Source organism: Micromonospora sp. H61 (genome assembly GCF_018070325.1).
In the GTDB taxonomy this organism is placed as follows: Bacteria; Actinomycetota; Actinomycetes; order Mycobacteriales; family Micromonosporaceae; genus Micromonospora; species Micromonospora salmantinae.
Genome location: NZ_JAGPXY010000015.1, coordinates 1 through 55,277, shown reverse-complemented (window position 1 = coordinate 55,277; position 55,277 = coordinate 1). Strand labels below are relative to the sequence as shown.

Genomic DNA, 55,277 nt, shown 5'->3' with positions numbered 1-55,277 from the left:
GGAACTGACCCGTCTGGCGGTCACCGCGCTGGTGCTCGCGGTCGGCCTCGGTGCCGCTCTCGCCGCGACCCCACCGCCCGTCCCCACGCAACTGCGGCCCAGTGCCGTGAGCAGCCGGGTGGCAAGTGTCCGCCCCGACGCCGGCCCGGCCATCGAGTGGGCCGGAAAGCCCGCTGTCGCCCCGCCGGCTGGCACGCGCGAAACCGCCACGGCTGATACCGCCACGGCGAACAGTCCGGTCGCGGCGGGCCCGGTGCACGTCCCGGCCATCGATCCCGGCCGTGGCTCTCCTGCACGACGCGGCCCACCCGCCCGCTGAGCCCGGCCCGGCGATCCCCGGGGCCCGATCCCGGCTGATCCTCCCGCACGGCACCTGAGTTTGCCGTCGACGGGATCATCCGGCCACCGGGCCGACCGGTGCTGCCGCGCCTTCCTGCCGCCCGTCGATACCCGCCTTCGACCGCGAGGTGCTGATCATGCAAACCATCCTCTCCGCCGTCCTGCCAGACCTTTCCCGGGCCGCCGTCATCTGGCTGAGCCTGCTCGGGGTGGTAGCCGTCGCTGTCTCCGCTCTCCTGCTGCGGCCCGGCCGGCTCCGCTTCGACCCGGGCTCCCGGATCCGCCGCGCCGCCATGCCGAGCCAACTTGAGCAGGCGCAGGAGGAGCGGGAGCAGAGCCGCTACGCGCAGGAGGTAGCGGTGGCCGCGGAGCGGGCGACCACCACAGTGCGGCGCCGCCGGGCGGAGTGGGTGGCCGCGCAGGAGGCGGTCGAGGCGGCCTGGCTGGCGTACGAGGCGGCCGAGGCTGGCGTACGGCGGCTCGACGCGGCAGCCGCGATGCCGCTGCCGCACACCGCACGCACCCCCGCCGAGTACGCGGACCGCGAGCGCTACCTGCACCGGGCGGCGCTGGATGCGTACTGGCGTCGGGAGCTGTCGGTGGAGCAGCTCAGCGACGTCTTCGCGCACCGCGACGGCTGGGACCCGCGACTGCACCCGGTCGAGCAGGAGCTGGTGCTCCAGCGGGCGATCCGGGACAACCTGGCGGCCCGGCACGCCGCAGCCCGCGAGCGGGAGCAGACCGCGTGGCGGGCGGCGGAGTTGGCGGTGGCCGCGGCTCGCAGTCTGCGCGAGGAGGCGCACGCCGCGACCGGAAGACGGGTCGCCGAGTCCGCGTCGGTGCTGCCGCTGAGCGAGGTTGCCCGACCGGTGGGCGCGCAGCCCCGGGAGAACGTCGAGCAGACCCGGGAGAACAAGGTGACCGCGCGCGGGCGGGCGACGGTGCCCGCGTTCTGAGCCGCGCGGGCCCGGGTGGGTTAGCGTGACGGCATGTCCCGACAGGCGTGGGTCCTCGTGGTGATCGCCAGCATCCTGGCGCTCGCCACACTGGTCGGTGCCGTGGTGCTGGCGGTGCGGGTGGTGCGTACCCGGCGGCTGCTGACCGGGCTGGGCGCGGGCGGCAAGGTCGCCTTCTACGGGGCGCTGATCTACACGATCTTCCCGGTCGACGTGCTGCCGGACCCGATCTACCTGGATGACATGGGGGTCCTGGCCGCCGCGCTGCTCTACCTGACCCGGCTGGTGCACCAACGTCGGGCGGCGGGTCGCCAGCTGCCCGGTCAGCCGGACGCCCCGCCGGATCGGGGCCAGGTGCGCCGCCGCGTGCCATGATCGGGGTCGGTTCGGCGGACAGGGGACGGGCATGACGGGCGATCATCGGTTTGACCTGCACGATGAGCGGGTTGTCGCCTTCTGCGCCGAACGGCACCTGGCGACGCTGACCACCCTTCGGGCGGACGGCACCCCGCACGTCGTACCGGTCGGGGTGACTCTGGACCCGGCGGCCGGCCTGGCCCGCGTCATCACCTCCGGCGCCTCCCGAAAGGCCCGTCAGGTGGCGGCGGCCGGCGCGGCGGGCGCGGCGGTGGCCGTCTGCCACGTGGATGGCCGCCGCTGGTTGACCATCGAGGGTCGCGCGGTGCTGCGGTCAGATCCGGCCGCCGTGGCGGAGGCGGAGCGGCGGTACGCCGAGCGGTATCGGACACCCCGCCCGAATCCGGAGCGGGTGGTCATCGAGATCACCGTGACCAGGCTGTTGGGCAGCCTCTGAGCTGACAGTGTGTCCCCGATGACCGGTTCGGGTCGGGCAGGGATGCCGCGCGACGCCGGTGCGCGCAGCCGGCGGAATTCTCCGTGGAGCAGAGCGGTTACGCCCTCGGTACGCCCAGGGCCGAGACCACCGATGGTCGGCCCCCGTGTTGCGCCGAGCGCCATTCCCGGTGCTGCCGCCCTCCGCTGGCCGGAGGCGCCAACCCCCCGAACGGAGACTCGACCATGAACCCGATCGTCCAGAAGAGCGGTCTGTCCGTCGTCGGCCTGCTGGTCGCCGGCGGTTGCGCCCTCGGCCCGGCGGTGGCCGCGCAGGCCGCCCCGGCTCAGGCCGCCCCGGCCTCGTCGAGCCAGACCGACCGGCACGCCGAGCGGATCCTCGGCGTCGACTACCAGGCCCAGCCGAACTTCTACTACTGCGGCCCGGCGGCGACCCGGATCGCGTTGTCCGCCCAGGGCAAGGCACTCTCCCAGGACGAGGTGGCCCGGCTGCTCGGCACCACCGAGGCGGGTACCCCCTCGGCACTGGACACCACCCGGGTGCTGAACGAGTTGACCGGTGGCAAGTACCGGACCACCGAGATCCGTGATTCGGTGGCCCGTCCCGACCAGGTCGAGCAGCTGCGCCGTGACGTGCTGGCCGCTGTGGACGCCGGTCGCCCGGTGGTGGCCAACATCAAGGGCACGACAGTGGACACCGACGGCAACCCGCACTCGTACGAGGGTGGCCACTACCTGACCCTCGTCGGCTACCGCGACGGTGGTGACATGATCCGGGTCGCCGACCCGGCCGACCCGGCGTTGGGTGAGTACTGGATGAGCCTGCCGAAGGTCGCCAACTGGATCGCCGAGCGCGGCTACTCCTCCTGAGCATGACGGTTCACCGGGCCGGCCTCTCCCGTGCGGGGAGGCCGGCCCGTCCGTCGTCACGGGCCCGGGCGGCGAGGTGCGCGCGTCGACGGGCTCGGGCGGCCCGCGTCGGTCGGGCCCGGTGCAGTTGTCGGCGGAGCGGCGGGTGGATCTCCGCCTCGCCGGCTCCGGCCGCCCGGCGCACGATGCGGTTGGCGTCCTCGGGTTCGGAACCGGCGGCCCGGAGCAGGTCGCTGGCCGCGGTACGCAGTCCGGTGACGAGGGATTCGCCGAACGGCTTGACGCCGGTCGCGGAGGCCCGCCCGGCCAACTCTGCGCACTCCTCGATCAACTGGCGGGTGCGTCGGGGGTCGTCACCGACCCTGCACTCCACCCGCATCTCCGCCACCGCCTGACCCAACCGGGCCATCGCATCCGGCAGCTCCGGCGGAATCGGCTCGTCGTACTGCAACGCGGTGGTCGACCAGCGGGCCATGGCGCGGGTGTCCAGCAGCAGCCGCTCCAGGTGACCCGCGCTGCGGGCGTAACGGTGGTACTGCTGCCGACGGTGCCAGCGCACCGGGGCGATCGTCACCACCTCCTCGGCGCCGCTGAGCGCATCGTGCAACCGGCCCAGGTCGTCGTCGGTGCCGCGGAGCCGCTCCAGGACGCCCAGGGTCCCGGCGCCGTCACGCTCGCGCAGCGCCCGCGCCAGCTCGGCGAGCTGCTCACAGAGGATCGTGAAGATCGGTGCCGCGGCGCGGTCCAGCACCCGCATCGGGTTGATCGGCAACAGGAGCGCGACCACCACCAGGCCGACCGCCCCACCGACGAGCGCGTCGAAGATCCGGGGCACCTCCAGGCCATGCTCCATTGGGGCCAGCGTGGCGATCAGCACGGCGGTACCGCCGGCCTGACCGACAAGCGGACCGCCCTTCCCCGCCACCAGCAACGCGGCGGCGATGGCCAGCGCGACCACCACGCCCGTCTGCCACGGGCCCGAGCCGAGCAGGAATCGCAGCGTGTCCCCGATGACGATGCCCAGGGCCACGCCGCCCAACAGCTCGAAGGTCCGGCGGGCCCGCTGCCCGATGGCGGTGGCGATCGTACCGACGGCGGCGGCGGGAGCGAAGACGTGCGATCCGGGGCCGAGCAGGTTCTTGGCGAGCAGGGCGGCGATGGCCGCGGCCAGCCCGGCCTGGATGGAGATCACCAGGGTGACCTCCCACTGCCGGGCCCGGACCCGGCCGGCCTGCCCACCACGGTGCCGCACCCGCCGGACCGTCCGCTCGGCGGTCTCGTCGAACCGCGACTGATCGCGGTCGGCGGTTGGGCGGTCGTCGGCCATGGAGGCGGTTACCCCGGCGGCGGCAGGGCAATCGCGGCGGCCGGGCACCACCGCCACCGCGAGCACCATCGACACCGTCGGACGCATCGTCAACCGTAGGTTGGCGCAGCCCCGTGGGGGTACCAGAGCCACACACCTCCCACCGATCCGCAACCGGTAAGGGGCCGTGACATGACCAATCCATCGACCACCGACGACCACGATGCCGTCGACGTCCTGGTCTCCGATCATCGTGAGATCGAGGCGGTGCTCGTCGAGTTGGGGACCCGACAGGGCACCCCCGAGCACCGCCGGCGCCTCGCCGACGTGGTGATCGCCGAACTCGTCCGCCACTCGGCGGCCGAGGAGGCGTACGTGTATCCGGTCGCCCGGAAGGTGCTGCCCGACGGCAACGAGATCGCCGACCGGGAGATCGCGGAGCACGCTGACGCCGAGCGGACCATGAAGGAGTTGGAGTCCGTCGACCCGTCCGACCCCCGCTTCGACGAGCTGCTCGCCCAACTGACCAGCACCGTCCGACTCCACGTGGCGGACGAGGAGAAGGAGCTCTTTCCCCGGCTGCGCGCCGCGACGGCCCGCGAGGAGCTGGTCGAGATCGCTGCCCGGGTGACGGCGATCAAGGAGATCGGGCCGACCCGGCCACATCCCGGGAGCCCGGAGCGCCCGCCGGCGAACAAGCTGCTCGCCCCCGGCCTCGGTCTGGTCGACCGGTTGCGCGACGCGTTGAGCGGCCGGCTCACGTCGATGGACGAGCTACGCGACAAGCAACAGCGCTGACCCCCGCGTCACCCGGACCCGGCACTCCCGGGTCGCCGACGGCTCGGCGGCCCGGGAGGAGCGCGGCGGGTCAGCGGACCTGGTCGCCCTCACCGGTGCGCGCCTGGGCCTGGTCCACGCCCTTGTCGATCTGATCGCCGTACTTGCCGCCGGTGCGCTTGTCGGCCATGTCGCCGGCCTTCTCCGCACCCTGGTCGACCTGCTTGTCATGCTTGTCCGTGAAGTCCTTGGCCTTGTCCATGAAGTCACCCACGGCGTTCCTCCTCAGTCCGGTCCGTCCCCTTCGCGTTCCCTCGGCCGGACCACGCAAACGCCGCCGCTCCGGACGTGATTCGCGAACACCCACCCACGTCACTCCGGCCGACATACGATCCGCGCGGGCGACGGCCAGCGATTCGGGTGTCGGGGCACGACTGACCGGGTACCGACCTCGTCGACATCGAGGAGGACCGACATGCCCGCAGAGGAACCCGGACCGACAGGCGGCCCCGGGCCGCGCCAGACCTGGGCGGCGCTGCCGTGGCTGGTCCGGACCGCTGTGTTGTGGAGCGCCTGCCTGGTGGTGATCGCCGCGGGGCTCTACCTGCTCGGCCGGATCGCCGTGCTGTTGGCGCCGCTGGCCATCGCGCTGGCCGCCACCATCTTCCTCACCGCGCTGCTCGATCCGGTCCTGCTGCTGCTGCGCCGGTTGCGCCTGCCGGCGGCGCTGGCAGCGCTCTGCACGGTACTGCTGCTGCTCGGCATCCTGGTCGGCGTCGGCGCCCTGGTGTGGAACCTGACCGCCAGCCAGTTCGATCAGCTCAGCCAGGAGTTGACGCAGGGGGTCGAACGCAGCCGGGACTTCGTGACGTCCACCCTGCCGGTCAGCGAGGCACAGCTGGACCGGCTGGTCGACCAGGCCCGGGAGGGGCTCAGTGGCACCTCACCGGACCCGGTGGCCGGCGCCCGGACCGCCACCGAGGTCTTCGGCTCCGCGCTGCTGGCTCTGGTGCTGCTCTTCTTCCTGCTCAAGGACGGCCGGTCCATGTGGCACTGGGTGCTGTCCCGGGTGTCCGGCCCGAACCAACCCGTGCTGGCCGAGGCCGGCCGGGCCGGTTGGCAGACGTTGGGTGCGTACAGCCGGGGCACCATGCTCATCGCCGCGATCGACGCGCTGGGCATCGGGCTTGCTCTCGTGGTGCTGCGGGTGCCACTCGCCCTGCCGCTGGCGTTGATCACGTTCCTCGGCGGGTTCGTGCCGATCATCGGGGCGACGGTGGCCGGTGCGGTGGCGGTGCTGGTGGCGCTGGCCGCGAACGGTCCCACCACCGCGCTGCTCACCCTCGCGGCGGTGATCGCCGTGCAGCAGATCGAGGGCAACCTGTTGGAGCCGCTGGTCATGAAGCGGCAGGTCCGACTGCATCCGGCGGTGATCCTGGTGGCGGTCACCGCGGGCACGTTGATCGCGGGCATCGCTGGCGCCTTCGTCAGCGTCCCGATCACCGCGGTCCTCTGGCGCGTCATCGACACCGTCCAACAACGCCGCTCGACCTCGGCTCTCCTGCCCTCGGACTGATCACCGACCGAGGTGCGTGGTGAACCAGGTGCCAGCCTGATCGGCGACCTGCTCAAGGGTGCCGGGCTCCTCGAAGAGATGGGTGGCGCCGGGGATCACCCGCAGCTCGCCGACCTCCCCCAACTCGGCCAGCGCCCGCTCGTTGAGCGTGATCACCTCTTCGTCGAGCCCGCCGACCAGGAGCAACGTCGGGGTACGCACCTGGGCCAGCGCGTTCCCGGCCAGGTCCGGCCGACCACCCCGGCTGACCACGGCGGCCACCCGATCGGCGCGGGACGACGCCGCGACCAGAGCAGCGGCAGCACCCGTGCTGGCCCCGAAAAGACCGATCGGCACATCGCCGGCGGGACGCTCGACGGCCAGCCAGTCGACGATCCCGGCCAGTCGGCTGGCCAGCAGCCCGATGTCGAAGCGCAGTTCGGCTGTTCGCGCGTCCACCTCGTCCTCGGCCGGGGTGAGCAGGTCCGCCAGGACCGTGCCGAGCCCACGGCCGTTCAGCGTCCGGGCCACCGCCACGTTGCGCGGGCTGTGCCGGGAACTGCCGCTGCCGTGCGCGAACAGCACCACGCCGACCGGCTGGGCGGGCAGCGTCAGGTCGGCGGAGAGTTGAGCGTCCCCGATCGGAATGGTCACGCTGCGCTGCTCGTCCATGCCCCCACCTCCGCGTACTCGCCGGTGGTCCGGGTACCCCGCCCGCCGCCGGGCACGCCCGCCGCGACGACGTCACCCCGGGCCGTGGGCCCGCCGCCGGGCCGCGTTTGCCCGCTGGGGCGTCGGGTACGCGACGAGCGACCGCAGACCGTGTCGGCGCAGCCGCGCCCCGACGGATCGCGAGGATCGCCATGGCCAAGCAGCAGATTTCCCGGCAGCAGCAGCTGACCGAGCGAACCCAGCGTGAACAGGACGCCGAGCGTAACCAGGACGTCGGGGACCAGGATTTCGGAGACCAGGCCGCTTCGGCCCGGCTGCCCGACGACCCGAAGGCGGCGGCGCCCCGGGACGCCATCGGGCGTCCGTCGACCGGCGAGCCGGTCTGAACAACCTTGGCCGGCGAGCCGGTCTGAGCAACAGCGCGGGCGGGCGGGGCGGGAGTCTTCCCGCCCCGCCCCGCCCGTCACTGTTCGCGTTCGGGCAACCGCAGCAGCGGAGACCGGCCCGGTGGCTGCTCGGGCGGCGGGCCGGACGGTTCGGCCGGCGGCACCGGCACCGTCACCGGCTCGTCGCAGGTCACCCGCAGCATCTGGTCGTGGTGGCGCAACTCCACCGCGTCGTCCGGACCGCCGTGGCGCAGCGAGTACGTCGTCTGGTGCGGCCGGACATCCACCCGCAGCGCCAACCCCCGCCACTGGAGTGAGAACTCCAACCGGCTGAGTCGGCTGGAGAGCCGGGGGGCGAAGGACAGCTGGCCGTCGTGGTCCCGTAGACCGCCGAACCCGCCGACCAGTGCGAGCCACGCGCCGGCCAACGACGCCATGTGTACGCCGTCGCGGGTGTTCTCGTTGAGGTCGTGCAAGTCCATCAGCGCGGCCTCACGCAGGTAGGTGTGCGCGAGTTCGGGGTGGCCCACCTCGGCGGCGAGCACGGACTGGGTGCACGCCGACAATGACGAGTCACGGACGGTGCGGCGCTCGTAGTAGAGGAAGTTGCGTACCTTCTCCTCTGGGGTGAAGGCGTCCCCCCGCCAGTGCATGGCGAGGACGAGGTCGGCCTGTTTCACCACCTGCTTGCGGTACAGCTCGAAGTACGGGTAGTGCAGCAGCAACGGGTACTTTTCCGCCGGTGTGTGCGTGAAGTCCCATTCCTGGAGCCGGGTGAAGTCCTCCACCTGCTGGTGGACCTCGAGCTCCTCGTCGTACGGGATGTGCATGGAGGCGGCGGCGTCCCGCCAGCTCGCGGCCTCCTCGTCGGTGACGCCGAGGTGGAACGCCTCGTCCCGGTAGCGCATGACCACGTCGGCGGCGGCGAGCAGGTTCCGCTGCGCCATCAGGTTGGTGTAGACGTTGTCGTTCTTCACTGCGGTGTACTCGTCCGGGCCGGTGACACCATCGATGTGGAACTGCCCGTGCCGGTCGTGGTGGCCGATCGAGCGCCACAGCCGGGCGGTCTCCACCAGCAGCTCCAGCCCGATCTCCCGTTCCAACTGGGTGTCCCCGGTGACCATCACGTAGCGGCGCACGGCGTCGGCGATGTCGGCGGCGATGTGGAAGGCTGCCGTCCCGGCCGGCCAGTAACCGGATGATTCCGGGCCTTCGATGGTCCGCCAGGGGAAGGCGGCGCCCCGGAGGCTGAGCGTCTCGGCGCGTTCCCGCGCCGAGTCCAGCGTGCTGTGTCGCCACTGCAACGCGCTGCGCACCGCGCTCGGCTGGGTGTACGTGAGCACCGGCAGGACGAACATCTCGGTGTCCCAGAAGGCGTGACCGTCGTAACCGGGGCCGGTCAGCCCTTTCGCCGAGATCGGCCGCTGCTCGGCCCGCGCGCCGGCCTGCAACACGTGGAAGAGCCCGAACCGGACCGCCTGCTGCACCTCCGGGTCGCCCTCGACCAGCACGTCGGAGGCGTCCCAGAAGGCGTCGAGGTAGTTGCGCTGCTCCCGGTGCAGCCCGTCCCATCCGTCGAGCCGGGCACCGGCCAGTGCCGCGCCGACCTGGTCGCGCAGCGCCGGCAGGGACCGGCGACTCGACCAGCTGTACGTCAGGTACTTGATCACCCGCAGCTTCTCGCCGGGCTGGAGTACGCAGGCGATGGTGGTACGTACCCAGTCCTGGTATCCCTCGGACTCGATCGTGGTGTGGTCCGGGCCGTGCACCTCGTGCTCCATGGCTGCGGCGACCCGCAGACCGGAGACCTTGGTGCGGTGGATCAACTGGCCGCCGTCGGGGGTGGTCAGCTCCTCCTCGGCCTGGAGCGGCGACTCCAGCACCGCCGCGACCCGGGGGTCCTTGCTCTGCGCGGGCAGTGACTCGTTCGCCACCAACTCGGACTGCACGATCAGCCGCAGCGGGCCGTCGACGGCCTCCACCTCGTAGCTGATGGCGGCCACGGACCGCTGGGTGAACGAGACGAGACGGGTGCTGCGGACCTTTACCTCCCGACCGGCGGGCGAGCGCCAGTGCAGCTCCCGGTGCAGCGTGCCGGCCCGCAGGTCGAGGATCCGCTCGTGGGCGATCAGCTCGCCGTAACGCACGTCGAGCGGTTCGTCGTCGACCAGCAGCCGGATCAGTTTGCCGTTGGTGACGTTGACGATGGTCTGCCCGGACTCGGGGAAGCCGTAGCCCGCCTCCGCGTACGGCAACGGACGCAGTTCGTAGAACGAGTTGAGGTAGGTGCCGGGCAGGCCGTGCGGTTCGCCCTCGTCGAGGTTGCCCCGCAGGCCGACGTGCCCGTTGGAGAGCGCGAAGACCGACTCCGACTGGGCCAGCACGTCCATGTCCAGCCGGGTCTCCCGGACGTGCCACGGCTCTACCGGATAGGCGCGCTCCCGAATCATCCGGAGCCTCGTTCGGCAGCGAGCGGGTCGGTCGCGGTGCGGTGCGGCACCGGCGGGTCCGCGCGGTCGAGAAGGTCGGCGAGGTCCGTCACCACGATGTCGGCGCCGTGGGCGAGCAACTCGTCGGCCTGCCCGACGCGGTCGACGCCGACCACGTAGCCGAAGCCGCCGGCGCGGCCGGCCGCCACCCCGGAGAGCGCGTCCTCGAAGACGGCAGCCTGTGTCGGGTCGACGCCGAGCACTCTGGCCCCGGCGAGGAACGTGTCGGGGTGTGGTTTGCCGCGCAGCCCCTGCGCACGGGCGACCAGCCCGTCCACCCGAGCCTCCAGCAGCGGCTCGAACCCGGCGACGGCGATCACCTCACCCCCGTTCGCGCTGGCGGTGACCACGGCTCGGCGGAGCCCGGCGGCGGTCGCCGCCTTCAGATACCGCACCGAGCCCGGGTAGACCTCGACGCCGGCGGTACGCAGACGGTGCAGCAGCAGGACGTTCTTGCGGTTGCCCAGGCCGTTGACGGTCTCCGCCTCCGGCGGGTCGTCCGGGCTGCCCTCGGGAAGCACGATGCCGCGGGAGGCGAGGAACGACCGGACACCGTCGGCCCGGGGGCGGCCGTCGACATAGCGGTTGTAGTCCGGGCCCGGGTCGAACGGTTGGAACGGTTCGCCGGAGGCCGTGGCGCGCTGGCGGAGAAATTCATCGAACGTCTGCGTCCAGGCGGCGTTGTGTACGCGGGCGGTCTGCGTCAGCACACCGTCCAGATCGAAGAGACAGGCGGTCACGTGAGCAGGTAGGCCCAGCACGGTACGAATCTATCCACCCTGCTGGGCCGGCAAACCCGTTTCGGCCGCCCTGGGGCGTTTCAGTTCGGTCGCAGCGTCCAGATCACCGTCATCTCCGAGGTCGGCTTGCCGTCCTCGGTGGCGATCTGGACCGCGACGGGGAATTCCGGGCGTCGACCGGCGGCCAGTTCCTCGGCCACCTCGGCGGCCGGCCGGCCGAGTCGCGCGGTGGCCAGCACCGGACCCATGGCGAGTTTCCGGTAGGCGATCTCAGCCCGGACGGCCAACGGCACAGCCCGGTCGAGCAGCTGCCCGAAGGCGGCCAGCACGACTGCGCCGGAGGCCGTCTCGCCGAGGGTGAACATGGCGCCGGCGTGCGGGCCCCCGATGTGGTTGTGGGTGGCCGGCGAGTCGGGCAGCCGGACGACTGCCCGTACGCCGCCCTCCGCCTCGGGTGCCACCTCGACGAACTCGATACCGAGCGTACGAGCGAACGGCACCGCTTCCAGCATGCCGGCCGCCACCTGGCGGGAGTCGATAGTCATGGCCTGACGTTACTAACCGGTAACCAGGCCGGCAACCAGCGAATTCGCCGTCAGGGCACGGTCAGAGGTTGCCGATGATGCGCAGGATCTCCGCATAGAAGTTGCCGTCGATGCTGCGGAAGAACGAGAAATCCTGCCCCGGGTCGCCAAAGAACGGCCGCAACGTCCAAGCCAGCTGGGTGCCGACAAAACCGAAGAGCAGGATCCAGATGTAGAGCAGGGTCATGCTGGCCGGCCGCTGCGTCGGCTCCCCGCGTCGGGCCGTACGGCCGTCCCACGGGCGTTGCGCCACGTAGCCGGGCGGCAACGAGGCACCGGCCGGCTGCCCGGCCCACTGCGCCGGAACCTGGGCCGGGGCCGTCGCGGTGGCCACGGCACCGTTCGCGGTCGACTCGGCCACGGCGGCCCCGGCCGGCACGGCGACCGGCTCGGCGCTCTGGCCGGCGACCGGCGCGGCAACCGGCGTCGGCCCGGCAGGCACCGCGGCCGGCACGGCCTGGACCGGCGCCGGTGCGCCGGCCCGCTCGTCGACAGTGGCGTTGGCAGCCTCGGGCGCGAGCAGGCCATGGTCGTTGAGCACCTGCATCCCGCTGGTCAGGAAGCGCAACCCGACCAGCGCCGACAGGGTCAGGATCGACACGTTGAGCAGCTTGAAGAACCCGTAGTCGTTGGCGGTGATCAGGAAGAAGAGGCTGATCGGCGCGAACGCCACCGCGAGCATCGAGGTGACAGTGATCGCCACCATCACCAGCGCCAACGACTGCCGCACCGAGAGTCGAGCGCCGAACACCAGGTTGAACAGGTAGAGCGTGGGCAGGCAGATGACCAGGGTGACCAGGAACAGCAGCGGCAGCTTCAGCGCCGAGGTCAGCGCCATCAGCGGGCTGTGGAAGAAGCCCAGCACCGCCCCGTAGCAGGCCAACGCGATGGCGGAGCTGGTCAACATCCGCCCGGTGAGGGCGTTGAGGTCACGCTCGGCCACGATCTGCTGCCAGATGCTCTCGCGATCCCGCAGGATGCGCTCGATGACGAGCGGGCTGGGACGGTCACCCGACACGGGTGCACCCCTCTCGGTGGTCTTTCACAGTGGACTGGTGGGCAGACGGTAGGGCAGCGGGTGGCGGGACCGCCACCCCGTCCGGGCACGTCGTCAGCGCCAACCCACGTCGATCCGGTCGCCGCGCTCGTCGAAGAAGTGCAGCGCGTCCATCCGTACCGAGACGGCGAGCGGGTGACCGGCGCTGACCGCCGGGTACGGCGCCAGCCGCACCGCCAGCTCCGCCGGGCGGCGGTGGTGCCGGCCCGGATCGGGAAGCACGCTGGTCTGGACGCCACTGGGCGGTGCCTCCTGCGCCTCCACCGGCTTGCCGGTGAGCCGCTGCATCACCGAGCCGAAGCGGCGCAGGCCGCGCTGGCCGACCGGTGGCGGTTCGAGCGGGGCACCCATCTCGTCGACAACGATCGCTGTCGCGCCGATGTCGAGGAACGCCAACGACTCGTGCCCGTGGTGCTCCAGGTAACGGATCCGCCCACGCAGCACGTCGCCGGGGCTGTCCGGTGCGACCGGGGTGAGCGCCTCGGCCCGCATGCCGACCACGATCCGCTCACCGTGGTAGTGCGCCACCGCCCGACTGCGGATGTCGTTCCAGGGCAGGTAGAGCGACTGGTCACCGAGGTTGAGCGTGACGTACCGGTCGAGATGGACGTAGACCGACGCCTCCAGCAGGTTCATCCGTGGGCTGCCCAGGAACGCCGCCACGTAGAGCGTCGCCGGCCGGCCGTACACCTGGGTCGGTGTGCCCACGTCCTGGAGCACGCCGCGGCGCATGATGGCCACCCGGTCGGCCATGGTGAGCGCCTCGGCCTGGTCGTGCGTGACGTAGACGGTGGTGACGCCCAGCTCGCGGGTCAGGCCGGAGATCTCCGCGCGCAACTCGGCCCGCAGGCCGCTGTCCAGGTTGGACAGCGGCTCGTCCATCAGGAACAGGCCCGGCCGGCGGACGATCGCGCGCCCCATCGCCACCCGCTGCCGCTGCCCGCCGGAGAGCTGACCCGGCTTGCGGGCCAGCACGTCGCCGATGCCCAGCGCGCTCGCCACGTCGCTGACCCGCTCGCCCCGCGGCTCGGGCTCGACCCCGGCCAGCCGCAGCGGAAACGCGATGTTGTCGCCAACGGTCATGTGCGGGTAGAGGGCGAAGTCCTGGAAGACCATGGCGATCCTGCGGTCCCGTGGGGGCAGGTCGTTGGCCACCTCCCCGTCGAGCATGACCGCGCCGGTGGTCGGCTCCTCCAACCCGGCGATCATCCGCAGCACCGTCGACTTGCCGCACCCGGACGGCCCAAGCAGCACCATGAACTCGCCGTCGTTCACGTCCAAATTGATGCTGTCGACGGCCAGCGTGCCATCCCGGAAAACCTTGGTCACATCCTTGAGCGTGACGGTGCTCACCGTCTTCCCCCCCAGCGCGCGTCGGCCGAACCCCACAAGACTGTGACCAGGATCATGGGTTTGTAACATCGGGTAAACGTCTCATGTTCGATCGATGACGCTGCTATTACACGACAGAAGCCGCGATCAGCACCGCGTGGACCGCGCGCCCGGCTCCCCGAGGAACACCCGCCGCACCACCCGCTCCGCCGCGCGCCCGTCGTCCAACGTGCAGAACCGGGCCCGGAAATGCTCGCGGGCCTTGGTCGCCGCGTCCGAGCGCACCCCGCCGGTACGGAACAGGTCGAGCAGATCGCCGAAAGTGGAGGCTACCGCGCCCGGCGGTTCGGCGGTGACGTCGAAGTAGACCCCCCGAGCCAGCCGGTACGCCTCCCAGTCCGGGGTGTAGAGCACCATCGGCCGGTCCAACACGGCATAGTCGAACATGGCCGACGAGTAGTCGGTGACCAGCACGTCCGCCACCAGGTAGAGATCCTCCACCCGTTGATGGCCGCTGACGTCACGAACCCGCTCCCAGTCCCTCGGCTGGCCGGGGCGTCGATCACGGTCGTGGAAGTAGTGGCTGCGCATCAGCAACCGGCCCGAGTCACCCAACGCCTGGACGAACCGGTCCGGGTCGAACGGCGGACGGTAGCCGGGCAGGTGCTCGCGGTGCGTCGGGGCGTACAGGACGACAGGCTCGTCGGGGTCGAGGCCGAACTCCGCGCGGAGTCGGCGCACCTCGTCCGGGCTGGCGGTGACCAGGCGGTCGTTGCGCGGGTACCCCACCTCCAGCGTGGTGTACGTCGCCGGGTACGCCCGGTCCCACATCTGGGTGGAGAAGCTGTTGGCGCTGACGCTGTAGTCCCAGCGGTCCACCCGGCGCAACAGCCCGGCGAAGTCCATCCGGCCCGCGCCGATCGGGTAGCGCTGCTGATCCAGCCCCATCACCTTGACCGGCGTGCCGTGGTGGGTCTGCACGTGCACCTGTTCCGGTCGCTTGCGGACGAAGTCCGGAAAGTTGACGTTGTTGACCAGCCATCGGGCGCGGGCGAGCACCCGGTAGTACGCCGGCGTGCCGGCCACCACGTACTCCACTCCGGCCGGCACGGTCTCCACCCGGTCCCGGCGCACCACCCACACCCCGCGCACCCCCGGCGCCACCCGGCGGGCGACCTCGTAGATGGCCGCCGGGTTGCAGGAGTAACCCCGGTACCAGTACGCCGCGTACACCGCGAGAGTCGGGTCGACCGGCCGCCGCAACTCGGCCCGGTAGTACTCGCGCAGCAGACCGTCCCTGGTCAGCCGGGCACCGCGCCGGGCGACCGGGCCGACAGTGCGCCGTGCCGTGCGGGCCCGCCGGCGGGCGGCGTCACGGGCCCGGCTGGCGGCCCGCAACGCGCTGAAGGTGCGCCACCGGCCGGAGGCGACCAGCTTGTGCTTGATCCCCTCGACCCCGTCCGGTACCGGGTAGCCGCCGGCCGGCAGCCAGCGCTCGTAGTCCGCGGTGATCTGCGCGAAGAACGCCTCCCGCAACTCCGGCGCGATCCGCTGACCGTTGCCGAGCACTGTCAGGTAGTGCCAGATCATCCGTTCGAAGACCGCCGGTCGCAGGGCCTCCGTCGCCGACCCCCACGAATCCATCAGGTGGAAGACCCGGTGCCACTGCGGGAAGACCTCGAAGTGCCGGTCACCCCGGGTCCGGGTGATCGCGCCGGCGCGGCGCTGGCGGTAGTTGACGCAGACCCGGTCCAGTACGCCGATCCGGTGCGCGGCCATCAGCACCGGGTAGCTGAACGAGACGTCCTCGTACCAGCCGGGCGCGAAGCGCAGCCCCAGATCGGCGAGGAACTCCCGACGGACCAGCCGGTTCCACGCGGTGTGCAGCAGGTGCATCGCCTGCGGCCGGTCCCGCAGGCGGAAGGTGCCCGAGCCGGGCGACTCCGGAAACACCTCCGCCATGGCGCTGCGGGTGGCGGTGTCGTTCCAGTGGGTGCGGACGTGGTCGACCAGTAGGACGTCCGGGCGGGTGACCCGCAACCGTTCGGCGACCTCGGTCAGGCACTCCGGAGCCAGCCAGTCGTCGCCGTCGAGGAACCACACGTACTCGCCGACGGCCCGGTCCAGCCCGATGTTCCGGGCCGGACCGAGGCCGACGTTCTCCGACAGCCGGACCGAGTGGACCCGCTGGTCACGGGCCGCGTACTCGTCGATGATGTCGCCGCTGGCGTCCGGCGAGCAGTCGTCGACCGCGATCACCTCGATGTCGGTCTCCGGCTGACCGAGGATGGAGTCCAGGCACTCCCGCAGGTATCCCTGCACCCGGAAGGCCGGCACCACGAAGCTGATCAGAGTCATCCGGCCGCCCTCCGTCAGCGCGGCGCGGCACCTCCAGCGCCCGCCGGCGCCACCGACGCCCGCGCGCTACGGGCCGGTCGCACGAACCAGGCCAGGACGACGCTCACCACGAAAACCACGAGAAGGTACGAACCGAGTGTAGCCAGTCCGATACCCGCAATACCGGCGATCGCCGCGAGGGCCAGCAGCACCGAGCGCCCCTCCCAGCCCAGCGTCGCCGCGTGCAGGGGCGGTGCCGCCTGCCGCTTCTCCAGCCGAGCGGTCAGGTCGTAGTGGTGCACGGTGAGCACGAAGACGTACCCGAAGATCAGCCAGCCGGGCGCCGCACCGACCACCCCGACCGCGATGGCGAACAGGTACTCGGCGGCCCGCAACGCCGCGGGCACCAGCCAGTCCAACGGACCATTGTGCGCCGCCCCGGCACCCAGGCCGCCGACCAGCAGCACCAGCAGCGCCACCGGCACCGCCCAGCGCAGCCCCTCGGGCGCGTCGCTCAGCAGCGCCCCGACCAGCAGCACCGCCGGGCCGAGCGCGGCGATCACCGCCAGGGTCAGCGGCCCCATCGGGCGGACCACCGGCAACCAGCGGGCCAGCGGCCCGTCGTCGCGGTGCAGGGTGGCGTCGACCGTGTCCAGCACCGGCACCCACATCCAGCGGGCCCGCAGCGTCCGCAGCGCCCCGGTGTACGCGAACGCCAGCACCCCCCAGACCAGCACGGCGATCAGGCTGACCAGCGGGTTGAACAGCGCCACCGTCAGCGCGATCAGCGCCCACCGCTCACCGATCGGGAAGACCACTGTCCGCTTCAGCCAGTACGACACCGACCCGGTGTCCGCCTGCACCCTTGTCGACGCCGCGTTGAGCCGGTCACCGATCCCGCCGCTGGCGTTCGTCGCCGTACGCGGGCGACGGGCCGCCTCGTCGTGCAGCACCCCGTACCAGGTGTCGGTCATGTGCCGGACGGTCTGCAACGTCATCGCGGCGATCGCGAGCGCCCACCCGTTGCCCAGCCCGGCGTGGCTCACCCCGAAGCCCAGCCCGGCGTAGACCAGGTACTCCTTGGCCCGGTCCGCCATCGTGTCCAGCCAGCCGCCCCAGGCGCTGAAGTGCCGGGTGTAGCGGGCCAGTTGGCCGTCCACGCAGTCCAGCACGAAGCCCAGGTAGAGCAGCACCGCGCCACCGACCAGCGCGGGCCGCCCACCGACCCCGAACAGCACCGCCGCGCCCAACGCGAAGAGCACCGAGATGACCGTCACCCCGGTCGGGGTGAGCCGGAGCCGGGCCGAGAGCCGGACCACGTACGGCGACCAGGTGCTGACGAAGTAGGTGGAGAAGAAGTCGTCCTTCTCCTTCACCGACAGCCGCAGCTCGGCCCGGTCCTCGTCGACAGCTGTCACCGCCGCCTCGGCAGCGGTCAGCCCGGCCGGGTCCTCGACCCGGTGGGCGACGAGCAGGCGTACCCGCTGGGCGAAGATCAGGGTGCCGAGCGCCGCGAGGCCCGCGAAGAGCCGGTCCACGGCGGACCCGGGGCCACCGGCCGCGACCGACCCCCCGGACCCGGACCCGCCGGTCGCCGGCAGCGGCGCCACGTCGCCGGCCGGGCCGATCGGGGCGGCGACGGGGAGCATCCCGGACGCGGCGGCCCGGGCGGCGGCCGCGAGGGTCGGCAGGTCGTCCACGCCGACCCGCAGCGCGCCGCCGAACACGCCGGTGGCGGCCCCGTCGAGGGCGTCCAACGCGCCGGCGTCGACCACCTGGCCGCGTTCCTCGCGCACTGCGGTCCGACCGGGCACCGGCGGGTCACCGAGGACCAGCGCCACGGTGGGGCCCACCGGGCTGGTGGCCAGGTGCCGCAGTACGGCGGTGTGCGCGACCAGGTCCGTGCCGGTGACCAGCACCGGGGCGGTCGCGGTGCTGACCAGGTCGGACAGCTCGTCGAGGTTGGCGGCGAAGCGCACCTCGTCCGCCCCGGCCAGGCGCAACTGGGCGGCCAGCCGGTCGGCCAGCGGCTCACCGGTCGCGGTGTTCAGGCCCGCCGCGGGTGTCCCGGCGGCGAGCACGATCGCGAGCGTCACCGCGGGACCGCGGCGTGGTACGCGTCGAGCGCCTCGGCGATGGTGCCGTCGAGCGTCAACCGGCCCGCGTCGAGGTACAACCCCCGACGGCAGAACCGGGTCAGGTCCTTTTCGTTGTGTGACACCAGCACCAGCGTGCGCCCCTCCCCGAGCAGACGATCAATAGTCGCGTAACACTTCTTGCGGAACTCCGCGTCCCCGACCGCTGTCACCTCGTCCATCAGCAGGATCGGGTGCGGCAGGTGCGAGATGATCGCGAAGCCCAGCCGCACCTTCATCCCCGACGAGTAGTGCCGCACCGACGTGTCGATGGCCCGTTCCACCTGCTCACCGGCGAACTCGACGATCTCGTCGAAGTGCCGCTTCAGGTAGCCCGTCGACAGTCCGTGCAGCCCACCGACCAGGTGCAGGTTCTCCCGCCCGGTCAGGTCGTTGGAGAAACCGGCGGACAACTCCAGCAACGGCGCCACCGCGCCGTGCACCCGGATGCCGCCCTCGTCCGGAATGAGCACCCCGGCGATCAGCCGCAGCAGTGTGCTCTTGCCGGTGCCGTTGCGCCCGATCACCCCGACGGTCTCGCCCGGCTCGATGCTGAACGACACGTCCCGCAGCGGCCAGAACTGGCCGGGCAGCGCGCCACGGGCGCCCCGGTGGATGAACAACTCGCGCAGCCGCAGCTGGCGGCGACGGTTGCGGACGAACCGAATGCCCAGGCCGTCGGCCTCGATGATCGGCGCGGCCACCTCAGAGCTCCTTGAGCACGGCGGGCTCCAACCGGCGGAACGACCACCAACCGGCGGCCAGCACCAGCACGCTGCCGACGATCGTGGTGGCGAGCAGCCGGGCGTCCGGGAACTCGTCCGGATACCAGATCGCGTGGTGCAGCTGGAAGATCCCGACCAGCGGGTTCAGCTCGTACACCACCTTCAACCAGCCGGGCAGCCCGGACTCCCGGACCAGGCTGAGCGGATAGATGATCGGCGTGGCGTAGAAGAGCACCCGGATGATCAGCCGCATCAGCCGTTCCACGTCGCGCATCAGCACGTTCCACGCGGACAGCAGCAGGGCGAGCCCGGTCAACAGGACGGCCTGGACGGCCACCGCCAGCGGCAGGGAGAGCAGCGACCAACCGGGGTGAATCCGACCATGCACTGCGTAGATCACCGCGATGGCGATCAGGATCGGCAGGCCGGCCGCGTACTCGGCGAACCGGCCGGTGACCCGGCCGATCGGAAAGACCTGACGCGGCACGTTCATCGTGGTGATCAGCCGGGACTGACCGGTCAGCGCGTTCGTCGCCTCGCTCAGCGCCGAGCTGGTCCACATCCAGGCGAAGATGCCGGTGATCAGGAACAACGGGTACGACCCGGCCGCCTCACCGAGGTGCCGACCGGTGTCCCGGGAGTAGAGCACCCCGAAGACGAACCAGTAGATGGCGCCCATGCCGAGCGGCTCGATCAACGACCAGAAGTAGCCCAGCACCGACTGCTGGTACTTGACCGCGAGATCCCGCCTGACCAGGATGCGCAGCGAGTTGCGGTGCGACCACAACGCCGCGACGCCAGAGGTCACCGCAGCCTCCCGCCTCCTGAAACGGACGACAGGTTAGCAGTCGGTGAACGATTGCCCCGAATCGACCGGACTCAGCACTCGATCACGTTGACGGCCAAACCGCCACGCGCCGTCTCCTTGTACTTGACCTTCATGTCGGCGCCCGTCTCCCGCATGGTCTTGATGACCTTGTCCAGCGACACCTTGTGCACCCCGTCGCCGCGCAGCGCCAGCCGGGCGGCCGTGATCGCCTTGATGCTAGCCACCGCGTTCCGCTCGATGCAGGGGATCTGCACCAGGCCACCCACCGGGTCACAGGTCAACCCGAGGTTGTGCTCCATCCCGATCTCGGCGGCGTTCTCCACCTGCTCCGGGGTGCCACCGAGCGCCTCGGCCAACCCCGCCGCCGCCATCGAGCACGCCGAACCGACCTCACCCTGGCAGCCCACCTCGGCGCCCGAGATCGACGCGTTCTCCTTGAACAGCACACCGATCGCCCCCGCCGTCAGCAGGAACCGCACCACACCCTCGTCATCGGCGTCCGGCACGAACCGGGTGTAGTAGTGCAGCACCGCCGGAACGATCCCGGCCGCGCCGTTGGTCGGCGCGGTGACCACCCGGCCGCCTGCGGCGTTCTCCTCGTTGACCGCGAGCGCGAACAGCGTCACCCAGTCCATCACGTGCAGCGGGTCGGCCGACCCGGCCTCCGCCTCCAGGCCGCGCCGCAGCTCCGCCGCGCGCCGCCGAACCTTCAACCCCCCAGGGAGTACGCCGTCCCGCTCGCAGCCGCGCTGCACGCACTCCTGCATCACCCGCCAGATCTCCAGCAGACCCGCCCGGATGTCCGCCTCGCTGCGCCAGGAAAGCTCGTTGGCCAGCATCACCTCGCTGATCGACAGCCCGGTGCGGGTGGTGACGTCGAGCAGTTGCGCCCCGGTCAGGAAGGGGTACCGCACCACCGTGCTGTCCGGCTTGATCCGGTCCGCCCCCGCCGCCTCCTCGTCCACCACGAACCCGCCACCGACGGAGTAGTAGGTGCGGCTGCGCAGCACAGCACCGGCCCGGTCGTACGCCACGAAGGTCATCCCGTTCGGGTGGTACGGCAACGACCGGCGGCGGTGCAGCGTCAGGTCCCGATCCGGGTCAAAGTCGATTTCGTGCGCGTCGAGGATGTTGAGCCGCCGTTCGGCCCGGATCCGCTCGACCCGAGGCCCGACGGTGTCCGTGTCGACGGTCTCCGGCGACTCACCGGCCAACCCGAGCAGCACCGCCGGACCGCTGCCGTGACCGTGCCCGGTGGCACCCAGCGAGCCGAACAGCTCGGCCTGCACCCGCGCCGTGTCGCTGAGCAGCCCGTCGGCCTTCAGCCCACCAACGAACGTCCGCGCGGCCCGCATCGGCCCCACAGTGTGTGAGCTGGACGGCCCGATACCGACGCTGAAGAGGTCGAAAACACTGATCATGGCTGCTTCCTCGCCGTCGTCCCGGCGTACGGGACCCGGCCGGGTCGTGACCGCCGGTCTGGCGGCCCCGCTCGTGACCGTCCGGGGTATGGGGTGCCGGCCCTCCGGGGTGTGGAAGGCCGATCAGCCAGCCTACCCGCCCAGCTCACCGCCCACCCGGTCCGGGACGTGAACACCGGACCACCGTCTCCCGCCCGACGGCGGCGTGCGGTGGGCGGGGCGGGGAGGCGTCAGCGGGGGGCTGCCCGGGTAAAGCACCTACGGGTCCACGGGTTGCCGCTCATCCTCGGGACCGAGGGCGAGGTGGCCATCCCCTTCTACCGTGGATTGCAGACGCGGCGCACCGCCGCAGAGTGGGAGTACGACGATGAGTCGCAAACTGGTCCGGCCCCGCGAGGGGCGCATGCTCGCCGGTGTCTGCGCCGGCCTCGGGCGGCGGTTCGGCATGTCGGCCGGAATGGTCCGGCTGCTGTTCCTGCTGTCGCTGCTGCTGCCCGGCACGCAGGTGATCGTCTACCTGATCCTGTGGGTGCTGATGCCGAACGAGGACCGCTACCTGGCCTCCACCGGCCACTGATCCCGCCCCGCGCACCTGACGTAATCGCAGATCTTGGACAGTTTCCGTTAGCAACCAACGCGGGGCACCACACGGAAGCGCCCGCTCCGACGGAAGTCGGTGCGGGCGCTTCGGCGTACGGGACGCAGGTCAGGGGGCTATGTAGGTGACAGTGATCTGCTGGTAGCCGAGGGAGCGGAGCAGCCCCTCCAGCATCTTGCGGGTGTTCTCCTCGGCTCGGGCGGAGAGCCCGCTGTCCCGGGCGGCGGCGGTGATCCGGTCCTCGGCGAGCTGGTAGACCTGCTGCTGCCGGTTGGGGTCGTTGCCGACCAGGTCACCGAGTCGGTTGAGCAGACCACGCTGCTCGGCGAAGACGTAGCTCTTCTCCATGTCGAGGTTGGTCTCACCGAGCTGCGGCGCGGGCAGCTTGATCTCGACGGACTTGCCGTCGGCGGACTGGACGACGGCACCCTCACCGATCTTGGTGAAGTCGACGTACGCCTCGACGCTGCCGGCCCCGACGAACAGGGTGCGCTCGTTGAGCAGGAAGTCCGGAACGTTGCGCCGGTCGTTCTGCGTGTCGACCACCACCTGGAAGTTGCCTTCCGCGGCCACGTAGCGGCTGAGGTCCTGGATCGACTTCAGCAGCGGTGGCTGACTGCGGTCGGTCTGCTCCTTCGCGAACGGGTTGCGGAACTCCGGCAGGATCCCGGTCGCCTGAATGCCGAGCAGCACGACCACGGCCAGCGCGGCGGCGCCGAGCAGCAGGAGCAGACCGCGGGCCGCCCCACCGCCACCGCCACCGACGGGGCCATCGCCATCGCTCGGCGGGCCACCGGGGCCAACAGGCCCACCGGGACCGGCCGGCTCGCCGGGGCCACCCGGCGTATCAGCGATCCACTCGGGTGTCGCGGTCGACCGCGCCTTGAGATCGTCACCGGTCGGGTAACCGGGGAACTCCCTCGTGGGCTCGTTGCTGCCAGCGTCGCGGGCCATCACGCTCACCGTCCTCGTCAGACAAGTCGTCTGTCAATGACGGTACGGCCCCGATACGACAGTCGCGCGGCGAGCGCCAGGAAGTGACGAACGGGCAGGTCAGGCGAACGCGGAGAGGCCGGTGAGCCGCTGCCCGATGACCAGTTGGTGGATCTCGGAGGTGCCCTCGTAGGTCAGCACGCTCTCCAGGTTGTTGGCGTGCCGCATCACCGGGTACTCACCGGAGACGCCGTTGGCGCCGAGGATGGTGCGACACTGCCGGGCGATGGCCAGGGCCTCCCGCACGTTGTTCAGCTTGCCCACGCTGACCTGCTCGGGCCGCAGCCGCCGGGCGTCGGCGAGCCGGCCCAGGTGCAGCGCGAGCAGTTGCCCCTTCACCAACTCGACTGCCATGTCGGCGAGCTTCGCCTGGGTGAGTTGGAAGCCGGCCAGTGGGCGACCGAACTGGGTGCGGTTGGTCGCGTACGCCAGTGTGGTTTCCAGGCAGTCGCGGGCCGCGCCGACCGCGCCCCAGACGATGCCGTAGCGGGCCTCGGTGAGGCAGCTCAGCGGCGCCTTGAGCCCGACCGCCTCGGGCAGTTGGGCGTCGGCCGGCAGCCGGACGTCGTCGAGCACGATCTCGCCGGTCACAGACGCGCGCAGCGACATCTTGAGGCGGATCTCCCGGGCCGTGACGCCGGGAGTGTCAATGGGTACGGCGAAACCCCGTACGCCCTCGTCGGTGCGCGCCCAGATCACCGCGACGTCCGCGATCGGGGCGTTGGTGATCCACATCTTGCCGCCGGTGAGCACCCAGTCGTCGCCGTCGCGGCGGGCCCGGGTGGCCATCGAGGCGGGGTCGGAGCCGTGATCAGGCTCGGTGAGGCCGAAGCAGCCGATCGCCTCACCGGTGGCCATCGACGGCAGCCACCGTCGCTTCTGCTCCTCGCTGCCGTAGCGCCAGATGGCGTACATGGCAAGCGATCCCTGCACGGAGACCAGGGAGCGGAGGCCGGAGTCGCCGGCTTCCAACTCCTGGCAGGCCAGCCCGTAGGCGACCGCGGAGGCACCGGCGCAGCCGTAGCCGGTCAGGTGCATGCCGAGCAGGCCGAGCTTGCCGAACTCGCGGGCCAACTCCCGGGCGGGCACCTTGCCGTCCTCGTACCAGTCGGCGACGTGGGGTCGCACCCGGTCGTCGACGAGTTGACGGACGACGTCGCGGATCTGCCGCTCCTCCTCGCTGAGCGACGGGTCCAGGTCGAGCAGGTCCAGCGCAGCGGTCATGGACGCCACCCTAACGAAGGTTCAGCGCGGGAAAGAAGGGCTCGTCACTCGATGGGCTCGGAGAGCACCAGCACTCGCGCGTGGATCTGGTTGCGCTGCTGGAGGGCGGCGCGCAGCGCCCGGTGCAGCCCGTCCTCCAGGTAGAGCCCGCCGTTCCACTGCACGACGTGCGGAAAGAGGTCACCGTAGAAGGTGGAATCCTCGGCGAGGAGCTTGTCCAGCGCCAACTCGCGCTTGGTGGTGATCATCTGATCCAGGCGCAGTGGCCTCGGCGGGATCTCCGCCCACTGCTTGAGCGTCAGATTGTGCTCCGGATAGGGACGCCCGTCCCGGACCGCTCTGAAGATCACGACGGCACGCTCCCCTCCCCGTGGCCGGGCCGACCGACGGCGCCGAGCCGGGCCGCGGCGGGCACCGCGCGGCGCGGCACCGATGACCGTGCCAGCCTAGCCGCCCAGCGCACGCTACGTTCTGCTCCCTGATGTCAGTTTCGCTATCGCTCGTCCGATCCTCAACCGGACGAACGGGACGTCCGTGTCAGTTCCACCGGCCGCGCCGCACGACCTCGTCCATCGGGCGACGTCCACGGCGCAACGATGGTGACCGATGGTCGGCTGCACGGTAACCGATTGTGACGGCGCCGATGGGTTGATACTCCGCCGGCACGCCGAACGCGTCCCGGTAGGCGGCGAGCCGCTGCGGCGGAATGCCGAAGAAGCACGCCCCCAGCCCCTCGTCCACAGCGGTGAGCAACATCAGCAACGCCGCGAATCCGGCGTCCACGTGCCAGTACGGCACCGGCCACCGGTCCGTGGACTGATCCGTCCAGCCCTTGTCCGGCTCCGCGTACCGCCGCAGGTAGGCCGACTCGTTGGCGTGCGGCACCACGATCAGGGGTGCCCGGCGCATGCCCGCGAGCCAGCGCTCCCGCCCACCGCCATCGGGGGTGGTGGCGGCCCAGAACCGGTCCCGATCGGCCAGCTCCTCCAACACCAGGAAACCCCAGCCCTGGGCGAAGCCGGCCGACGGCGCGCGGACCGCATGGTCGAGCAACCGGTCCACCACGTCGGGCGGGACGGGGCGGTCCGGGTCGTAGTTGCGCACCATCCGCCGTCGGCGGACGACCTCGGCGAACTCCATCAGGCGCCGGGGCGGATGCCCCAGGCACCTCGCCAGGTAGTGCCGGGCTTGAGGGTGAGCAGGTCCTTGCCCGACCGGAACGCGTCCGGTGGGCAGGTCATCGGCTCGACCGCCACCGAGCGGCGGTACCGATCGCCGGTGAGGGCGTCCCCGGTGAACACCTGCCACCAGCCGAACTCGGCGTCCGCCCAGATGCTCACAGCGGCCGAACCGTCCGGCGCGGCGAGGCTCACCGACGAACCGCCGTCGGCGTCCCGGATCACCTCGCCGAAGCAGGAGTCCAGCACGGCCGCGCCGATCCGGCGAGGGCTGGTCCAGTCGTACTCGGTGCCGGCCACCGGGGTCACCCCCACCGGCAGCAGCCGACCGTCCACCAGCACCCGGCTCCGGGTGGGCAGCCGCAACACCAGGTCGTCCACAGCGACGCCCGGCAGTTGCAGGTACGGGTGCACGGAGAAGCCGAACGGGGCCAGCTCCCCACCGATGTTCGTCACCTCGTGCTCGGCGCGCAGCCCGTCCGCGTCGACGCTCCACCGGCTGCGCAGCCGCAGCGGCCACGGGTAGCCGGGCTGCGGCGGCAGGTCGTAGCCGACCGTCACGGCGTCCGCCGACTGCTCCAGCAACTGCCACGGCACCCAGTTGACCAGCCCGTGGATGGCCACGTGCCGCTCCGGCTCGGTCAGCGAAAGCTGGTGCGTCCGCCCGTCGAACGAGTAGCGACCATCGCGGATCCGGTTCGGCCAGGGTGCCAGCACCTGCCCGGTGCAACCGGGGCAGACCTCGTCGGTCTGGTACCCGTCGAGCAGGTCGACACCGTCGTGCCGGTACGTCCGGAGCCCACCGCCGACCTCCACGATGACGGCCTCGTGGCCGGCGGCGGAGATGGTCCACTGGGCGCCGGAGAACGGGCGCGGATCGGGGCTTTCCATGCCGGCGACACTAACCGGTCAGGTCCGGTTGTCGCTCGACGCCGTCGCCGCCCGGTAACGCAGCAGCGCCGGGAACGCGACAGCCAGCACCACCACGAGCACCGCGGAGGCGAGCCCACCGGCCACCCAGGCCACCCCGCCACCGAACCCGGCGGCCATGGTGCCGGCGCGCAGATCGCCCAGGCGTGGGCCACCCGCCACCACTACGGTGTTCACGCCCTGGAGTCGGCCGCGCATCCGGTCCGGTGCGTAGACCAGCAGCATCGACTGACGCAGTACCGCGCTGATCAGGTCGGCGGCGCCGGCCACGGCGAGCAGCACGACCATCAACCAGAGCTGGTGGGCCAACCCGGCCGCGGCGATCGCCAGGCCCCAGCCGACCACCGCGAGCACCAGGCCGAGCCCCTGGCGGCGGAGCCGGCCGATCCAGCCGGAGGTCAACCCACCGATCATCGAGCCGATCGCGATGGCGCTGTAGAGCAGACCGACCGAGCCACCGCCGCCGAACCGCTCGTGCGCGATCTCCGGAAAGAGGGCCCGTGGCATGGCGAGGATCATCGCGATCAGGTCCACCCCGAAGGACAGCAGCAGGACCGGGGTGGTGGCCAGGTAGCGGAACCCGTCGACGACGCTGGCCAGACCGGCACGCCGGGCCTGGCCGTCGGCGGTGGGCTCGGGCGGGAGCGAGGGCAGCCGCAGCGCGGCCCAGAGCATCGCTGTGAACAGCACCGCGTCCAGCCCGTAGGCGATCGGCAGGACCACAGTGGTGTCCGGCGAGGCGGAGAGGATCAGGCCGGCGGCGAGCGGGCCGGCGACCGAGGCGGCGGTGAAGGTCGTGTAGTTCAGCGTGGTGGCGGACGCCACCAGGTCGTCCGGCACCAGCCGGGGCAGCATGGCGCTGCGGGCCGGCGAGCTGATCGCGAAGGCCACCGACTGCAACGCCATCAACGCCAGCAGCAGCACCGGGCTGCCCACGTCGAGCACCGCCTGGAGCAGCAGCCCGAGAGTGGATGCCCAGAGCAACAATGAGCCGCCGAGCAGCACCGCACGCCGGTCACGGGCGTCGGCGACCGCGCCGCCCCAGAGCCCGAAGACCAGCAACGGTACGAAGGCGGCCACGCCCAGCAACCCCACCCAGAACGAGTCCCGGGTCAGGGCGTACATCTCCACCGGCACCGCGACGGCGGTGAACTGGAAGCCGAACATCGCCACCGTGTTGCCGAGCCAGAGCCGGCGGTACGCCGGAACCCGCAGCGGACGTACGTCGATCGCCCAGCGGCGCGCTGCGCGCGGCCGGGTCTCCCGCACACCCGTCACGGCGCCAACCGCTCGACGATCCAGTCACCCTGATCAAGGCGACGGAAGCGGAGCCGGTCGTGCAACCGGCCGGCCCGGCCCTGCCAGAACTCCACCGACTCGGGTTGGACCCGCAGCCCGCCCCAGTGCGACGGAGCCGGGATCTCGGCCTGGTCGGCGAACCGCTCGGCCACCTCCTGGTACCGCTGCTCCAGCGCCGCCCGACCCGACACCACCTGCGACTGTGGGCTGGCCCAGGCACCCAGTTGGGAGCCGCGCGGCCGGCTGGCGAAGTACGCCTCGCTGGTGGCGCGGTCGACCGGCGCGACCCGTCCGGCGACCACCACCTGACGCTGCATGGGAAACCACGGAAAGACCAGGCTGGCGTACGGGTTGGCGGTCGCCTCGACGCCCTTGCGCGACAGATGGTTGGTGAAGAAGACGAAGCCCTCCGGGTCGTACCCCTTCAGCAGCACCGTCCGCCCGCTCGGCCGGCCGGCCGAGTCGGCGGTGCCCACCACCATGGCGTTCGGTTCGGGCAGCCCGAAGGCCACCGCGTCGGCGAACCAGCTGTCGAACTGGGTGTGCCAGTCGACGGCCAGGTCAGCCTCGGTCAGGCCCAGGTCCGCGGCGTACTCGTTACGCATCGCGGCCGGGGCGGGTGTGTCACCCGTCACGTCCCCACTCCTTTTCGGGGGCCCCGCCAGCACCCTCCCGCGCTGACCAGCCCGCCCTGCCCAGTCTCACTGAGCCGCGCGGAGAATGCGCGTCCGGGGATGTCGCGTGCAGCACAGTCGCAGCGGGTCGCGTATCCCTTACTCAGCAGGCAGTATGTTCCGAACACATCCCTGAGGGTCGCCTAAGGCGCTCGGCCGATCGGGCCGGATGAGCGATCGGGCGCACCGACCAGATCCAGGAGAGCGACATGGCCGATTTCAAACCCGGGCTGGAGGGCGTCGTCGCCTTCGAGACCGAGATCGCCGAACCTGACCGTGAGGGCGGTGCGCTGCGCTATCGCGGAGTCGACATCGAGGATCTGATCGGCCAGGTGTCGTTCGGCAACGTGTGGGCACTGCTTGTCGACGGCCGGTTCGGGCCGGGCCTGCCGCCGGCGGAGCCGTTCCCGGTGCCGGTGCACTCCGGTGACATCCGCGTCGACGTGCAGTCCGCGGTCGCCATGCTGGCCCCGTACTGGGGTCTCAACCAACTGCTGGACATCTCCGACGAGCAGGCCCGTGAGGATCTCGCCCGGGTCTCGGTGACCGCGCTCTCCTTCGTCGCCCAGTCCGCCCGCGGCCTCGGCCTGCCGGCGGTGCCGCAGAAGGAGATCGACAAGGCGCAGACCATCGTCGAGCGGTTCATGAAGCGCTGGCGCGGCGAGCCCGACCCGCGGCACGTCAAGGCCGTCGACGCGTACTTCATCTCGGCCGCCGAGCACGGCCTGAACGCGTCCACCTTCACCGCTCGCATCGTCGCCTCCACCGGGGCGGACGCGGCTGCCTGCATCTCGTCGGGCATCGGGGCCCTCTCCGGCCCGCTGCACGGCGGCGCCCCGTCCCGGGTGCTCAGCATGCTGGAGGCGGTGGAGCGCAGCGGCGACGCGGAGGGCTACGTCAAGGGCGTCCTCGACCGCGGCGAGCGGTTGATGGGCTTCGGCCACCGCGTCTACCGTGCCGAGGACCCGCGCGCCCGAGTGCTCCGGCGTACGGCCAAGGAGCTGGGCGCGCCGCGCTTCGAGATCGCCGAGGCACTGGAGAAGGCCGCCCTCGCCGAGCTTCAGGCCCGCCGCCCGGACCGGGTACTGGCCACCAACGTCGAGTTCTGGTCGGCCGTGGTGCTGGACTTCGCCGAGGTGCCGGCGCACATGTTCACCTCGATGTTCACCTGCGCGCGGATGGGCGGCTGGAGCGCGCACATCCTGGAGCAGAAGCGCCTGCAGCGGCTGGTCCGCCCGTCCGCCCTCTACATGGGCCCGGAGACTCGCAAGCCGTCCGACGTCGAGGGCTGGGCCGCCATCCCGCACGGCGTCTGAGCTGGTAGGCAAGGGTCCCTCCTCGACGTCAGGCGTCGAGGAGGGGCCCTTCTCGTTGGTTACCGGGGCCGACTGTGGCGAAGGACTCAGACCGACCGCCGGGACCCCGCCCATCGCCGTTCGGTCCGGGTGCGAGGATGAGGGCCGGCAGTGTCGCCGGGCCCGCCCTCGCCCTTGCGGAAGGATCTTCAAGACCGTGGCTGACGCACCGATCATCCGGATTCCCGATGAGATCAAGCCCGCCGACGGACGCTTCGGCTGCGGCCCGTCCAAGGTCCGCCCGGCGGCGGTGTCCGCTCTCGCCGAGGTCGCGACCACCTACCTCGGCACCTCGCACCGGCACAAGACGGTCCGTGACCAGGTGGCCCGGCTGCGCTCCGGCATCGCCGAGTTCTTCTCGCTGCCCGAGGGCTACGAGGTGATCATCGGCAACGGCGGCACCACCGCGTTCTGGGAGGTCGCCACCTTCGGCCTGATTCGCGACCGGGCCCAGTTCGCCAGCTTCGGCGAGTTCGGCGCCAAGTTCGCCAAGTCGGTCAAGGACGCCCCCTTCCTGGGTGAGCCGACCGTCCGCAAGTCCGACGCGGGCAGCGCGCCGACGCTGGTCGCCGAGTCCGGCGTGGACGCCTACGCGACGCCGCAGAACGAGACCTCGACCGGTGTGGCCGTGCCGATCAGCCGGGTGGCCGGCGCCGACGAGGGCGCACTGCTGCTGGTCGACGCGACCTCCGGCGCGGGTGGCCTGGAGGTCAACGTCGGTGAGACCGACGTCTACTACTTCGCCCCGCAGAAGTGCTTCGGCTCCGACGGTGGTCTCTGGCTGGCTCTGATGTCCCCGGCGGCACTGGACCGGGCCGCCGAGATCAAGGCGTCCGGGCGTTACATCCCCGCCTTCCTCGACCTGGTCACCGCGATCGACAACTCGCGGCTGGAGCAGACCTACAACACCCCGGCGCTGGCCACCATCTTCCTGGCCGCCGAGCAGACCGACTGGATGAACGCGCAGGGCGGCCTGTCCTGGGCGGCGAAGCGCACCGCCGAGAGCGCCGCCGCGGTCTACGGCTGGGCCGAGCGGTCCAGCGTGGCCACCCCGTTCGTCACCGACCCGGCGCTGCGCTCCAACGTGGTCGCCACCATCGACTTCGCCGACGGGGTGGACGCCACTGCGATCGCCAAGGCGCTGCGCGCCAACGGCATCGTGGACACTGAGCCCTACCGCAAGCTCGGTCGCAACCAGCTGCGGGTGGCGCTGTTCCCGGCCGTCGAGCCGGCCGATGTCGAGGCGCTCACCGCGTCCATCGACTACGTGGTCGAGCGACTCTGACGTTCGTCACGGTCGGTGTCCGTTGGGGCCTCCACGGACACCGACCGTGATCATCGCCGCAGCTCAGTCACGACATGCGGGGTGTCGCTTCCCCCACCCCGAGGCAGATGCGCGTACGGTGGTCCGAGACGCCTGGGTGGCCGACTCGTGGCGTGCGGCCAGCGAAGCGGGACGGAGGCAACGCTATGCGCCCAGTACGCTTCGTCGCCCTCTCCGAGGACGGCCAGGCCCTGGTGCTCGCCGACGAGGTGGGGCGGCTCCTCGCCCTGCCGATCGACGAACGCATCGCCGGCGTGATGCACCCCGAGCCGGGTGCACCGCCGCTCGCGGTCGCACCGAGCACCGTCGATCCGATTCCCTCACTGTCTCCTCGGGACATTCAGGCCCGCATCCGCTCCGGTGAGTCCGCGGAGGATGTCGCCCGGATCGCCGGGGTTCCGGTCGACCGCGTGCTGCGCTATGCCGGCCCGGTGTTGCAGGAGCGGGCGATGCTCGCCCAGCACGCCCGCCGCACCCGCCTCAAGGGCGCGGAGAAGCCCACCCCGCTCGCCGAGGTGGTCAACGGTCGGCTGAGCCAGCACGGCATCGACACCGAGAAGATCTCCTGGGACGCGTACCGGCGTGACGACGGCACCTGGCGGATCATCGCCACCTGGCCGTCGGGGAAGGCCACCGCGCAGGCCATCTGGGACATGGACAAGGCCCGGCAGGTGGTCACGCCGCACGACGACATGGCGCAGTACCTGTGCGCCGAGCGGCCCACGCCGATCCTCGGCCAGGAGCCGGCACCGGAGCGGACCGGGCACGCCCTGCCCGGTCCGTCGCGTGGCGAGCCGAGCCGTGGTGGGCACGGGTTGCCTGCCGCGTCCGAGCACCCGCGCCCCGGCCGCGATCCGATCCGGGCTGGCCGGGACGCGCTGCTCGCCTCACTGGACCGCCCGCTCGGCGGTTCGTCGGGTCGTGGCCTGGAGCCGCGTACCCCGGCTGCTCTGGCCGGGTCGGACGCTCCTCGACAGCGGCCCGTCGGCGGGGGTGCCGCCGCGCTGCTCGGTGGCGGCCAGGGGTCGGCCTTCGAGGACGACTCGGACGCGCCCAAGGAGGTGCCGGCCGTGCCGTCGCTCGCGGTGCTGCGACCCCGAAGGACGGCCGCCGCGGCGGCCTCCGGCGAGTCCACCGACGCCAACGGCAAGCCGCGCAAGCGGTTGCCGAGCTGGGACGACGTGCTCTTCGGCAGCGGCCCGGCCGCCCGCGAGTCTTCCTGACGCTTCGCGTTGACGGGTGACGCACCGTCACCCGTCAACGCGTGCGTTCGGGCCTCACCGAATGGCTCCGGCGTCTTCCCGATGAGGGGCGGCGACCCCGCGTACTGCCTCGGCGACGGCGCGGAAGTCCTTCTTGAGGATCGCACCGTGGTTGCTGGCGACCTTCGCCCCGATGGTGATGTGCGGGTTGCGGACGGTCACCGCGTCGAGGCTGGCACGGATCTGCTCCTGCTCGTCCCCGCGACTGCCGAGGGACGCTCCCGAGGCGACCACGTACCGCACCGGGACGGTGATGGCGTCCAGGACCGGGCCCAGTTGGCGCTCGCGGGAGAGTTCGCCGAGTTCGATGTTGCTGTCCGCCATCTGGTCGGCGTTCATCCGTGGGGTCAGGCCGGTCGGGCGCAGCAGCGGCATGAACAGGTTCATCCGTCGGAACATCTTGCGGATCCGCTGCGCCATGGGCTCGTCGAGCCAGTCGTGCGGGAACGCGCCGTCGACCAGGACCGCGCCCAGGGCACGCTCCGGGTTCCGGTTGGCCCAGTGGGCCCCGACCACTGCTCCGTAGGACCAGCCCACCAGCACCGCCCGGGCCACCCCCCGGGCGGCGAGAACGGCGTCGACGTCCCGGACGGCCGCTTCGAACGAGTAGTCGGCTGAGCGCTTCGACTTCCTGCCGCGAGCCCGCTCGTCGTAGGTGATGTGCCGGAATTCGGTACCCAACTCGGCGATGACCCGCCGCCAGTAGCCCTGGGTGGCGAACTGGCCGTTGAGGTAGACCAGCGGGATGCCGGGGCCGCCGGTGTCGGTGACGGCCAGGGCGGTGTCGTCGACCGGCACCATGCCGGTCCAGGCCGAACTGGTCGAGGACATGCTGTTGTTGGTCATCTCGATCCGTCCCTTTCAGAGGCTGCGGGCGTGGATGTCGCCCTGCAGGGTGCTGGCGTGGATGTCGAGCTCGACGGTGCCGTCGTTCTTGAGGGCGTTGCTGACGCGGCCGTGGCCGGTGCCGGCGTCGAGGGCGGCCGAGACACCGGCCGCCGCCGCGATCGAGATGTCGCCGGACTGGGTACGGAGGACGACAGTGCCGCGCGTGGCCTCGGCGACAGTGATGTCACCCCGGGCGGTGCTGATCTCGGCGGGGCCGTTGAGCCGGCCGACCTCGACGTCGCCGTCGATCGCGGTGAGGCGGACACTCGCGGCCTCGTCAATCTTGATCTTCTGGTACGCCCCGTCGAAGGCGACGTCGCCGAGGCGGCCGACGCCCCGAAGCTCGGCGCTGGCGGCCCTGGCCTCGACGTGGGAGCCGGCGGGCACCCGGACGGTGACCTCCAGGGAGCCGGAGGGGCCGAAGAGCTTGTTGACGGGAGGTGCGGTCGTGATTCGCAGGACGCCGTCGGCGTAGGCGACGGTGGTCTGCTCGGCGGCAGTGGTGTCGCTGCTCTTGGCGGGGTCGGCCGGGAGGATCTCGACTGTGGTGTCGGCGCGGTCCGCGGCGATGAGCTGGATGCGTCCGGCAGGGATGTCCAGGACGGCGGAGATGGGGGCGGGTGTGTCGAACGTCTGCATCGTGCTCTCCCAGGTCGGCGCTTGTTTCTTATGTGGGAAACGCTACGTTGCTTTCCGATTTTTACAACACCCTCGTTGCAGCGAATCAGTGTTTTAGCTGCTCAGCTATGCAAACTTGTTGCAACGGGCCTGAATCTAATGCAACGCCATGCCCGTCGTCGTTGCATCGGTGTGCGCGTTAACGCTATGGTGACGGGGTCGAGGGCCGCCGCCCTGCGGGACCACGAGGGGAGATCGCGATGCCGGGAGGCAGGCTCAGCCAGCAGGAACGCCAGCAGATCGCGCTGGGGCTGGCCGACAGCCTCCCCTACGCCGAGATCGCCCGACGCCTCGACCGTCCCACCTCGACTGTCACGCGCGAGGTGATGCGCAACGGCGGCCCCACCGGCTACCGCGCCGATCTGGCCCACCATGCGACCGAGCGTCGCGCCCACCGGCGCAAGCCCGCCCCCTCCCGTGGGGCCGAGGCGGCCCGCCGACCAGACGGACGCGACGCCCAGGCCGTGGTCGACTACGAGGAGGCGTTCACCACAGTCCTCATGGCCTCCGGTCTGAACAAGATGGCGGCCCGAGTGCTGACCAACCTGTTCCTCACCGACTCGGGCAGTCTCACCGCGTCCGAGCTCGCCCAGCGCCTCCAGGTCAGCCCGGCGTCGATCTCCAAGGCGATCACCTTCCTGGAGAGCCAGAGCCTCGTCCGTCGCGAACGCGACGAACGCCGCCGCGACCGCTACGTCGTCGACGACGAACTCTTCTACCAGGCGACGATCGCCAGCGCTCGGGCCAACGACCATCTCGTCGCGCTCGCACGCCAGGGTGTCGCCCTCCTCGGCGCGCACACCCCGGCCGCCGCCCGACTGGAGAACATCGCCCGCTTCCTCGACTTCATCAGCGAGAGCATCACCCGCGCCGCCGAACAGGCCCGCGAGGTTCTCCGCAGCAGGCCTTCCACAGCGACCAGCGACGTGCCGCCGGGTCACAGCGACCAGGCGGCGATCCGTTCGTAGCGCGGTCGGCCGCCGAGGTTGCTGCGCACCAGCAGCAGCTCCGACGCCGCGACGCGCAGACGGGCGACCTGCGCGCCGAGGTGATTGAGCGCCTCGGCGGACGGGCGGGCCGAGACGAAGAGTCGCACAGCGTGCGGTCGTTCAGCGGTGCCGCTGCCGAAGCCCCGCCCGGGCCGCCGGCAGGGCCAGCCCGGCGGCGTGCAGCACGCCCTCCACCCGGACCCGCTCGATCTCCTGATCGACGCCGTCCAGCTCGGCGAGGTGTTCGGCGATGCCGAGGGCGCGGCAGGCGAGGCGAAGCCGGTCGTCGTACGCCTGGAGCAGCGCGCTGTGCCAGACCATCGAGCGACCGCTGCCGCCGACCCGCTGACCGCCAAGACGGCGCAGGTCGGCGGCGAGCTGCTCCAGCGGCCGGCGGTCAGCGCTGTCGAACTCACTGAGATCGATGTCTCGGGTCAGCGCGTCGGCCTCGATGGCACGGTCGAGACGGGCGATCGTGCGTTTCTCCCGGCGGCGGTCACGCCACTCCGACCAGCCGCAGACCACCCGGTCGAGAATCTCGTCGTAGCAGAAGAGCAGGGCGAACGCCGCCGGCAGAGTGGCCACGGCGAGGAACGCCAGGGCCAGCATCAGCGCGCGTCCGACTCCCACGTATCGACGCTAAGCCCCACCGTGCCACCCCGCCACCGGTTTCGCCGCATCCGCGCGATCCGCGCAACCGGACCCGGCCGGCGCCGGTGGTAAACCTCAGCAGTCGGTGGACGTGACGTAGAAACGGGGCATCGGCAGCACCCGGAACCGCAGCCGGGCACCGGAGTGGCGGAGCTGCCAGGTGAGGGCGATCACCGCGGCGGCCAGCGAGATGAGCCCACCCATCCAGATGCTGGCACCGGCACCGTAGTGCTCCGCGACCCAGCCGATCAGCGGCGCGCCGACCGGGTTGGTGCCCAGGAACACCAGCACCCACAGGGCCATCACCCGTCCCCGGAAGGCCGCGTCGACGCCCATCTGGATCCGCTGGTTGGCGGCCTGGGCGAAGAAGACCATGCAGAAGCCGGTCGGCACCAGCAGCGCCACGACCAGCCAGTACGCCGTGGAGAGACCGACCAGGGTGCCGAAGCTGGCGCAGGCGATCGCCGCGCCGAGCACCAGCCACACCGATGGGCGGCTACGGCGACCGGTGCCGCTGAGCGCGCCGCCGAGCGCGCCGACGGCCAGTGCCGTGCTGAACAGGCCGAAGGAGGCGGCGCCGGTGTGGAAGACCGTCTTCGCCAACGCGGCCAGGGTGAGCTGGAAGTTGAACAGCGACATGCCGATCACCGACATGATCGCCATCGGCAGCAGCAGGTCGGGGCGGCGCCACACGTACCGCAGCCCGTCGACGACCCGGGCGGACGCCCGCTCGTCACGGGGCAGCAGGGCGTCGCGGTGCAGGTCGGTCGTCCGCATCCGGACCACGTTGACCAGGGGCGCGACCGAGCTGAGGGCGGTGAAGAGGAAGACCGGGCCGACGTCGAACGCGGCGATGGCCAGGCCGGCCACTGCCGGGCCGACGATCCGGGCGGAGTTGAACACGGCGGCGTTGAGCGACAGCGCGTTGGGCAGCAGCGGCGTGCCGACCAGTTCGGAGACGAACGCCTGCCGGACCGGGGTCTCCACCGCGTTGGCCGTGCCGAGCAGCGCGGCGAAGGCGAAGACGTGCCAGAGCTGCACCAGGTCGGTGAGGACCAGCACCGCCATGCCGAGCGCCAGCAGGCTCCAGAAGGCGTTGGCGGCGAAGAGCAGCACCCGCTTGTCGTACCGGTCGGCGAGCCGGCCGGAGAGCAGGGTGAGCAGGAGCACCGGGGTGAACTGGCAGGCGGTGACCACGCCGAGCGCTGTCGCCGAGTTGTTGGAGAGCTCGAGGACGAGCCAGTCCTGGGCGATGAACATCATCCAGACGCCGATCAACTTGATCAACTGCCCGGATGCGAAGAGGCGGTAGTTGCGGACCTGTAGGGACTGGAACATCGTGCTCAGCTTCGCCTGCACTCTTGGTGCGCCTCCTCCGGACGTACGCGTCATCGACAGGTGACGGCACGGACCCGGTGGCGCGGGTGCGGCTCAGGCGCGAGCGAGCTGCTGAAGAATCTCGGCGGCCCTCTGCAGGGTCTCCCGTTCGTCCTCGTCGAGTGCGGCCAGCCGGTGGGACAGCCACTCGTCGCGGGCCCGCTCGAACTGGTCGAGCACGGCCTGCCCTCCTTCGGTCGCCGCGAGGATGACCTGCCGCCCGTCGGTCGGATGGGGCGTCCGCCGCACGAGGCCGCGGTCCTCCAACTTTCCGACGATCTTGGTCATCGTCGGCGGCTGCACCCGCTCAACGTCGGCCAGCTCCCGGGGTGTCATCGCGCCCGCCAGCCGCAGGCTGGTGAGCGCGGAGACCTGGGTGACCGTGAGGTCGCCGACCGGTCGGGCCTGTCGGACCCGCCGGTTGAGTCGGGTGATCGCATCACGCAGCTGGGGAGCCAGCTGCGCCGGTGGCACGCGTTCCGCCGTCACCGTCCGCTCCGTCACAGTAGTTAGCTTAACTAATGAGCATGGCTAACGACATCCGTTATGACCAGGCTCACGAGGGGATTCAGATGGTACGGGCGGGGAATCCCGATCGACTCCCCGCCCGGACGGCTCAGAGCACCAGGGACTCGATCGGCCCACGCAGGAAGTACAGCACGAAGAGCGCGGCCACCCCGTACAGCAACGGGTGGATCTCCCGGGCCTTGCCCCGCGCCAGCTTGACCACCACGAAGGTGATCAGGCCAGCGCCGATCCCGTTGGAGATCGAGTAGGTGAACGGCATCAGCACGATGGTGAGGAACGCCGGAATGGCGATCTCGTAGTCGGACCAGTCGATGGTCCGCACCGCGGTCATCATCAGGAACCCGACCACCACCAGGGCCGTCGACGCCGCCTCGAACGGCACGATCACGACCAGCGGCGCCAGGAACATCGCGAGCAGGAAGAGCGCGCCGGTGACCAGGTTGGCCACGCCGGTCCGCGCACCCTCCGCGACACCTGCCGCGCTCTCGATGTACGACGTGTTGCTGGAGGTACTGGCCGCACCGCCGGCCGCCGCCGCGATCGAGTCGACCAGCAGGATCTCCTTGGCCTTCGGCGGGGTGCCCTGCTCGTCGAGCAGGCCGCCCTCCTGGCCGACCGCGACCATCGTGCCCATGGTGTCGAAGAAGTCCGTGATCAACAGCGTGAAGATGAACATCAGCACGACCAGCCAACCGGCCCGGCCCCACGAGTCCAGCACGTTGAACTTGCCGAGCAGCGACAGGTCCGGCAGGTCGACCACCGACTTCGGCAGCTCCGGCACGTTCAGCGACCAGCCCTTGGGGTTCGGCTGACCGTTGACGAACGACGGGCCGATGTTGCCGATCGCCTCCACGATCACCGCCAGCACCGTCGAGGCGAGGATGCCGATCAGGATCGCGCCCTTCACCCGACGGACCACCAGCACCAGCGTGATCAGCAGGCCCACCACGAAGACCAGCATCGGCCAGCTCACCAGCTTGCCGCCGATGCCCAGGCCGACCGGAACTGTGGTGTTGGCATCATCCGGGATGCGCCGGACGAAGCCGGCGTCCACCAGGCCGATGATGGTCAGGAACAGACCGATGCCGACCCCGATCGCGCTCTTCATCTGGGTCGGCACCGAGCGGAACACAGCGGTCCGCAAACCGGTCAGCACCAGCACCGTGATGATCAGACCCTCGATCACCACCAGACCCATCGCGTCTGCCCAGGTCATCTCGGGTGCGATCTCGTACGCCACCAGGGCGTTGACACCCAGACCGGCGGCGAGCGCCAGCGGGAACCGGCCGACCACACCCATCAGGATGGTCATCAGGCCGGCGACCAACGCGGTCGCGGCGGCCAGCGCCGGAATCGGAAGGCTCTTGCCGTCACCGTCGACGGCGCCGCCCAGGATCAGCGGGTTGAGCACCACGATGTACGCCATCGTGAAGAAGGTCGCCAGGCCACCGCGTACCTCACGGCTCAACGTCGAGCCACGGGCGGAGATCTCGAAGAACCGGTCGAAACCGTTACGCGGATGAGCGGGGTTGGAAGGTGTGCCGTTCTCGGGCGGCGCTACGGCCATCAGGTCCTCGCAGGTGATCTTCCAGTGTCGCGCGCATCGTCCCAGATCGTCGGTGGGCAGGGGAAGTAGATCCCGTACGCTTGCCGAATGCCGAACGAGCAGCCACCGCGGCCCGCACCACTCGATCCGCCGATGGTGCCGTTCGCCCTCGCCGGGTTGATCGCGTGGGCGGTGGCCGGGCTGGTCCTGCTGATCTTCTTCCGGGGCTGGCTGACCGACAACGGTCATCAGAACTGGCTCTGGACCTGCCTCGCCGGTTTCCTGTGGGGCTTCCCGGGCCTCGCCGTGATGTTGCGGCACGACGCCAACCGACGCCGCCGCCGCGCGAGGTGAGCTGGCCACTGCACCGGAGCACTGCGGCGCGGACGATCAGGAGTGCCCGTACGGCTCCGCCGGCTCAGCGGCCTCCACCGAGCCCGGAGCCCGGCTGACCGACATGGCCTCCACCGCGCTGTCGTCGTACACCGTGGGAAGTTCGTCGACAGCGGTCTCGGCCGCCTCGATCAACGTCTCGGAGTGGGCGCCGCAACCGTGGTCGGCGCTCACCACCCGGCCGTCGTCGGGGGCGTAGAAGTTGCCACAGGCCCCGAATGCCTGCCGCATCGCACCTGCCAACGGCAGGTAGAAGCCGCAGGTGCCGCAGCGAGCGGCGGCCGGAGCGGCGGACGAGATGGCCGCGGCGGGGCCGTGGTCACCTTCGTACCAGCGCTGCGCCGTTTCGATGCGGCCCTCCCGGGAGAGCACGCGGGCGCGCCCGAGGCCCAACTCCCATGCCGTCTCCTCGACCGCCGGGTCGTCGGAGAGCAGGTAACCGGGGACCAGTCGATCGTCGTCGGGCGAGGTCGGGAGCAGGTCACCCGGCCCCAGGTCGCCCGGCTTGAGCCGCTCCTGCCAGGGCAACCAGCCGGGCGCGAGCAGCGCGTCCGGGCCGGGCAGCAACACCGTCTCGCAGATGGTCACCGTCTTGCTGCGCGGCACCCGCGTGACGGTGACCGCCCAGCGCCAGCCGTTGTAGCCGGCGAGGCGACATTCGAAGTAGTGGGTGACCAGCCGATCACCCTCGGCGACGACCTGCAGGTGGTCGCCGACATCGTCGGCGTCCACCTCGGTAATGCCGGCGCGGGCCACCTCGACGGCGGCGGCGCAGACCTGGTCGAGACGGGCGGCACGGGTGGAGGCGGGCCTGGTCACCCGACCATTGTTCCCCATGCGCCCCGCAGGGGTGACAGGGACTCCCGGGGAACCTTTCCCAGCGGTGGTGCGGCGTACCCGGATCAGATGGGCGAGGATGGTGCACATGCCGTCGTACTCCCGCTCCGGGCGTTCCGTCCTCGGGCGGACCGTCGGCACCGGCATTCGCGCCATCCGTCTGCTGTTGCGCGGTTCGGTGGGCAGCGGCCGCTGGGTGACCCGCCGGGCCGGTCGGGCCCGCGCCCGGGGTGCCGGCGGCGAGGTCGGCATGGTTCGCCTGTTCGACCTGCACGCGCTCTCCTGCGCCGGTGACACCCTGATCGCCATCGGTCTGGCCGGCACGATCTTCTTCAACGTGCCGCTCGGCGAGGCCCGCAGCAAGGTCGCGCTCTACCTGCTGGTGACCATGGTGCCGTTCGCGATGCTCGCCCCGGTGGTGGGCCCGCTGCTGGATCACTTCCGGCACGGCAGGCGGTACGCCCTGGCCGCGACGATGCTCGGCCGCGCCTTCCTGGCCTGGTTGATCTCCGACTACATCCACGGCTTCGGGCTCTACCCGGCCGCGTTCGGGGTGCTCGCGCTCTCCCGGGCGTACGGCGTGGCCCGCTCCGCGGCGGTGCCCCGGTTGCTGCCGGAGGGCCTCGGCCTGTCCCAGGTGGGTGCCCGGGCCAGCGTCTACGGCACTGTCGCGGGCGCGCTGGTGGCGCCGATCGGGTTGGCCGCGTTCTGGTTCGGGCCGCAGTGGCCGCTCCGGGTCGCATCGTTGATCTTCCTGGTCGGCATGGTGATCTCGCTGCGGCTGCCGCCGAAGGCCGACTCGGAGCCACCCGAGCGGGTTCCCCGGCCACTGCGCGCGCTGGGCCGCCGCCGTGGCGACCGGCCGCTGGGTCGGGGCCGACCGTCCGGCCGACTGGTGATCGCCACCCTGATCGGCGCGGCGACGCTACGCGCGCTCTACGGCTTCCTGCTGCTCTTCCTCGCCTTCGCGATCAAGAAGGGCGACCTGACCACGGTGGTGTTCGGCCGGGATCTGGGCGCCGAGTGGGCGTTGGGCGTGGTCGGCGGCGCGCTCGCGGTCGGCACCTTCCTGGCCACCGCCATCGGCACCAGACTGCGCATCCACCGGCCGACCGCCATCCAGTCCAGCAGCATGATCATCGTGGCCGGGGTGGCGGTGCTCGCCGTCATCCAGTTCTCGCTGCTGATGGTCGCCCTGCTCTGCCTGGTCGCCGCCATGGCCAGCGGAATAGCGAAGCTGGCCGTGGACGCCTCGATCCAGGAGCGCATCCCGGAACGGTTGCGGGCCAGCTCCTTCGCCCACTCCGAGACGGTGCTGATGCTCGCCTTCGTCGCCGGCGGCGGGCTCGGGCTGGTGCCGTTCGATGGCCGGATGGGCATCGCCGTGGCCGCCGGGGTCGGCGTACTGGCCGCGATCCGGGGTGTGCTGGCCGCCGCCCGGCTGCGCGGCGAGAAGCTGGCCGGCCGACCGCTCGGTGACGACGAGCTGACCGAGGACGAGCAGGCGGACGAGCCAGGCGACCCCACACCAACCTCGCCGGCGCCGGCCCAAAACAGCTCACCGCAGTACGACGACCCGAGCCTCGCCCCGCCGGGCTACCACATCTACCGCCCGTCGTCGGCCGTCGGCGGCCCGGGTGGCGGGGCCGACGACGAAACCCGCCGCGAGTCCCCCGGCTCACTCTCGTGACCGGTCTGCTGGTGGTGACGGCGGTTCCCGCCGAGGCGGACGCGGTCCGCGCCGGGCTGACCGACCACACCGTGACCGTCACCCCGATCGGTGTGGGTCCGGCCGTCGCCGGTGCCGCCACCGCCCGGCTGCTGGCGCTGGCCGAGGCCGCCGGCCGCCCGTACCGTGCGGTGGTCAGCGCCGGCGTGGCCGGCGGCTTCACCGGGCGGGCCGAGGTCGGCGACACGGTGCTCGGCACCGCCAGCATCGCCGCCGACCTGGGCGCCGAGTCGCCCGATGGCTTCATCCCGGTCGACGAGCTGGGCATGCCGCCCGCGCTGCTCGGTGCGGGCAGCAGGGTGCCGGCGGACCAGGGCCTGCTGGCGGCACTGCGAGCCGCCCTCCCGACGGCCACGGCCGGCCCGGTGCTCACGGTCAGCACCGTCACCGGCACCACGGCCAGCACCGACGAGCTGCGCCGGAGGCATCCGGAAGCGGTCGCCGAAGCCATGGAGGGGTACGGCGTGGCGGTCGCCGCGGCGCAGGCCGGGGTGCCCTTCGCCGAACTGCGCACCATCTCCAACCCGATCGGCCCCCGCGACCGGGACGCCTGGCGGCTGCGCGAAGCCCTGGCCGCCCTGACCGCAGCAGCCCCAGCGTTGCGCTGAGCTGGCGTTGCGCTGAGCCGGCGCTGCGCTCAACCTGCGTTGCGCTGACCCGGGCGACGCTCAGGAGAAGCAGCGTTTACCCGGGTGGCCCAGGCGCAGTGCGGCCGGGCGGCGTGCCTCGAACTCGAAGCCGCACGCCAGCAGCAGGTCGGTGCCGGATCCCTCGGCGATGGCGGCCGCGTCGTCGATGCCCGCCTCGCGCATCCCGGTCACCAGCGCGGTGACCAGCCGTCGCCCGAGCCCCAACCGCCGGTACCGGGCGTCGACAAGCACGCCGTCGAGCACCATCTCCCGCTCCGGCAGGTGCGGATGCCACTCCCCGTACTCCAGGAATGGGCTCCGCTCATGGGCCCGCAGCTCACCAACCAGCTTGCCGTCGGGAAGCTCGGCGACGTATCGCCAGCAGGTAGCCGGCAGGTCGCTACTGATCACCCGACGCACCCGCGCAGTCCGCCGGACCTCGGCAGCCCACCGCCGATTGTCGCGATAGCGCCGGTTCAGCTCGTACGCGGCCGGTGGCAGCGGAAGCGGATACCGCTCGGGCGGCAACCGGTACCACTCCGCCCACCAGGCACCGGGCCAGTCCCGCGGCTCGTGCACCGGCCAGACGTCCAGGTGAGCCGGGTATCGGCGGCCCGCCTCGTCGCGCATGTCGTCGTGCGGAACCGGTGTGGGTGCGGTGACGCCGGAGATGGCTGGTGGGACGCCAACGGCCAACGTCCCACCGGCGGCCTGGACGAGACGTTCCACTGTCCGGAATCGGGGATCGAGCGCCCGCCCCGACTCGATCCGGGCAAGCGTCGGCTGTGGCACCCCGGATTTCTCGGCCAACTGCCGCTGACTCAGATCGGCCCGCCGACGCAGCGCGCGGAGCGCCCGCCCGAGATCGGCTCCGCCGGCCTCGTCGGTGTGGTCACTCACCTCGGTCACGGACCGATGTTCCCGGCTGGTCGGCGTGCTATCAACACCCTGCGCCGAGCTGTGGATAACGCTGTGGACAACCTCGCCCACCGGTGGATGACCTACTCCCTCGACCCCTTTGGAGCTGAATCGTTTGCGGCATCACGCCCCGGCCCCGGCCCCGGGCCTGGGCCCCGGCCCCGGGCCTGGGTCTGGGTCTGGGTCCGGGTCTGGGTCTGGGTCTGGGCCTGGGCCTGGGCCTGGGTCTGGGCCTGGGTCTGGGTCTGGGCCCGGGCCTGGGTCTGGGCCTGGGTCTGGGCTCCTGGCCTGCGCGCACCCCCCTTGGCCTCAGGCTCCAAACCACGGTCACCGACTCCGGGCGATTCGTTTACGACATCAGCTCCAAAGGGAGACCGGGGTGGGTGGTCGACCCCGCTGGGCCGGTCGTTTCCCCGCGGCTGTTCCGCCCGGCGGCGTCCGCCGCAGCTCGTACCGCCGCCTCGTCCCGCCGCAGATCACAGCTCCGCGTCACGGTCGCGGATCACAGTCGTGGGGTGGGGCGCGGACCGCTGGCGGAGGGCGGGGCTACCGTGAGGGTGTGGCGCTCTCCCTGGCGATCTCGCCCTGCCCCAACGACACGTTCGTCTTCCACGCGCTGGTGCACGGGCGGGTGCCCGGCGCGCCGCCGGTCGAGGTGACGTACGCCGACGTGGACGTCACCAACACGGCGGCCGAGCGGGGTGCGTTCGACCTGGTGAAGGTGAGCTTCGCGGCGCTGCCCTGGCTGCTCGACGACTACCACCTGCTGCCCTGCGGCGGTGCCCTGGGTCGCGGTTGCGGTCCGCTGGTGCTCACCCGGGGCGACCGTGACGGCGGGCCGGACCGTACCGACCTGACCGGTGCAACGGTGGCGGTGCCGGGTGACCGGACCACCGCGTACCTGCTGTTCCGGCTCTGGGCGGCCGGGCGGCCACCGGCCCGGATCGAGGTGGTTCCGTTCCACGAGATCATGCCGGGCGTGGCGGCTGGGCGCTACGACGCTGGGCTGGTCATCCACGAGGCCCGGTTCACCTACCACCGGCACGGCCTGAGCGCCCTTGTCGACCTCGGCGAATGGTGGGAGGGCGACACCGGCCTGCCCATCCCCCTCGGCGCGATCCTGGCCCGACGCGGTGCGGTCGACCCGGACGCCGCGGCCGGCTGGGTCCGCGAGTCGGTCCGGCAGGCGTGGGCGGACCCGGCAGCCAGCCGGGAGTACGTGCTGGCGCACGCCCAGGAGATGGAGCTCGACGTGGTCGACCGGCACATCGGCCTGTACGTCAACGAGTTCACCGCGGACCTGGGCGAGGCCGGTTTCGCCGCGGTGGCGGCACTGCTCGACCGGGCCGCCACCGCCGGCCTGGTGCCTCAGACCTCCAGCTCGCGGGCCACCGCGTGGACAAGCTGAGCGATCTTCTGCGCGGACTTCTTGTCCGGGTACCGACCCCGGCGCAGGTCCGGCTGGACCTTCGCCTCCAGCACCTTGATCATGTCTTCGACCAGGCCGTGCAGCTCCTCGGCCGGCCGACGCCGCAGCTCCGACATCGACGGCGGCGCGTCCAGCAGTTTGACCCCCATGGCCTGCGCGCCCCGGCGGCTGTCCACCACGCTGAAGTCGACCCGCTGGCCACCCTTGAGGTCGGTGACACCCGCCGGCAGCGCCCCCTTGGGCAGGAACACGTCGCCGCCCTCGTCACTCGTGACGAAGCCGTATCCCTTGGCCGTGTCGTACCACTTCACTCGACCCGTAGGCACCTGAAAACCCCTGCTTCACTTGAGCCGCTACTGCTCCAAGGCTAGCTGGATCATCCCGTCGAGCGCCGCTGGGAATTCGGTGAGCTCGTTCAGCACCACTTCCGCCCCGGCCTCGCGCAGCTCATCTGAGGAGCAAGGGCCGGTTGCCACACCGATGCCGGGCACCCCGGCCGCTGCCGCCGCCACCATGTCCGCGACGTGGTCACCGACGTAGTGGGTCGCGCCGTGCTCCCGCAGAGCGGTCGCCTTCTGCTCGGCGAACAGGTCGCCGGCCAACTCGTCGACAGTGAGACCGAGGTGGTCCAGGTGCAACCGGGCCAGCCGACCGATCTTGGACGTGACGACCAGCACCCGGCCACCCCGCGCACGGATCGCCTCGACGGCCTCCCGAGCGCCGGGCAGCAGGAGCGTCGGGGTGATCGCGTACGCCGGGTACAGCTCGCGATACACCCGCACGGCCGACTCGACCTGCTCCGGCGGGAACCAGTGCGCGATCTCGGTACGCAGCGGCGGCCCGAGCCGGGACACCGCCAACTCGGCGTCGACCGGCACACCGGTCCTCGCGGTCAGCGCCCGGTACGCCGCGGCGATGCCGGGGCGGGAGTCCACCAGGGTCATGTCGAGGTCGAATCCGACGGTCAGTGCGGGCATGTCGAGAAACGTACCGGCTACTCCCAGCCGACCGGACGTCCGAGGGGCGCGGAAGCCCGGTGCCGGGCTAGCGTGGAAAGACGATGACCACCTCACTCGCCGACCACCTGCGGTCGCTGCCCGACGAGTCACTGGCCGCGCTCCTCCAGCTGCGGCCCGACCTCGTCGTGCCCGTGCCGGCCGACGTCTCCGCCCTGGCCATCCGGGCCCAGTCCCGGGTCTCCGTGGCCCGCGCGCTGGACGGTCTGGACCAGTTCACCCTTCAGATCCTCGACGCCGCCCGCCTCACCCGGAGTCCGGACGACGCCACCACGGCCACCGACACCGTGCTCGCGATGGCGACCTCGGGGCCGCAACCGCCGGCTCCGACGGCCGTCCGGGCCGCCGTGGGCCGACTGCGTGCGCTCTTCCTGCTGTACGGCCCGGAGCACGCGCTCCAGGTGCTGCCCGCCGTCGACGAAGTCTCCCCGTACCCCGCTGGGCTCGGCCGACCGGCCGCTGAGCTGGACCCGCGCACGGCCGCGCTGTGCGCGGACCCGGCGAAGCTCCGACGGACGGTGCTCGCCGCCCCGCCCTCGGCCCGGGCGATCCTGGACCGGTTGGCGGCCGGCCCGCCGGTGGGCAGCGTGCCGCCGGGGGCGTTGCAGGCGCCGCCGCTCGGCGCGGCGGACCCGGTCCTCTCCGACCCGACCAACGGTGGCGCGCCGACCGGCTCCCCGGTGCGGTGGCTCGTCGACAACCGACTGCTGGTCCCGGCGACGACCGGCTCGTCCACGGCCAGCGGAACTGTGGAGTTGCCCCGCGAGGTCGGCCTGCTGCTGCGCCGCGACAGCGGTCCCCTCGGGCCGCTGCGTACCAGCCCACCGCCGGTGGCCGCCACGCCGCGTGAGCCGAAAGCGGTCGACTCGGCCGGAGCCGGGCAGGCCATGGAGGTGGTCCGAAACACCGAAGGGCTGCTGGAGCAGCTCGCCGACGAGCCAGCGCCGGTGCTGCGTTCGGGTGGCATCGGTGTACGGGACCTGCGCCGGTTGGCGCGTACCGCCGGGCTGGACGAACCGAGCACCGCGCTGCTGCTGGAGGTGGCGTACGCGGCAGGGCTCCTCGGTGAGCTGGAGATGCCCGGTGCGACCACCGGCCGGTACGGGGCGGATCAGCAGGTGCTGCCGACCGGCGGGTACGAGGTGTGGCGGGCCGGCTCGCTGGCCCAACGGTGGGAGCAACTCGCCCGAGCGTGGCTGACCATGACCCGGCAGGTGGGGCTGGTGGGCCGCCGTGACGAGCGGGACCGACCGATCGCCGCACTCTCCTCCGAGGCCGAGCGGGCCAGCGTGCCGGCCACTCGACGGGCGGTGCTCGGCGTACTGGCCGATCTTGAGCCGGCGACGGCACCCACCCCGGAGGAGGTGCAGGAGCTGCTGGACTGGCGGGCTCCGCGTCGCAGCCGGGGCCGGGACGCCGCCCACCGGGAGGTGCTGGCCGAGGCCGCGCAGCTGGGCGTGACGGGGCTGGGGGCGCTCACCTCGTACGGTCGGCTGCTGCTGGGGGACCTGACGTCGACCGACGAGCGGGGTGACGACCCGCTGGGCGTGCACGCCGACGTCGAGAGTGGCGACCCGTCCAGTGCCGCGCGGGCGCTGGACGCCCTGTTGCCCGCACCGGTCGACCACTTCCTGGTACAGGCCGACCTGACCGTTGTGGTGCCCGGCCCACCCGAGCCGGCGCTCGCCGTCGAGCTGGAGGCGATGACCGAGCTGGAGTCGGCCGGAGGGGCCAGCGTGCACCGGGTCACCACGGCGAGCGTGCGGCGGGCCCTGGATTCCGGCTACACGGCCGACGACCTGCACGACGTGTTCCGGCGTCGGTCACGTACCCCCGTGCCGCAGGGGCTCACCTACCTGATCGACGACGTGGCCCGTAAGCACGGCGGGCTGCGGGTCGGCCTGGCCGGGGCGTACCTGCGCAGCGACGACGAGACGCTGATCAGCGAGGTGTTGGCCGACCGCCGGCTGGAGTCGGTGGCGCTGCGCCGGCTAGCGCCCACGGTGCTGTGTACGCAGTACCAGGTTGGTCGGCTGCTGGGCGCGCTGCGCGACGCGGGGTACGCCCCGGTGCAGGAGGACGGCACCGGCAGCACGGTGCTGGCCCGGCCGCGAATCCGGCGGGCCCCGCCCCGGGTGTCGGTGACCACCCGGACGATCGACCCGCTGGCCGCCCCGAAGCTGCCCATGCCCCGGCTGCTCGGCGTGGTGGAGCACATCCGGCGAGGCGACGCGGCGGCGCGGGCCGCCCGACGGGCGCCGGCGGTGGTGCGCGGCGGCGCGCCAGGGCTGGGCGGCGGCCCGGTGCCGGCGCACACCCACAGCGAGGCCCTGGCGGTGCTCCAGCAGGCGGTCCGGGACAAGGCGCTGGTCTGGGTGGGTTACGTCGACGCGCACGGGGCGACGGCGTCACGCCTGCTCAAGCCGGTGTCGATCGGTGCCGGCTATCTGCGGGCCGAGGACGAACGGACCGAGATGCTGCACACGTTCGCGCTGCACCGGATCACCGCGGCGGTGGTGGCGGACTGACCGACGGCGCCACCGCGCGGGCGCTGTCGGTCAGCGGCGGCTGCGGCGTACGGTGCCGACCACCGAGATGATCAGCAGCAGCCCGAAGCCGGCGCCGGCGGATTCCCCGACCGAGTCGACGAAGCCCTGCTGGAGCACCAGCCAGCCGAAGAGGAACCACCCGAGCAGGAGCGTCGCCGCGACGGCGTACGCGATCACCGTCGCTCGGGACACCTCGTCGGGTGGTGCGTGCTCGTGCTCCGCGATCACGTCACGGTCGACCGTCATGCCCAGCCTCCCCGCCCGGTCCGGCCCTGGACTCCAAGGGTGACACTCGAAAGTCTGGTCGGACAGGGGGTTAGCGCCGCGATTCGTTCGGTGTCACTCAGGTGCCGGGGCGCCGGCCGATCAGCACCACCCGGGTGCCGACCTTGCCGAGCTCCCACATCCGGACGGCGTCGGCGTGCAGCAGGTTGACGCACCCGTGCGAGCCGATCGACTTCTCGTGCAGGTAGGTGGTGGTCTCGTGGAAGCCCATTCCCTGGGTGAAGTGCTGCCAGTACGGCAGCCACACCTCGTACGGGTTGGACCATTCCTTGGGGTTGCGGTAGTTGACGGCGTACGTGCCGGCGGGGGTGCGGTAGCCGGACATGCCGGTGCGGGTCACCGTCGGTGCCATGATCACCTTGCCGCCGCGCAGCGCCCAGACGGTCTGCCGGGTCAGGTCGACGCAGAACGTGGTGCCGGTGCCGGCCTTGCAGCGGGTCGTGTCGGTGCTGGCGAGGCGCTGGGCCACGTCGAGGGTGGTTGGTCCGGCGCGACCCTCGACGGGGCGAATGCCGTACCTCTTCTGGAACTTCTTGATCGCCGCGCAGTCGGCGGCGGACTGCCGGCCGTCCACTGTCACCGCCCCGAACCCGCCCAACCGGGCCAGGTGGGTCTCCACCGCGCGCTGGTGCTGCCCCTGGGGGCAGCCGGCGACGGTCGGCGTACCGGTGCCGGGGGTTTTCGTGGGTGCCGGGCGGGTCGGCTTCAGCGTGGGTTTCCGGGTGGGTTTCGGGGTGGGCGAGGCCGGGGTGGGCCGGCCGTGCTGGTCGGGCCCGGACGTGTCGCCCGCCCCCGTTGCCTGTTCCGCCGCACCGGCTGGGGCGGCTCCCCCGCCACCACTCCCGCCGGACTGCGGATCGAACGCGCACGCTCCCGCGCCGACCAGCACGACCACCACGAGGGCAACCAGCCGGGAAGTGATCCGGACATGCTTCATGGGCCCTCCCCAGACAGTCGTCCCTTTACTAGACGTTCGTGAGTGCCATCACGGTTGCGCCCGGTGAGCATCTTTCTTCCGCCGTCCCGCATCGTGCAACACTGGATGGTCGGCCAGCAGCGGGTATGCCACCCGTTCCGGCCGGTCGGCCAACCGAGGGAAGGACGCTGGCGTGAGCGGTGGACCACTGATCGTGCAGTCGGACAAGACCCTGCTGCTGGAGATCGACCACCCCGACGCGCAGGCCTGCAGGATGGCGATCGCGCCGTTCGCGGAGCTGGAACGCTCGCCGGAGCACGTGCACACCTACCGGCTGACCCCGCTGGGTCTGTGGAACGCCCGCGCGGCGGGGCACGACGCCGAGGGTGTCGTGGATTCGCTGCTCAAGTACTCCCGCTACCCGGTGCCGCACGCGCTGCTGGTGGACGTGGCCGAGACGATGGACCGGTACGGCCGGCTTCAGCTCGCCAACGACCCGGCGTACGGGCTGGTGCTGCGCGCACTGGACCGGCTGGTGCTGATCGAGGTGGCCAAGAGCAAGAAGCTCGCCGGGATGCTCGGCGACAAGATCGACGACGACACCATCCGGGTGCACCCGTCCGAGCGTGGCCGGCTCAAGCAGGCGCTGCTCAAGCTGGGCTGGCCGGCCGAGGACCTGGCCGGGTACGTCGACGGTGAGGCGCACCCGATCGAGCTGGCCGAGGCCGGCAAGGACGGGCGCAAGCCGTGGACGCTGCGCTCGTACCAGCGGGAGGCCGTGGAGGCGTTCTGGGCCGGCGGGTCGGGGGTGGTGGTGCTGCCCTGCGGCGCAGGCAAGACCCTGGTCGGCGCGGCGGCGATGGCCGAGGCGAAGGCGACCACCCTGATCCTGGTCACCAACACGGTCGCCGGCCGGCAGTGGAAGCGGGAGCTGATCGCCCGCACCTCGCTGACCGAGGAGGAGATCGGCGAGTACTCCGGCGAGCGCAAGGAGATCCGCCCGGTCACCATCGCCACGTACCAGGTGCTCACCTCGCGGCGCGGCGGCGCGTTCACCCACCTGGACCTCTTCGGGGCCCGCGACTGGGGCCTGGTCGTCTACGACGAGGTGCACCTGCTGCCCGCGCCGATCTTCCGGTTCACAGCGGACCTCCAGGCCCGCCGCCGGCTGGGCCTCACCGCGACTCTGGTACGCGAGGACGGCCGCGAGGGTGACGTGTTCAGCCTCATCGGGCCCAAGCGGTACGACGCGCCGTGGAAGGACATCGAGTCGCAGGGCTGGATCGCCCCGGCCGAGTGCACCGAGGTCCGGGTGACACTGACCGACGCGGAGCGGATGTCGTACGCGACGGCGGAGGCCGAGGAGCGCTACCGGATGGCGGCGACCGCCCGCACCAAGCTGCCGGTGGTCAAGGCGCTTGTCGACCGGCACCCGGACGACCAGGTGCTGGTGATCGGCGCGTACATCGACCAGCTGCACCAGCTCGGCGAGTACCTCGACGCGCCGATCATCCAGGGCTCGACCACGAACAAGGAGCGGGAACGGCTGTTCGACGCGTTCCGGTCCGGCTCGCTGCGAACGTTGGTCATCTCGAAGGTCGGCAACTTCTCCATCGACCTGCCCGAGGCGGCGGTGGCGATCCAGGTGTCCGGGACGTTCGGGTCACGCCAGGAGGAGGCGCAGCGGCTCGGTCGGGTGCTGCGGCCGAAGGCCGACGGCCGGCAGGCGCACTTCTACACGGTGGTGTCCCGGGACACGATCGACACCGAGTACGCGGCGCATCGGCAGCGCTTCCTCGCCGAGCAGGGGTACGCGTACACGATCGTCGACGCCGACGACGTCCTCGGCCCGAAGCTCCCGACCGTCGACTGACGCACGCTGCCTTGATCGACTCGGTCTCCAGGAAGTCGCGGTGTCCGGGGCGCTGTGATGCCCCGATCTCCTGGAACCCGAGTCGATCAGCGCGGTGGGTGCGGGCGCCTGGCGGGGACGGGGTGTCTCGTGCGCTCGCTATGGAGCTGATGTCGTAGACGAATCAGCCGTCCGGCGTGGACGGCGGCCACGGGCAACGCCGGGAAGTAACGCCTCGTGCACCGCGCTCCACACGCTCCGTGCGCCGCGCTCCGGAGCAACCAGCGAGCGTCAGCGCTTGTGGGACTCCGCGACGAAGACCCCGCGCCCGGGACGCCCGACGAGGACGCTCTCTTTCCGCAGCTTCGCCACCGCACGGCTGATCGTGGACTGCGAGACGTCGTATTCGTCTGCCAGCACGCGCCCGGACGGAAGCTGTGACCCCGGCGGATAGGTCCCGTCCTTGATCTTCTTCAGAAGATCGTCGAGCAGCTCGTCCATTGTGGGCGGGATAGGCACGTGGAGCCCCTTGCAGTCGGTTGGCTCGCCCAGTATTGATCAGCCGCTTCGACGCAGGCAACGCATGTAGCGCGAGTGACATAGGTGGGTAGATGACTCGGAGACGTGCTTGACATAGGTAACAGCGCCGCTACCGATGAGCGACCGCTGGGTGATCCACCTGCCGATCACCGCGCCTGACCTGCTGCGCGCCCGCATCTTCGCGGCCGCTGCTCGGGTGTTGGTCCGGCTCAGCGCGCGGGTCGAGCCGGGCGGGGTGACCGTCTCGGCGGAGGACCAGCAGGGCGTACGACATTGGGTCTTCTGTGATCGGCCACTGCCCGGCGGCGCCCGGTGCGCCCTGCCCACCGACCACCTTGCGCCGTGCGCGCGACGACCACGTCAGCCCTGACCGGCAACGCTCACGGGGAGAAGCGGTCTACCAGCACCGCCAACCGGCGGTCGTGGTCGGCGCGGCGGAGCCGGCCGCTGCGCATCAGTGTGACCAGCCCGTGCAGGCCGGCCCAGAAGGTCTCGGTGACCGTCTCCAGGTCGTCGTCGGCCGCGACCGGGCGCACTGTCTCGGACAGTTCGGCGAAGCCTCGGGCCAGGTCGGTTGGCACGTCCTGGCTGGCGAACGGCAGGTCCACGGCGAGGGTGAACATCGCGTCGTAGATCGCGGGCCGCTGCTGGGCGAACGCGACGTACGCGGCTGCCACGTCGGCGACCGCCTGCCGGGGGTCGGCGGCGGAGGCCCGGGCCGAAACCACTGCGGTTGCCAGCTCGGCGAAGCCCTCGACGGCTACCGCCGCCATGATGGCGTCCTTGCCCTTGAAGTGGCTGTAGAGGACGGGCTGGCTGTACTCGATCTCGGCGGCGAGCCGTCGGGTGGTTACCGCGTCCCAGCCTTCGGCCAACGCCAGGTCCCGTGCCGCGCTGATGATCGCCTGCTCCCGTTCAGCCCGCTCACGCTCCCGGCGCGCCTGTGTCGACATGACAGCAACCCTAGCACCGCTAGCATTGCTGTCGGCGCTCTGCTAGCGTCGCTCTCATATCTAGCACCGCTAGGAATTGGAGCAGACTCATGCTGGCACCCCTCGCCTACGGGCTCGCCGTCGTACTCAGCCTCTTCGTCGTCTTCATCGGCGCGCGGTTCCTGCTGGCGCCGCAGGCCGCCGCCGCCGGGTACGGCGTGCCGGCCCGCCCGGACGGCGACCCCGCCTACCTGACGGTCAAAGGGCTGAAGGACCTGACGTTCGGGCTGCTCGGCCTCGCCCTGATCGCCTTCACGACCGCCGACGCGGTCGCGTGGTTCATGCTGATCGTCGCGCTCGTCCCGCTGGGCGACACCGTCATCGTGCTACGGAACGGCGGCACGAAGGCTGTCGCCTTCGGCATCCACTTCGCCACCGCCCTCGTCGTCCTCCTGAACGCCGCCCTACTGTTCACCCTGTAGCTGCCAAGATCGTCGGCCGCGCCCTCGCCTGTGTTGATCAAGAGGTTTGCGTCATCGAACGGCCTGATGATGACGCAAACTTCTTGATCAACGGAGTCGATGGGTCACGAGGTGGGGGGCGGGCAGCGGTCGGGGAGGGTGACCTCGCCGGGGCGGTGGTCGAAGGTGTCCATGGTGAACCATTCGTCCAGCTCCGGGTCGAAGAGGTTCTGCAGGCCGAACTGCAACACCTGCCACCACCGGCTCGGGTCGTGCTGGTCGACGTAGATGTCCCCGAGCGCGATCGGGAACCGGAAGAACTCCCCCGGCACCGTGGAACCGCCGACCACCCCGACCCGCCAGTGGTCCACGTGCCGGTCCTTCTCACCCTGCAGGACCTCCGGCCCCACGTAGCGGGCGGTCTTCAACTTGTCGTTGAAGATCTGCCGGTTGAAGAACCCCGGCACCTTGCTGCACGCGCGGGGCGGAAACAGCGGGATGTTCGGCCACCTGTAGGTGAGCGTGTAGAGCGTGTTCTCGTAGATCAGGTTCGTGAACCAGATCGGATGGTCCGGGCCGCCGGCGGTCATCTGGCTGTTGCCGTCGCGGCCCTGCCAGGAGAACGGCACGTCGATCCCGAGGTCCCGCACGATGTACCGGCCGGTGCCCTGAAAGTCAGCGGGGAGCAGCGGTGGGCGCGGCTCCCGCGAATCGGGGACCGTAGGGCCGTCGGCCTGGGCCGCGCGGGGCAGCGGCGCCGCCGCCGGACCGGGCGCGACCACCCCGAGGGCGAACAGAGCGCCGGCCACCGCCGCAACCACACTCCGACGGGTACGCCTCGAAGCCATGTCCCCTCCGCCGGTGTGCACAGTGGCCGGCGCACTGACCGCGCGCGTGCCTTCGGCGAAGCGTAGGAGCAGAAGGAATGTGAGAACGGGCGGAAAGGATGGCCTCCACCTGACGGGTGACGAGACGCGCACCGCCCGGAACCGAAAGCGAGCCGGGGCCGGCGTAGAGCGAACCTGGCTGCTTGATCAAACAGCACCCTTCGAGGCGCGGGAAGGTCATGAGCTGTCCGACCGCTCAGGCGGCGCGGAGCTTACGAAGGACGTACTGGTTGAGACTCATCCCGTCCTCGGCGGCCTCGATGGCGAGCTCGCGATGCAGGCTCTCTCCGACACGGAGGTTGAACTTGCCTGAGTAGCTTCGCTCCGCGAACGGCTGCGGCACCGCCTCGCCCTGTTCCTGCATGTCGACGATCACCTCCTCCAACAGATCTTGAAGGCCCTGCAGCGCCTCCACCTGCGTGGGGGCCAGCCAGGAGAGCGACGCGAATTCGGCACAGGTGGCGATGAACTCCTGGTCATCGACCGACCAGGTGACGCGGTAGGTGTAGTGCGTGATCTCGGGACGGGCGTCGGGTTGCACCACATGGCCTCCTTCTTGTCGATCGCCTTGAGAACCTGCCGGACCTGATACGCCTTGGCCTTGCCCTTGTCGTCCTGGATGTTGACGCGTGGGTCACCGGCCCACGGCATCCTGAACACGGCACGCGAGGTGCCCGCCTGCCGCGGCTTCCCGAAGTAGTGCTCGCACACCCGATAAAGATCGTTGTAGGCGATGTTCTGCTGACGCTGCCGCATCGCTTCCACGAGCCTGGCTATCGAGGGCACCCGGCAATGGTACTACCCGCAGTACCAGTACTCCACTCTTCAGAGGACCCGGGTCACCTGCTCGGCGGCGACCACCGCGTACCGTCGCGCCGGGTCGAGGTTGGCGCTGATCACCACTGACGCGCCGGCCGAGAGCGGCGCGAGCAACCACTTCAGCGGCTGCTCGGTCTCGGCGGCGTCGACCAGCAGGCGGTCGCCGGCGCGCAGGTCCAGCATCGTGGCGAACTCCTGGGCGAGCGCACCCCACTGACCGTAGGTGGTGCCGTCCGCGGTGGCCGGGTCCGACGGATGGATGGCGGTG

58 protein-coding genes and 1 pseudogene (1 of these 59 running past the window's edge) are annotated in these 55,277 nt (G+C 71.4%); 21 read left to right on the top strand and 38 right to left on the bottom strand.

Features of this window, described 5'->3' with window-relative positions:
- From KBX08_RS10590 to KBX08_RS10570, 5 genes are all read left to right on the top strand, one after another.
- A protein-coding gene (locus tag KBX08_RS10590) for a hypothetical protein (protein ID WP_210782853.1) crosses the window boundary here: on the top strand, positions 1-319 show its 3' portion. The gene continues 56 nt to the left of window position 1, outside the view; 319 of the gene's 375 nt are visible here — the last part of the coding sequence; its start codon lies beyond the left edge, outside the window; the stop codon is at positions 317-319.
- Positions 320-476: 157 nt separating this feature from the next.
- Complete coding sequence (locus KBX08_RS34415; RefSeq protein WP_210782851.1) at positions 477-1,295, top strand: hypothetical protein; 819 nt, start codon at positions 477-479, stop codon at positions 1,293-1,295.
- Positions 1,296-1,328: 33 nt separating this feature from the next.
- Positions 1,329-1,670 (top strand): YkvA family protein, encoded by a 342-nt coding sequence (locus KBX08_RS10580; protein ID WP_124859157.1) that lies wholly within the window; start codon positions 1,329-1,331, stop codon positions 1,668-1,670.
- A gap of 31 nt (positions 1,671-1,701) precedes the next feature.
- The gene (locus tag KBX08_RS10575; protein WP_210782850.1) at positions 1,702-2,109 is read left to right on the top strand and encodes a pyridoxamine 5'-phosphate oxidase family protein; all 408 of its coding nucleotides are present in this window, start codon (positions 1,702-1,704) and stop codon (positions 2,107-2,109) included.
- A 224-nt stretch (positions 2,110-2,333) separates the two neighbouring features.
- Positions 2,334-2,978 (top strand): C39 family peptidase, encoded by a 645-nt coding sequence (locus KBX08_RS10570; RefSeq protein ID WP_210782848.1) that lies wholly within the window; start codon positions 2,334-2,336, stop codon positions 2,976-2,978.
- 10 nt (positions 2,979-2,988) lie between these two features.
- On the opposite strand, the gene KBX08_RS10565 is transcribed toward KBX08_RS10570, so the two are convergent.
- On the bottom strand, positions 2,989-4,392 hold the full coding sequence (locus KBX08_RS10565) for an FUSC family protein (RefSeq protein ID WP_247669201.1): 1,404 nt from the start codon (positions 4,390-4,392) through the stop codon (positions 2,989-2,991).
- A gap of 84 nt (positions 4,393-4,476) precedes the next feature.
- On the opposite strand from KBX08_RS10565, the gene KBX08_RS10560 reads away from it, so the two are divergent.
- The gene (locus tag KBX08_RS10560) at positions 4,477-5,082 is read left to right on the top strand and encodes a hemerythrin domain-containing protein (RefSeq protein ID WP_210782846.1); all 606 of its coding nucleotides are present in this window, start codon (positions 4,477-4,479) and stop codon (positions 5,080-5,082) included.
- A gap of 70 nt (positions 5,083-5,152) precedes the next feature.
- Here the strand turns inward: KBX08_RS10560 and KBX08_RS10555 are convergent, their stop codons facing one another.
- Entirely contained in the window at positions 5,153-5,323 is a 171-nt protein-coding gene (locus tag KBX08_RS10555) for an antitoxin (RefSeq protein WP_247669213.1), read from the bottom strand.
- A gap of 213 nt (positions 5,324-5,536) precedes the next feature.
- Between KBX08_RS10555 and KBX08_RS10550 the strand changes: the two genes are divergently transcribed.
- The gene (locus KBX08_RS10550) at positions 5,537-6,637 is read left to right on the top strand and encodes an AI-2E family transporter (protein ID WP_210782844.1); all 1,101 of its coding nucleotides are present in this window, start codon (positions 5,537-5,539) and stop codon (positions 6,635-6,637) included.
- On the opposite strand, the gene KBX08_RS10545 is transcribed toward KBX08_RS10550, so the two are convergent.
- Entirely contained in the window at positions 6,638-7,288 is a 651-nt protein-coding gene (locus KBX08_RS10545) for a dienelactone hydrolase family protein (protein ID WP_210782842.1), read from the bottom strand.
- 191 nt (positions 7,289-7,479) lie between these two features.
- On the opposite strand from KBX08_RS10545, the gene KBX08_RS10540 reads away from it, so the two are divergent.
- The gene (locus KBX08_RS10540; protein WP_091395197.1) at positions 7,480-7,674 is read left to right on the top strand and encodes a hypothetical protein; all 195 of its coding nucleotides are present in this window, start codon (positions 7,480-7,482) and stop codon (positions 7,672-7,674) included.
- 77 nt (positions 7,675-7,751) lie between these two features.
- Here KBX08_RS10540 and KBX08_RS10535 read toward each other — a convergent pair whose 3' ends face one another.
- The 10 genes from KBX08_RS10535 to KBX08_RS10490 all read right to left on the bottom strand — a co-directional run bounded on the left by KBX08_RS10535 (position 7,752) and on the right by KBX08_RS10490 (position 21,323).
- On the bottom strand, positions 7,752-10,124 hold the full coding sequence (locus KBX08_RS10535; protein WP_210782840.1) for a glycoside hydrolase family 65 protein: 2,373 nt from the start codon (positions 10,122-10,124) through the stop codon (positions 7,752-7,754).
- Entirely contained in the window at positions 10,121-10,924 is an 804-nt protein-coding gene (locus KBX08_RS10530) for an HAD family phosphatase (protein ID WP_210782838.1), read from the bottom strand. The genes KBX08_RS10535 and KBX08_RS10530 overlap by 4 nt, the downstream gene beginning before the upstream one ends.
- Positions 10,925-10,983: 59 nt before the next feature.
- On the bottom strand, positions 10,984-11,448 hold the full coding sequence (locus KBX08_RS10525) for a DUF4442 domain-containing protein (protein ID WP_210782836.1): 465 nt from the start codon (positions 11,446-11,448) through the stop codon (positions 10,984-10,986).
- Between the two features lie 61 nt (positions 11,449-11,509).
- Positions 11,510-12,505 carry a hypothetical protein gene (locus tag KBX08_RS10520; RefSeq protein ID WP_210782835.1) on the bottom strand — a complete coding sequence of 332 codons (996 nt, stop codon included), beginning with the start codon at positions 12,503-12,505 and terminating at the stop codon, positions 11,510-11,512.
- Positions 12,506-12,598: 93 nt separating this feature from the next.
- The gene (locus tag KBX08_RS10515) at positions 12,599-13,897 is read right to left on the bottom strand and encodes an ABC transporter ATP-binding protein (protein WP_210782833.1); all 1,299 of its coding nucleotides are present in this window, start codon (positions 13,895-13,897) and stop codon (positions 12,599-12,601) included.
- A 126-nt stretch (positions 13,898-14,023) separates the two neighbouring features.
- Positions 14,024-16,234, bottom strand: coding sequence for a bifunctional glycosyltransferase family 2 protein/CDP-glycerol:glycerophosphate glycerophosphotransferase (locus KBX08_RS10510; RefSeq protein ID WP_210782831.1), 2,211 nt, complete (start codon positions 16,232-16,234; stop codon positions 14,024-14,026).
- A 14-nt stretch (positions 16,235-16,248) separates the two neighbouring features.
- Positions 16,249-18,309, bottom strand: a complete 2,061-nt coding sequence (locus tag KBX08_RS10505; protein ID WP_210782829.1) for a DUF5941 domain-containing protein — start codon at positions 18,307-18,309, stop codon at positions 16,249-16,251.
- Positions 18,306-19,052, bottom strand: a complete 747-nt coding sequence (locus tag KBX08_RS10500; RefSeq protein ID WP_210782827.1) for an ABC transporter ATP-binding protein — start codon at positions 19,050-19,052, stop codon at positions 18,306-18,308. The genes KBX08_RS10505 and KBX08_RS10500 overlap by 4 nt, the downstream gene beginning before the upstream one ends.
- 1 nt (position 19,053) lies before the next feature.
- Complete coding sequence (locus KBX08_RS10495; RefSeq protein WP_091395221.1) at positions 19,054-19,881, bottom strand: ABC transporter permease; 828 nt, start codon at positions 19,879-19,881, stop codon at positions 19,054-19,056.
- A gap of 71 nt (positions 19,882-19,952) precedes the next feature.
- On the bottom strand, positions 19,953-21,323 hold the full coding sequence (locus KBX08_RS10490; RefSeq protein WP_210782825.1) for an L-serine ammonia-lyase: 1,371 nt from the start codon (positions 21,321-21,323) through the stop codon (positions 19,953-19,955).
- Positions 21,324-21,690: 367 nt separating this feature from the next.
- Between KBX08_RS10490 and KBX08_RS10485 the strand changes: the two genes are divergently transcribed.
- Positions 21,691-21,900: a PspC domain-containing protein gene (locus KBX08_RS10485; protein WP_030329606.1), complete on the top strand. Its 210-nt coding sequence runs from the start codon at positions 21,691-21,693 to the stop codon at positions 21,898-21,900.
- A 129-nt stretch (positions 21,901-22,029) separates the two neighbouring features.
- Here the strand turns inward: KBX08_RS10485 and KBX08_RS10480 are convergent, their stop codons facing one another.
- The 7 genes from KBX08_RS10480 to pdxH all read right to left on the bottom strand — a co-directional run bounded on the left by KBX08_RS10480 (position 22,030) and on the right by pdxH (position 28,150).
- Complete coding sequence (locus KBX08_RS10480) at positions 22,030-22,875, bottom strand: DUF4230 domain-containing protein (RefSeq protein WP_210782823.1); 846 nt, start codon at positions 22,873-22,875, stop codon at positions 22,030-22,032.
- Between the two features lie 99 nt (positions 22,876-22,974).
- On the bottom strand, positions 22,975-24,138 hold the full coding sequence (locus tag KBX08_RS10475) for an acyl-CoA dehydrogenase family protein (RefSeq protein ID WP_210782821.1): 1,164 nt from the start codon (positions 24,136-24,138) through the stop codon (positions 22,975-22,977).
- A 44-nt stretch (positions 24,139-24,182) separates the two neighbouring features.
- Positions 24,183-24,488, bottom strand: coding sequence for a type II toxin-antitoxin system VapB family antitoxin (locus tag KBX08_RS10470; protein WP_030329612.1), 306 nt, complete (start codon positions 24,486-24,488; stop codon positions 24,183-24,185).
- A 187-nt stretch (positions 24,489-24,675) separates the two neighbouring features.
- On the bottom strand, positions 24,676-25,278 hold the full coding sequence (locus KBX08_RS10465) for a nitroreductase family protein (RefSeq protein ID WP_091395235.1): 603 nt from the start codon (positions 25,276-25,278) through the stop codon (positions 24,676-24,678).
- On the bottom strand, positions 25,278-26,207 hold the full coding sequence (locus KBX08_RS10460) for an aldose 1-epimerase family protein (RefSeq protein WP_210782819.1): 930 nt from the start codon (positions 26,205-26,207) through the stop codon (positions 25,278-25,280). The genes KBX08_RS10465 and KBX08_RS10460 overlap by 1 nt, the downstream gene beginning before the upstream one ends.
- A gap of 18 nt (positions 26,208-26,225) precedes the next feature.
- Positions 26,226-27,524, bottom strand: coding sequence for an MFS transporter (locus KBX08_RS10455; protein WP_210782817.1), 1,299 nt, complete (start codon positions 27,522-27,524; stop codon positions 26,226-26,228).
- Positions 27,521-28,150, bottom strand: coding sequence for a pyridoxamine 5'-phosphate oxidase (gene pdxH / locus KBX08_RS10450; RefSeq protein WP_210782939.1), 630 nt, complete (start codon positions 28,148-28,150; stop codon positions 27,521-27,523). The genes KBX08_RS10455 and pdxH overlap by 4 nt, the downstream gene beginning before the upstream one ends.
- 278 nt (positions 28,151-28,428) lie before the next feature.
- Between pdxH and KBX08_RS10445 the strand changes: the two genes are divergently transcribed.
- The 3 genes from KBX08_RS10445 to sepH all read left to right on the top strand — a co-directional run bounded on the left by KBX08_RS10445 (position 28,429) and on the right by sepH (position 32,121).
- Positions 28,429-29,535: a citrate synthase 2 gene (locus KBX08_RS10445; RefSeq protein WP_210782815.1), complete on the top strand. Its 1,107-nt coding sequence runs from the start codon at positions 28,429-28,431 to the stop codon at positions 29,533-29,535.
- A gap of 196 nt (positions 29,536-29,731) precedes the next feature.
- A complete protein-coding gene (gene serC / locus KBX08_RS10440; RefSeq protein WP_210782813.1) occupies positions 29,732-30,859 on the top strand; it encodes a phosphoserine transaminase in 1,128 nt (375 codons plus the stop codon).
- 185 nt (positions 30,860-31,044) lie between these two features.
- On the top strand, positions 31,045-32,121 hold the full coding sequence (gene sepH / locus KBX08_RS10435; protein WP_210782811.1) for a septation protein SepH: 1,077 nt from the start codon (positions 31,045-31,047) through the stop codon (positions 32,119-32,121).
- Positions 32,122-32,175: 54 nt separating this feature from the next.
- Here sepH and KBX08_RS10430 read toward each other — a convergent pair whose 3' ends face one another.
- Positions 32,176-33,006 (bottom strand): alpha/beta fold hydrolase, encoded by an 831-nt coding sequence (locus KBX08_RS10430; RefSeq protein WP_210782810.1) that lies wholly within the window; start codon positions 33,004-33,006, stop codon positions 32,176-32,178.
- Between the two features lie 15 nt (positions 33,007-33,021).
- Positions 33,022-33,687 carry a DUF4097 family beta strand repeat-containing protein gene (locus tag KBX08_RS10425; protein WP_210782808.1) on the bottom strand — a complete coding sequence of 222 codons (666 nt, stop codon included), beginning with the start codon at positions 33,685-33,687 and terminating at the stop codon, positions 33,022-33,024.
- 239 nt (positions 33,688-33,926) lie between these two features.
- Between KBX08_RS10425 and KBX08_RS10420 the strand changes: the two genes are divergently transcribed.
- A complete protein-coding gene (locus tag KBX08_RS10420) occupies positions 33,927-34,694 on the top strand; it encodes a helix-turn-helix domain-containing protein (RefSeq protein WP_210782806.1) in 768 nt (255 codons plus the stop codon).
- On the opposite strand, the gene KBX08_RS10415 is transcribed toward KBX08_RS10420, so the two are convergent.
- The 5 genes from KBX08_RS10415 to KBX08_RS10395 form a co-directional block, all read right to left on the bottom strand.
- Complete coding sequence (locus KBX08_RS10415) at positions 34,664-34,822, bottom strand: hypothetical protein (RefSeq protein ID WP_210782804.1); 159 nt, start codon at positions 34,820-34,822, stop codon at positions 34,664-34,666. The genes KBX08_RS10420 and KBX08_RS10415 overlap by 31 nt on opposite strands.
- A 13-nt stretch (positions 34,823-34,835) precedes the next feature.
- Positions 34,836-35,345 (bottom strand): hypothetical protein, encoded by a 510-nt coding sequence (locus KBX08_RS10410; protein WP_210782803.1) that lies wholly within the window; start codon positions 35,343-35,345, stop codon positions 34,836-34,838.
- A 96-nt stretch (positions 35,346-35,441) separates the two neighbouring features.
- Positions 35,442-36,725, bottom strand: coding sequence for an MFS transporter (locus KBX08_RS10405; protein ID WP_203120305.1), 1,284 nt, complete (start codon positions 36,723-36,725; stop codon positions 35,442-35,444).
- A gap of 72 nt (positions 36,726-36,797) precedes the next feature.
- The gene (locus tag KBX08_RS10400; RefSeq protein ID WP_210782802.1) at positions 36,798-37,247 is read right to left on the bottom strand and encodes a MarR family winged helix-turn-helix transcriptional regulator; all 450 of its coding nucleotides are present in this window, start codon (positions 37,245-37,247) and stop codon (positions 36,798-36,800) included.
- A 112-nt stretch (positions 37,248-37,359) separates the two neighbouring features.
- Complete coding sequence (locus KBX08_RS10395; RefSeq protein ID WP_210782800.1) at positions 37,360-38,838, bottom strand: NCS2 family permease; 1,479 nt, start codon at positions 38,836-38,838, stop codon at positions 37,360-37,362.
- An 87-nt stretch (positions 38,839-38,925) separates the two neighbouring features.
- Between KBX08_RS10395 and KBX08_RS10390 the strand changes: the two genes are divergently transcribed.
- A complete protein-coding gene (locus KBX08_RS10390) occupies positions 38,926-39,171 on the top strand; it encodes a DUF2530 domain-containing protein (protein WP_210782798.1) in 246 nt (81 codons plus the stop codon).
- A 36-nt stretch (positions 39,172-39,207) separates the two neighbouring features.
- On the opposite strand, the gene KBX08_RS10385 is transcribed toward KBX08_RS10390, so the two are convergent.
- Positions 39,208-40,047 carry a DUF3027 domain-containing protein gene (locus tag KBX08_RS10385; protein WP_238690700.1) on the bottom strand — a complete coding sequence of 280 codons (840 nt, stop codon included), beginning with the start codon at positions 40,045-40,047 and terminating at the stop codon, positions 39,208-39,210.
- Between the two features lie 88 nt (positions 40,048-40,135).
- Between KBX08_RS10385 and KBX08_RS10380 the strand changes: the two genes are divergently transcribed.
- Both KBX08_RS10380 and KBX08_RS10375 read left to right on the top strand, forming a co-directional pair.
- Positions 40,136-41,737 carry an MFS transporter gene (locus KBX08_RS10380; RefSeq protein ID WP_210782796.1) on the top strand — a complete coding sequence of 534 codons (1,602 nt, stop codon included), beginning with the start codon at positions 40,136-40,138 and terminating at the stop codon, positions 41,735-41,737.
- On the top strand, positions 41,734-42,384 hold the full coding sequence (locus KBX08_RS10375; protein ID WP_210782794.1) for a futalosine hydrolase: 651 nt from the start codon (positions 41,734-41,736) through the stop codon (positions 42,382-42,384). Before KBX08_RS10380 ends, KBX08_RS10375 begins: the two co-directional genes overlap by 4 nt.
- Before the next feature lie 60 nt (positions 42,385-42,444).
- On the opposite strand, the gene KBX08_RS10370 is transcribed toward KBX08_RS10375, so the two are convergent.
- Positions 42,445-43,314 (bottom strand): helix-turn-helix transcriptional regulator, encoded by an 870-nt coding sequence (locus tag KBX08_RS10370; protein ID WP_307850504.1) that lies wholly within the window; start codon positions 43,312-43,314, stop codon positions 42,445-42,447.
- A gap of 568 nt (positions 43,315-43,882) precedes the next feature.
- On the opposite strand from KBX08_RS10370, the gene KBX08_RS10365 reads away from it, so the two are divergent.
- Positions 43,883-44,731 carry a 1,4-dihydroxy-6-naphthoate synthase gene (locus tag KBX08_RS10365; RefSeq protein WP_210782792.1) on the top strand — a complete coding sequence of 283 codons (849 nt, stop codon included), beginning with the start codon at positions 43,883-43,885 and terminating at the stop codon, positions 44,729-44,731.
- Here the strand turns inward: KBX08_RS10365 and KBX08_RS10360 are convergent.
- Both KBX08_RS10360 and KBX08_RS10355 read right to left on the bottom strand, forming a co-directional pair.
- Positions 44,692-45,078: a cold-shock protein gene (locus KBX08_RS10360; protein WP_124816498.1), complete on the bottom strand. Its 387-nt coding sequence runs from the start codon at positions 45,076-45,078 to the stop codon at positions 44,692-44,694. The genes KBX08_RS10365 and KBX08_RS10360 overlap by 40 nt on opposite strands.
- 27 nt (positions 45,079-45,105) lie before the next feature.
- The gene (locus tag KBX08_RS10355; RefSeq protein WP_210782791.1) at positions 45,106-45,729 is read right to left on the bottom strand and encodes an HAD family hydrolase; all 624 of its coding nucleotides are present in this window, start codon (positions 45,727-45,729) and stop codon (positions 45,106-45,108) included.
- Between the two features lie 83 nt (positions 45,730-45,812).
- Between KBX08_RS10355 and KBX08_RS10350 the strand changes: the two genes are divergently transcribed.
- Positions 45,813-48,296 carry a helicase-associated domain-containing protein gene (locus KBX08_RS10350; RefSeq protein ID WP_210782790.1) on the top strand — a complete coding sequence of 828 codons (2,484 nt, stop codon included), beginning with the start codon at positions 45,813-45,815 and terminating at the stop codon, positions 48,294-48,296.
- A gap of 30 nt (positions 48,297-48,326) precedes the next feature.
- Here the strand turns inward: KBX08_RS10350 and KBX08_RS10345 are convergent, their stop codons facing one another.
- Positions 48,327-48,563 (bottom strand): hypothetical protein, encoded by a 237-nt coding sequence (locus KBX08_RS10345; RefSeq protein ID WP_210782788.1) that lies wholly within the window; start codon positions 48,561-48,563, stop codon positions 48,327-48,329.
- Positions 48,564-48,660: 97 nt separating this feature from the next.
- On the bottom strand, positions 48,661-49,539 hold the full coding sequence (locus KBX08_RS10340; protein WP_210782786.1) for a L,D-transpeptidase family protein: 879 nt from the start codon (positions 49,537-49,539) through the stop codon (positions 48,661-48,663).
- 172 nt (positions 49,540-49,711) lie between these two features.
- Between KBX08_RS10340 and KBX08_RS10335 the strand changes: the two genes are divergently transcribed.
- Positions 49,712-51,391 carry a DNA repair helicase XPB gene (locus KBX08_RS10335; protein WP_124854244.1) on the top strand — a complete coding sequence of 560 codons (1,680 nt, stop codon included), beginning with the start codon at positions 49,712-49,714 and terminating at the stop codon, positions 51,389-51,391.
- 270 nt (positions 51,392-51,661) lie between these two features.
- On the opposite strand, the gene KBX08_RS10330 is transcribed toward KBX08_RS10335, so the two are convergent.
- Positions 51,662-51,871 (bottom strand): winged helix-turn-helix domain-containing protein, encoded by a 210-nt coding sequence (locus KBX08_RS10330; protein WP_210782784.1) that lies wholly within the window; start codon positions 51,869-51,871, stop codon positions 51,662-51,664.
- A 154-nt stretch (positions 51,872-52,025) separates the two neighbouring features.
- Here KBX08_RS10330 and KBX08_RS10325 point away from each other — a divergent pair, with 154 nt between their 5' ends.
- Positions 52,026-52,280, top strand: a complete 255-nt coding sequence (locus KBX08_RS10325; protein ID WP_210782782.1) for a hypothetical protein — start codon at positions 52,026-52,028, stop codon at positions 52,278-52,280.
- Positions 52,281-52,290: 10 nt separating this feature from the next.
- On the opposite strand, the gene KBX08_RS10320 is transcribed toward KBX08_RS10325, so the two are convergent.
- The gene (locus tag KBX08_RS10320; RefSeq protein ID WP_210782780.1) at positions 52,291-52,863 is read right to left on the bottom strand and encodes a TetR/AcrR family transcriptional regulator; all 573 of its coding nucleotides are present in this window, start codon (positions 52,861-52,863) and stop codon (positions 52,291-52,293) included.
- Between the two features lie 89 nt (positions 52,864-52,952).
- Here KBX08_RS10320 and KBX08_RS10315 point away from each other — a divergent pair, with 89 nt between their 5' ends.
- Positions 52,953-53,324 (top strand): DUF4267 domain-containing protein, encoded by a 372-nt coding sequence (locus tag KBX08_RS10315; protein WP_210782778.1) that lies wholly within the window; start codon positions 52,953-52,955, stop codon positions 53,322-53,324.
- Between the two features lie 104 nt (positions 53,325-53,428).
- Here the strand turns inward: KBX08_RS10315 and KBX08_RS10310 are convergent, their stop codons facing one another.
- The 3 genes and pseudogenes from KBX08_RS10310 to KBX08_RS10300 all read right to left on the bottom strand — a co-directional run.
- Entirely contained in the window at positions 53,429-54,151 is a 723-nt protein-coding gene (locus KBX08_RS10310; RefSeq protein ID WP_210782776.1) for a hypothetical protein, read from the bottom strand.
- 235 nt (positions 54,152-54,386) lie between these two features.
- Entirely contained in the window at positions 54,387-54,734 is a 348-nt protein-coding gene (locus tag KBX08_RS34665) for a type II toxin-antitoxin system HicB family antitoxin (RefSeq protein ID WP_238689526.1), read from the bottom strand.
- Between the two features lie 281 nt (positions 54,735-55,015).
- Positions 55,016-55,277: pseudogene (locus KBX08_RS10300) on the bottom strand (AMP-dependent synthetase); the annotation flags it as partial.

Bases quoted from the DNA above. Each gene is read 5' to 3' on its own strand.
- KBX08_RS10525 (WP_210782836.1), bottom strand. From the start codon at position 11,448: ATGACTATCGACTCCCGCCAGGTGGCGGCCGGCATGCTGGAAGCGGTG.
- KBX08_RS10580 (WP_124859157.1), top strand. From the start codon at position 1,329: ATGTCCCGACAGGCGTGGGTCCTCGTGGTGATCGCCAGCATCCTGGCG.
- KBX08_RS10315 (WP_210782778.1), top strand. From the start codon at position 52,953: ATGCTGGCACCCCTCGCCTACGGGCTCGCCGTCGTACTCAGCCTCTTC.
- KBX08_RS10460 (WP_210782819.1), bottom strand. From the start codon at position 26,207: ATGGAAAGCCCCGATCCGCGCCCGTTCTCCGGCGCCCAGTGGACCATC.
- KBX08_RS10475 (WP_210782821.1), bottom strand. From the start codon at position 24,138: ATGACCGCTGCGCTGGACCTGCTCGACCTGGACCCGTCGCTCAGCGAG.
- KBX08_RS10490 (WP_210782825.1), bottom strand. From the start codon at position 21,323: ATGATCAGTGTTTTCGACCTCTTCAGCGTCGGTATCGGGCCGTCCAGC.
- KBX08_RS10430 (WP_210782810.1), bottom strand. From the start codon at position 33,006: ATGACCAACAACAGCATGTCCTCGACCAGTTCGGCCTGGACCGGCATG.
- KBX08_RS10390 (WP_210782798.1), top strand. From the start codon at position 38,926: ATGCCGAACGAGCAGCCACCGCGGCCCGCACCACTCGATCCGCCGATG.
- KBX08_RS10480 (WP_210782823.1), bottom strand. From the start codon at position 22,875: ATGGCCCGCGACGCTGGCAGCAACGAGCCCACGAGGGAGTTCCCCGGT.
- KBX08_RS10325 (WP_210782782.1), top strand. From the start codon at position 52,026: ATGAGCGACCGCTGGGTGATCCACCTGCCGATCACCGCGCCTGACCTG.
- KBX08_RS10510 (WP_210782831.1), bottom strand. From the start codon at position 16,234: ATGACTCTGATCAGCTTCGTGGTGCCGGCCTTCCGGGTGCAGGGATAC.
- KBX08_RS10575 (WP_210782850.1), top strand. From the start codon at position 1,702: ATGACGGGCGATCATCGGTTTGACCTGCACGATGAGCGGGTTGTCGCC.
- KBX08_RS10540 (WP_091395197.1), top strand. From the start codon at position 7,480: ATGGCCAAGCAGCAGATTTCCCGGCAGCAGCAGCTGACCGAGCGAACC.
- KBX08_RS10350 (WP_210782790.1), top strand. From the start codon at position 45,813: ATGACCACCTCACTCGCCGACCACCTGCGGTCGCTGCCCGACGAGTCA.
- KBX08_RS10425 (WP_210782808.1), bottom strand. From the start codon at position 33,687: ATGCAGACGTTCGACACACCCGCCCCCATCTCCGCCGTCCTGGACATC.
- KBX08_RS10485 (WP_030329606.1), top strand. From the start codon at position 21,691: ATGAGTCGCAAACTGGTCCGGCCCCGCGAGGGGCGCATGCTCGCCGGT.
- KBX08_RS10445 (WP_210782815.1), top strand. From the start codon at position 28,429: ATGGCCGATTTCAAACCCGGGCTGGAGGGCGTCGTCGCCTTCGAGACC.
- KBX08_RS10345 (WP_210782788.1), bottom strand. From the start codon at position 48,563: ATGACGGTCGACCGTGACGTGATCGCGGAGCACGAGCACGCACCACCC.
- KBX08_RS10330 (WP_210782784.1), bottom strand. From the start codon at position 51,871: ATGGACGAGCTGCTCGACGATCTTCTGAAGAAGATCAAGGACGGGACC.
- KBX08_RS10420 (WP_210782806.1), top strand. From the start codon at position 33,927: ATGCCGGGAGGCAGGCTCAGCCAGCAGGAACGCCAGCAGATCGCGCTG.
- KBX08_RS10550 (WP_210782844.1), top strand. From the start codon at position 5,537: ATGCCCGCAGAGGAACCCGGACCGACAGGCGGCCCCGGGCCGCGCCAG.
- KBX08_RS10340 (WP_210782786.1), bottom strand. From the start codon at position 49,539: ATGAAGCATGTCCGGATCACTTCCCGGCTGGTTGCCCTCGTGGTGGTC.
- KBX08_RS10465 (WP_091395235.1), bottom strand. From the start codon at position 25,278: ATGGAGTTCGCCGAGGTCGTCCGCCGACGGCGGATGGTGCGCAACTAC.
- KBX08_RS10385 (WP_238690700.1), bottom strand. From the start codon at position 40,047: ATGGGGAACAATGGTCGGGTGACCAGGCCCGCCTCCACCCGTGCCGCC.
- KBX08_RS10310 (WP_210782776.1), bottom strand. From the start codon at position 54,151: ATGGCTTCGAGGCGTACCCGTCGGAGTGTGGTTGCGGCGGTGGCCGGC.
- KBX08_RS34415 (WP_210782851.1), top strand. From the start codon at position 477: ATGCAAACCATCCTCTCCGCCGTCCTGCCAGACCTTTCCCGGGCCGCC.
- KBX08_RS10565 (WP_247669201.1), bottom strand. From the start codon at position 4,392: ATGCGTCCGACGGTGTCGATGGTGCTCGCGGTGGCGGTGGTGCCCGGC.
- sepH (WP_210782811.1), top strand. From the start codon at position 31,045: ATGCGCCCAGTACGCTTCGTCGCCCTCTCCGAGGACGGCCAGGCCCTG.
- KBX08_RS10395 (WP_210782800.1), bottom strand. From the start codon at position 38,838: ATGGCCGTAGCGCCGCCCGAGAACGGCACACCTTCCAACCCCGCTCAT.
- KBX08_RS10555 (WP_247669213.1), bottom strand. From the start codon at position 5,323: ATGGACAAGGCCAAGGACTTCACGGACAAGCATGACAAGCAGGTCGAC.
- KBX08_RS10545 (WP_210782842.1), bottom strand. From the start codon at position 7,288: ATGGACGAGCAGCGCAGCGTGACCATTCCGATCGGGGACGCTCAACTC.
- KBX08_RS10320 (WP_210782780.1), bottom strand. From the start codon at position 52,863: ATGTCGACACAGGCGCGCCGGGAGCGTGAGCGGGCTGAACGGGAGCAG.
- pdxH (WP_210782939.1), bottom strand. From the start codon at position 28,150: ATGCGTAACGAGTACGCCGCGGACCTGGGCCTGACCGAGGCTGACCTG.
- KBX08_RS10570 (WP_210782848.1), top strand. From the start codon at position 2,334: ATGAACCCGATCGTCCAGAAGAGCGGTCTGTCCGTCGTCGGCCTGCTG.
- KBX08_RS10535 (WP_210782840.1), bottom strand. From the start codon at position 10,124: ATGATTCGGGAGCGCGCCTATCCGGTAGAGCCGTGGCACGTCCGGGAG.
- KBX08_RS10355 (WP_210782791.1), bottom strand. From the start codon at position 45,729: ATGCCCGCACTGACCGTCGGATTCGACCTCGACATGACCCTGGTGGAC.
- KBX08_RS10380 (WP_210782796.1), top strand. From the start codon at position 40,136: ATGCCGTCGTACTCCCGCTCCGGGCGTTCCGTCCTCGGGCGGACCGTC.
- KBX08_RS10560 (WP_210782846.1), top strand. From the start codon at position 4,477: ATGACCAATCCATCGACCACCGACGACCACGATGCCGTCGACGTCCTG.